Origin of the sequence: Thermoanaerobacterium sp. PSU-2, from assembly GCF_002102475.1 — a bacterium.
Taxonomy (GTDB): Bacteria; Bacillota; Thermoanaerobacteria; order Thermoanaerobacterales; family Thermoanaerobacteraceae; genus Thermoanaerobacterium.
This window is the reverse complement of record NZ_MSQD01000001.1, coordinates 115,343-173,013: the sequence shown is the minus strand read 5'-3', so window position 1 is coordinate 173,013 and position 57,671 is coordinate 115,343. Positions and strand designations below refer to the sequence as shown.

General features: G+C 37.0%; 64 protein-coding genes, 1 pseudogene and 3 riboswitches (2 of these 68 running past the window's edge). Of the genes and pseudogenes, 52 read left to right on the top strand and 13 right to left on the bottom strand.

Annotated features, from left to right (window positions below):
• The 11 genes and pseudogenes from BVF91_RS00990 to BVF91_RS00945 form a co-directional block, all read left to right on the top strand.
• Positions 1–262 carry the 3' end of a LytR/AlgR family response regulator transcription factor gene (locus BVF91_RS00990; RefSeq protein ID WP_085111667.1) on the top strand. 470 nt of this gene lie to the left of the window's left edge, so 262 of the gene's 732 nt are visible here — the last part of the coding sequence; its start codon lies beyond the left edge, outside the window; the stop codon is at positions 260–262.
• A 31-nt stretch (positions 263–293) separates the two neighbouring features.
• A complete protein-coding gene (locus BVF91_RS00985) occupies positions 294–1,124 on the top strand; it encodes a sensor histidine kinase (protein WP_240495750.1) in 831 nt (276 codons plus the stop codon).
• 150 nt (positions 1,125–1,274) lie between these two features.
• Entirely contained in the window at positions 1,275–1,418 is a 144-nt protein-coding gene (locus BVF91_RS13245; protein ID WP_014759433.1) for a hypothetical protein, read from the top strand.
• 75 nt (positions 1,419–1,493) lie between these two features.
• Positions 1,494–2,342, top strand: coding sequence for an Asp23/Gls24 family envelope stress response protein (locus tag BVF91_RS00980; RefSeq protein ID WP_085111663.1), 849 nt, complete (start codon positions 1,494–1,496; stop codon positions 2,340–2,342).
• Between the two features lie 99 nt (positions 2,343–2,441).
• Complete coding sequence (locus BVF91_RS00975; RefSeq protein ID WP_206198991.1) at positions 2,442–3,338, top strand: DNA-3-methyladenine glycosylase family protein; 897 nt, start codon at positions 2,442–2,444, stop codon at positions 3,336–3,338.
• Complete coding sequence (locus tag BVF91_RS00970) at positions 3,339–4,025, top strand: DUF554 domain-containing protein (RefSeq protein ID WP_085111661.1); 687 nt, start codon at positions 3,339–3,341, stop codon at positions 4,023–4,025.
• 38 nt (positions 4,026–4,063) lie between these two features.
• Positions 4,064–4,480: a HutP family protein gene (locus tag BVF91_RS00965; protein WP_014759429.1), complete on the top strand. Its 417-nt coding sequence runs from the start codon at positions 4,064–4,066 to the stop codon at positions 4,478–4,480.
• A 249-nt stretch (positions 4,481–4,729) separates the two neighbouring features.
• Positions 4,730–5,560, top strand: coding sequence for a CPBP family intramembrane glutamic endopeptidase (locus BVF91_RS00960; protein WP_085111660.1), 831 nt, complete (start codon positions 4,730–4,732; stop codon positions 5,558–5,560).
• A 33-nt stretch (positions 5,561–5,593) separates the two neighbouring features.
• Positions 5,594–6,388, top strand: coding sequence for a CPBP family intramembrane glutamic endopeptidase (locus tag BVF91_RS00955; RefSeq protein WP_085111659.1), 795 nt, complete (start codon positions 5,594–5,596; stop codon positions 6,386–6,388).
• A gap of 107 nt (positions 6,389–6,495) precedes the next feature.
• Positions 6,496–6,672, top strand: a pseudogene (locus tag BVF91_RS00950) (helix-turn-helix domain-containing protein); the annotation flags it as partial.
• A 67-nt stretch (positions 6,673–6,739) separates the two neighbouring features.
• Entirely contained in the window at positions 6,740–7,933 is a 1,194-nt protein-coding gene (locus BVF91_RS00945) for an MFS transporter (protein ID WP_085111657.1), read from the top strand.
• Positions 7,934–8,019: 86 nt separating this feature from the next.
• On the opposite strand, the gene BVF91_RS00940 is transcribed toward BVF91_RS00945, so the two are convergent.
• The 5 genes from BVF91_RS00940 to BVF91_RS00920 form a co-directional block, all read right to left on the bottom strand.
• Positions 8,020–8,721, bottom strand: a complete 702-nt coding sequence (locus tag BVF91_RS00940) for an ABC transporter ATP-binding protein (protein WP_085111656.1) — start codon at positions 8,719–8,721, stop codon at positions 8,020–8,022.
• A gap of 3 nt (positions 8,722–8,724) precedes the next feature.
• Positions 8,725–9,525: an ABC transporter ATP-binding protein gene (locus BVF91_RS00935; RefSeq protein ID WP_085111655.1), complete on the bottom strand. Its 801-nt coding sequence runs from the start codon at positions 9,523–9,525 to the stop codon at positions 8,725–8,727.
• The gene (locus tag BVF91_RS00930; protein ID WP_085111653.1) at positions 9,506–10,462 is read right to left on the bottom strand and encodes a branched-chain amino acid ABC transporter permease; all 957 of its coding nucleotides are present in this window, start codon (positions 10,460–10,462) and stop codon (positions 9,506–9,508) included. Before BVF91_RS00930 ends, BVF91_RS00935 begins: the two co-directional genes overlap by 20 nt.
• Before the next feature lie 9 nt (positions 10,463–10,471).
• Positions 10,472–11,356, bottom strand: a complete 885-nt coding sequence (locus BVF91_RS00925) for a branched-chain amino acid ABC transporter permease (protein ID WP_085111652.1) — start codon at positions 11,354–11,356, stop codon at positions 10,472–10,474.
• An 88-nt stretch (positions 11,357–11,444) separates the two neighbouring features.
• Positions 11,445–12,626 carry an ABC transporter substrate-binding protein gene (locus tag BVF91_RS00920; RefSeq protein WP_085111651.1) on the bottom strand — a complete coding sequence of 394 codons (1,182 nt, stop codon included), beginning with the start codon at positions 12,624–12,626 and terminating at the stop codon, positions 11,445–11,447.
• A gap of 306 nt (positions 12,627–12,932) precedes the next feature.
• Between BVF91_RS00920 and BVF91_RS00915 the strand changes: the two genes are divergently transcribed.
• The 4 genes from BVF91_RS00915 to BVF91_RS00900 all read left to right on the top strand — a co-directional run bounded on the left by BVF91_RS00915 (position 12,933) and on the right by BVF91_RS00900 (position 16,207).
• Positions 12,933–13,922, top strand: a complete 990-nt coding sequence (locus BVF91_RS00915; protein ID WP_085111649.1) for an ABC transporter substrate-binding protein — start codon at positions 12,933–12,935, stop codon at positions 13,920–13,922.
• Between the two features lie 25 nt (positions 13,923–13,947).
• Positions 13,948–14,808, top strand: a complete 861-nt coding sequence (locus BVF91_RS00910; protein WP_013787489.1) for an ABC transporter permease — start codon at positions 13,948–13,950, stop codon at positions 14,806–14,808.
• Between the two features lie 15 nt (positions 14,809–14,823).
• Entirely contained in the window at positions 14,824–15,615 is a 792-nt protein-coding gene (locus BVF91_RS00905; protein ID WP_085111647.1) for an ABC transporter ATP-binding protein, read from the top strand.
• Positions 15,616–15,688: 73 nt separating this feature from the next.
• Positions 15,689–16,207 (top strand): hypothetical protein, encoded by a 519-nt coding sequence (locus BVF91_RS00900; protein ID WP_085111645.1) that lies wholly within the window; start codon positions 15,689–15,691, stop codon positions 16,205–16,207.
• Positions 16,208–16,223: 16 nt separating this feature from the next.
• Here the strand turns inward: BVF91_RS00900 and BVF91_RS00895 are convergent, their stop codons facing one another.
• A complete protein-coding gene (locus BVF91_RS00895; RefSeq protein WP_085111644.1) occupies positions 16,224–17,465 on the bottom strand; it encodes a S8 family peptidase in 1,242 nt (413 codons plus the stop codon).
• Positions 17,466–17,763: 298 nt separating this feature from the next.
• On the opposite strand from BVF91_RS00895, the gene BVF91_RS00890 reads away from it, so the two are divergent.
• The 7 genes from BVF91_RS00890 (at position 17,764) to guaA (ending at position 25,023) form a co-directional block, all read left to right on the top strand.
• A complete protein-coding gene (locus tag BVF91_RS00890) occupies positions 17,764–17,949 on the top strand; it encodes a hypothetical protein (RefSeq protein ID WP_013787494.1) in 186 nt (61 codons plus the stop codon).
• 116 nt (positions 17,950–18,065) lie between these two features.
• Positions 18,066–18,257 carry a hypothetical protein gene (locus BVF91_RS00885; RefSeq protein ID WP_013787495.1) on the top strand — a complete coding sequence of 64 codons (192 nt, stop codon included), beginning with the start codon at positions 18,066–18,068 and terminating at the stop codon, positions 18,255–18,257.
• Between the two features lie 372 nt (positions 18,258–18,629).
• Complete coding sequence (locus tag BVF91_RS00880; protein ID WP_085111642.1) at positions 18,630–19,634, top strand: hypothetical protein; 1,005 nt, start codon at positions 18,630–18,632, stop codon at positions 19,632–19,634.
• A gap of 199 nt (positions 19,635–19,833) precedes the next feature.
• A complete protein-coding gene (gene groES / locus BVF91_RS00875; protein ID WP_013787499.1) occupies positions 19,834–20,118 on the top strand; it encodes a co-chaperone GroES in 285 nt (94 codons plus the stop codon).
• A gap of 13 nt (positions 20,119–20,131) precedes the next feature.
• Positions 20,132–21,757 (top strand): chaperonin GroEL, encoded by a 1,626-nt coding sequence (gene groL, locus BVF91_RS00870; RefSeq protein ID WP_014759415.1) that lies wholly within the window; start codon positions 20,132–20,134, stop codon positions 21,755–21,757.
• A 79-nt stretch (positions 21,758–21,836) separates the two neighbouring features.
• Positions 21,837–21,934: riboswitch (purine riboswitch) on the top strand.
• A gap of 83 nt (positions 21,935–22,017) precedes the next feature.
• Positions 22,018–23,472, top strand: a complete 1,455-nt coding sequence (guaB, locus tag BVF91_RS00865; protein WP_085111641.1) for an IMP dehydrogenase — start codon at positions 22,018–22,020, stop codon at positions 23,470–23,472.
• 12 nt (positions 23,473–23,484) lie between these two features.
• On the top strand, positions 23,485–25,023 hold the full coding sequence (gene guaA, locus BVF91_RS00860; RefSeq protein ID WP_045413284.1) for a glutamine-hydrolyzing GMP synthase: 1,539 nt from the start codon (positions 23,485–23,487) through the stop codon (positions 25,021–25,023).
• On the opposite strand, the gene BVF91_RS00855 is transcribed toward guaA, so the two are convergent.
• A complete protein-coding gene (locus tag BVF91_RS00855) occupies positions 25,004–25,642 on the bottom strand; it encodes a hypothetical protein (RefSeq protein WP_143588954.1) in 639 nt (212 codons plus the stop codon). The genes guaA and BVF91_RS00855 overlap by 20 nt on opposite strands.
• 88 nt (positions 25,643–25,730) lie before the next feature.
• Between BVF91_RS00855 and BVF91_RS13100 the strand changes: the two genes are divergently transcribed.
• Positions 25,731–26,402, top strand: a complete 672-nt coding sequence (locus BVF91_RS13100; RefSeq protein WP_143588953.1) for a hypothetical protein — start codon at positions 25,731–25,733, stop codon at positions 26,400–26,402.
• 309 nt (positions 26,403–26,711) lie between these two features.
• On the opposite strand, the gene BVF91_RS00845 is transcribed toward BVF91_RS13100, so the two are convergent.
• The 3 genes from BVF91_RS00845 to BVF91_RS00835 are packed head-to-tail and all read right to left on the bottom strand — an operon-like array spanning position 26,712 to position 27,888.
• A complete protein-coding gene (locus BVF91_RS00845; RefSeq protein ID WP_045413273.1) occupies positions 26,712–27,461 on the bottom strand; it encodes a Fic family protein in 750 nt (249 codons plus the stop codon).
• Entirely contained in the window at positions 27,458–27,655 is a 198-nt protein-coding gene (locus BVF91_RS00840; RefSeq protein ID WP_085111638.1) for an FmdB family zinc ribbon protein, read from the bottom strand. Before BVF91_RS00840 ends, BVF91_RS00845 begins: the two co-directional genes overlap by 4 nt.
• A 17-nt stretch (positions 27,656–27,672) precedes the next feature.
• Complete coding sequence (locus BVF91_RS00835; RefSeq protein ID WP_045414007.1) at positions 27,673–27,888, bottom strand: helix-turn-helix domain-containing protein; 216 nt, start codon at positions 27,886–27,888, stop codon at positions 27,673–27,675.
• Between the two features lie 276 nt (positions 27,889–28,164).
• On the opposite strand from BVF91_RS00835, the gene BVF91_RS13240 reads away from it, so the two are divergent.
• The 18 genes from BVF91_RS13240 to spoVB all read left to right on the top strand — a co-directional run bounded on the left by BVF91_RS13240 (position 28,165) and on the right by spoVB (position 43,343).
• The gene (locus BVF91_RS13240; RefSeq protein ID WP_156097272.1) at positions 28,165–28,329 is read left to right on the top strand and encodes a hypothetical protein; all 165 of its coding nucleotides are present in this window, start codon (positions 28,165–28,167) and stop codon (positions 28,327–28,329) included.
• A 183-nt stretch (positions 28,330–28,512) separates the two neighbouring features.
• Complete coding sequence (locus tag BVF91_RS00830) at positions 28,513–28,695, top strand: hypothetical protein (protein WP_045412996.1); 183 nt, start codon at positions 28,513–28,515, stop codon at positions 28,693–28,695.
• Entirely contained in the window at positions 28,692–28,826 is a 135-nt protein-coding gene (locus BVF91_RS13555; RefSeq protein WP_269318783.1) for a hypothetical protein, read from the top strand. The genes BVF91_RS00830 and BVF91_RS13555 overlap by 4 nt, the downstream gene beginning before the upstream one ends.
• A 136-nt stretch (positions 28,827–28,962) precedes the next feature.
• Positions 28,963–29,250, top strand: a complete 288-nt coding sequence (locus BVF91_RS00825) for a type II toxin-antitoxin system Phd/YefM family antitoxin (protein WP_085111637.1) — start codon at positions 28,963–28,965, stop codon at positions 29,248–29,250.
• Positions 29,243–29,548 (top strand): type II toxin-antitoxin system RelE/ParE family toxin, encoded by a 306-nt coding sequence (locus tag BVF91_RS00820; protein ID WP_045413001.1) that lies wholly within the window; start codon positions 29,243–29,245, stop codon positions 29,546–29,548. Before BVF91_RS00825 ends, BVF91_RS00820 begins: the two co-directional genes overlap by 8 nt.
• A 144-nt stretch (positions 29,549–29,692) precedes the next feature.
• A riboswitch (purine riboswitch) is annotated at positions 29,693–29,794 on the top strand.
• A 190-nt stretch (positions 29,795–29,984) separates the two neighbouring features.
• A complete protein-coding gene (locus tag BVF91_RS00815) occupies positions 29,985–31,433 on the top strand; it encodes an NCS2 family permease (protein ID WP_045413002.1) in 1,449 nt (482 codons plus the stop codon).
• Positions 31,434–31,512: 79 nt separating this feature from the next.
• Entirely contained in the window at positions 31,513–32,004 is a 492-nt protein-coding gene (gene purE, locus BVF91_RS00810; protein ID WP_085111636.1) for a 5-(carboxyamino)imidazole ribonucleotide mutase, read from the top strand.
• Entirely contained in the window at positions 32,004–32,711 is a 708-nt protein-coding gene (gene purC / locus BVF91_RS00805; protein WP_045413006.1) for a phosphoribosylaminoimidazolesuccinocarboxamide synthase, read from the top strand. The genes purE and purC overlap by 1 nt, the downstream gene beginning before the upstream one ends.
• A gap of 9 nt (positions 32,712–32,720) precedes the next feature.
• Complete coding sequence (gene purF, locus BVF91_RS00800) at positions 32,721–34,118, top strand: amidophosphoribosyltransferase (protein WP_085111635.1); 1,398 nt, start codon at positions 32,721–32,723, stop codon at positions 34,116–34,118.
• 16 nt (positions 34,119–34,134) lie between these two features.
• A complete protein-coding gene (gene purM, locus BVF91_RS00795; RefSeq protein WP_085111634.1) occupies positions 34,135–35,145 on the top strand; it encodes a phosphoribosylformylglycinamidine cyclo-ligase in 1,011 nt (336 codons plus the stop codon).
• Positions 35,142–35,750: a phosphoribosylglycinamide formyltransferase gene (gene purN, locus BVF91_RS00790; RefSeq protein ID WP_085111633.1), complete on the top strand. Its 609-nt coding sequence runs from the start codon at positions 35,142–35,144 to the stop codon at positions 35,748–35,750. Before purM ends, purN begins: the two co-directional genes overlap by 4 nt.
• An 11-nt stretch (positions 35,751–35,761) precedes the next feature.
• Entirely contained in the window at positions 35,762–37,288 is a 1,527-nt protein-coding gene (purH, locus tag BVF91_RS00785) for a bifunctional phosphoribosylaminoimidazolecarboxamide formyltransferase/IMP cyclohydrolase (protein WP_085111632.1), read from the top strand.
• 31 nt (positions 37,289–37,319) lie between these two features.
• Positions 37,320–38,570, top strand: coding sequence for a phosphoribosylamine--glycine ligase (gene purD, locus BVF91_RS00780; protein WP_085111631.1), 1,251 nt, complete (start codon positions 37,320–37,322; stop codon positions 38,568–38,570).
• 108 nt (positions 38,571–38,678) lie between these two features.
• Positions 38,679–39,470, top strand: coding sequence for a glutamate racemase (gene murI / locus BVF91_RS00775; protein WP_085111630.1), 792 nt, complete (start codon positions 38,679–38,681; stop codon positions 39,468–39,470).
• A gap of 22 nt (positions 39,471–39,492) precedes the next feature.
• The gene (locus BVF91_RS00770) at positions 39,493–40,728 is read left to right on the top strand and encodes a M20 metallopeptidase family protein (protein ID WP_085111629.1); all 1,236 of its coding nucleotides are present in this window, start codon (positions 39,493–39,495) and stop codon (positions 40,726–40,728) included.
• A gap of 236 nt (positions 40,729–40,964) precedes the next feature.
• A complete protein-coding gene (locus BVF91_RS00765) occupies positions 40,965–41,150 on the top strand; it encodes a hypothetical protein (protein WP_240495749.1) in 186 nt (61 codons plus the stop codon).
• Positions 41,151–41,292: 142 nt separating this feature from the next.
• Entirely contained in the window at positions 41,293–41,733 is a 441-nt protein-coding gene (locus tag BVF91_RS00760) for an S-ribosylhomocysteine lyase (protein ID WP_085111627.1), read from the top strand.
• A 50-nt stretch (positions 41,734–41,783) separates the two neighbouring features.
• Positions 41,784–43,343: a stage V sporulation protein B gene (gene spoVB / locus BVF91_RS00755; RefSeq protein ID WP_085111626.1), complete on the top strand. Its 1,560-nt coding sequence runs from the start codon at positions 41,784–41,786 to the stop codon at positions 43,341–43,343.
• Between the two features lie 33 nt (positions 43,344–43,376).
• Here the strand turns inward: spoVB and BVF91_RS00750 are convergent, their stop codons facing one another.
• The 3 genes from BVF91_RS00750 to BVF91_RS00740 are packed head-to-tail and all read right to left on the bottom strand — an operon-like array spanning position 43,377 to position 45,923.
• Positions 43,377–44,222, bottom strand: coding sequence for a MetQ/NlpA family ABC transporter substrate-binding protein (locus BVF91_RS00750; protein WP_085111625.1), 846 nt, complete (start codon positions 44,220–44,222; stop codon positions 43,377–43,379).
• Between the two features lie 14 nt (positions 44,223–44,236).
• Positions 44,237–44,914 (bottom strand): methionine ABC transporter permease, encoded by a 678-nt coding sequence (locus tag BVF91_RS00745; protein WP_085111624.1) that lies wholly within the window; start codon positions 44,912–44,914, stop codon positions 44,237–44,239.
• Positions 44,901–45,923 (bottom strand): methionine ABC transporter ATP-binding protein, encoded by a 1,023-nt coding sequence (locus BVF91_RS00740; RefSeq protein ID WP_085111623.1) that lies wholly within the window; start codon positions 45,921–45,923, stop codon positions 44,901–44,903. The genes BVF91_RS00745 and BVF91_RS00740 overlap by 14 nt, the downstream gene beginning before the upstream one ends.
• A 76-nt stretch (positions 45,924–45,999) precedes the next feature.
• Positions 46,000–46,100: riboswitch (SAM riboswitch) on the bottom strand.
• A gap of 213 nt (positions 46,101–46,313) precedes the next feature.
• On the opposite strand from BVF91_RS00740, the gene BVF91_RS00735 reads away from it, so the two are divergent.
• The 11 genes from BVF91_RS00735 to gatB form a co-directional block, all read left to right on the top strand.
• Positions 46,314–48,398, top strand: coding sequence for a BglG family transcription antiterminator (locus BVF91_RS00735; RefSeq protein ID WP_085111622.1), 2,085 nt, complete (start codon positions 46,314–46,316; stop codon positions 48,396–48,398).
• Between the two features lies 1 nt (position 48,399).
• Positions 48,400–48,642 carry a hypothetical protein gene (locus tag BVF91_RS00730; RefSeq protein ID WP_045413035.1) on the top strand — a complete coding sequence of 81 codons (243 nt, stop codon included), beginning with the start codon at positions 48,400–48,402 and terminating at the stop codon, positions 48,640–48,642.
• A 6-nt stretch (positions 48,643–48,648) separates the two neighbouring features.
• Positions 48,649–48,975 (top strand): PTS sugar transporter subunit IIB, encoded by a 327-nt coding sequence (locus tag BVF91_RS00725; RefSeq protein WP_013787521.1) that lies wholly within the window; start codon positions 48,649–48,651, stop codon positions 48,973–48,975.
• Positions 48,976–48,986: 11 nt separating this feature from the next.
• The gene (locus tag BVF91_RS00720) at positions 48,987–50,306 is read left to right on the top strand and encodes a PTS sugar transporter subunit IIC (RefSeq protein WP_045413038.1); all 1,320 of its coding nucleotides are present in this window, start codon (positions 48,987–48,989) and stop codon (positions 50,304–50,306) included.
• A 28-nt stretch (positions 50,307–50,334) separates the two neighbouring features.
• A complete protein-coding gene (locus tag BVF91_RS00715; protein ID WP_045413042.1) occupies positions 50,335–50,652 on the top strand; it encodes a PTS sugar transporter subunit IIA in 318 nt (105 codons plus the stop codon).
• A 156-nt stretch (positions 50,653–50,808) separates the two neighbouring features.
• Positions 50,809–51,108, top strand: coding sequence for a YerC/YecD family TrpR-related protein (locus BVF91_RS00710; RefSeq protein WP_013787524.1), 300 nt, complete (start codon positions 50,809–50,811; stop codon positions 51,106–51,108).
• A gap of 115 nt (positions 51,109–51,223) precedes the next feature.
• Positions 51,224–53,374 carry a DNA helicase PcrA gene (gene pcrA, locus BVF91_RS00705; RefSeq protein WP_085111621.1) on the top strand — a complete coding sequence of 717 codons (2,151 nt, stop codon included), beginning with the start codon at positions 51,224–51,226 and terminating at the stop codon, positions 53,372–53,374.
• A gap of 12 nt (positions 53,375–53,386) precedes the next feature.
• Positions 53,387–55,366: an NAD-dependent DNA ligase LigA gene (ligA, locus tag BVF91_RS00700; RefSeq protein ID WP_085111620.1), complete on the top strand. Its 1,980-nt coding sequence runs from the start codon at positions 53,387–53,389 to the stop codon at positions 55,364–55,366.
• Between the two features lie 58 nt (positions 55,367–55,424).
• Positions 55,425–55,712, top strand: a complete 288-nt coding sequence (gene gatC / locus BVF91_RS00695; RefSeq protein WP_013787527.1) for an Asp-tRNA(Asn)/Glu-tRNA(Gln) amidotransferase subunit GatC — start codon at positions 55,425–55,427, stop codon at positions 55,710–55,712.
• A 10-nt stretch (positions 55,713–55,722) separates the two neighbouring features.
• The gene (gene gatA, locus BVF91_RS00690; RefSeq protein WP_085111619.1) at positions 55,723–57,192 is read left to right on the top strand and encodes an Asp-tRNA(Asn)/Glu-tRNA(Gln) amidotransferase subunit GatA; all 1,470 of its coding nucleotides are present in this window, start codon (positions 55,723–55,725) and stop codon (positions 57,190–57,192) included.
• A protein-coding gene (gatB, locus tag BVF91_RS00685) for an Asp-tRNA(Asn)/Glu-tRNA(Gln) amidotransferase subunit GatB (protein ID WP_085111854.1) crosses the window boundary here: on the top strand, positions 57,192–57,671 show its start. Its footprint extends 951 nt past the window's final position; 480 of the gene's 1,431 nt are visible here — the first part of the coding sequence; it begins with the start codon at positions 57,192–57,194; its stop codon lies beyond the right edge, outside the window. The genes gatA and gatB overlap by 1 nt, the downstream gene beginning before the upstream one ends.

The following is a 57,671-nucleotide window of genomic DNA, read 5'->3' as shown; positions in this document are numbered from 1 at the left end:
TGCGTTTGAAGATTTTATGTCAAACACTTCTCTTAGCGATGTCTACAAACTCCTCAACAAAAAAGTGTTTTTTAAGACCAGCAGATCTTATATAGTAAATCTATATAAAGTTTATTCTATTAAATCTGTAAGTAGAACATCACTTGAAATAAGCTTTAGAGATAAAAATAAAAAGGCATATCTAACAAAGAAATTATACAGTGAATTCAGAGATAGATTGAAAGATATATTAAGTCAGCCGGATGATATGAAAGCAAATTAGATCTCGTGGTGATGACATGGTAAGGAAAAGTTTGAATAAGATAATTGCACTGTTTTTTGTGTATATGACTTTTGTCATAATTACGATAAGCAACAGCATTTACTATAAACAAGGGTATTTCATGCCGGCTGACTTTAAATTGTTTTTATTTTTTACGATTTTCATCATAAATATTTTGGTTTTTACCATAATAAGGATGATATATACAAATGGAAAAAACGAGTACCAAAATATCATTAATGATTTTAAACTCAAGTTTGTAGAAGAACAAAATAATTTATACAGAAAAAATAAACATGAATTGAAGAACAATATACTGATTTTGTATGAATTGATAAGACAAATGAAGTACAAAGATGCTGAAGAATTTTTAAAGACTTACATTGACGACATAAGCAGTAGCCTTATAAAAGTTGATACTGGAAACGACATATTAGATCTTCTCTTGTATTCTAAAATAAGCAAGGCGATAAAAAAGGATATATCAGTTCGATTTATTTGTACGGTTGATTTGAAGATCAGGCAGAAAGTGGTTAATGATGTATGCTCTATTTTGGGAAATTTGATAGATAATGCTACAGAAGAATGTGAAAGGCTAAAAAATGATAGAAAGATGGAGATAATTTTAAATTCAGATCCAGTTGACTACATCTTTGTTGTCAAAAATACCTGGGCTGTCAGTGATTATGTTAAACAAAACATCTTATGTGATGGCTTTACAACGAAAGGCACTGGAAGGGGCAATGGGCTATCTATCGTAAGGGATATTGTTAAAAGATATGATGGGGATATAAACATAAATATCGATGATGAATATTTTTCTGTGACTGTCTTAATACCGTCTTATGAGATAAACGAATGATAATCTTTTCGTTCCTTAAAATGACATTTTGATTCCTAAGTCCACATTTTTACCGATAAAAGTTGTATAATCATACGTGATGGCACAACAAAACATTTTGATTCACTTTCATTGAGGCCATTATAACTCATGTGAAGGTGGGGTGAAAAGATGGATATGCAGTTGACTTTCATAGCTGTAAGCATAGTCATCTTAGTGTTTATAATAACATTTTCTAAAAGCAATATAGACATGGAATTTGCCATTAAATTTTTACAGACATTGGTAAAACTAAGCATAAAAAAGAAAAATTAAATTTTTATTGCAAAATACAATTGTTGCCGTATAATATAACCTATAGTCATCATTTTTAATCATGGAGGGTATCAATTGAAGGTATATTCTTTTGTTGGAGCCAGTGGAAGCGGCAAAAGTCATCATGCGTCGTTTGTTGCAGGGAAATACGGTATAAAGTACATCATAGATGATGGCCTTTTAATATGTGAAAACAGGATCATATCAGGGGTTTCTGCCAAAAGAGAAAAGACAAAATTGTCAGCTATAAGAAGAGCCATTTTTACAGATGATGAGCACGCCAGAGAGGTTAAAAAATCGATTGAAGAAATAAATCCAGATAAAATATTGATAATAGGAACGTCTGACAAGATGGTGGACAAAATCGCTGAAAGGCTTAATCTACCGCCTGTTGCTGAGCGAATATATATAGAAGATATATTATCACATGATGAGATAGAGCTTGCAAGAAAGAAAAGATATGAGGAAGGTATGCATGTAATACCTGTACCGACATTTGAAGTCAAAAAGCATTTTTCGGGGTATTTTATAGATCCATTGAGGATATTTAGACGAAAAGAGATAGACTTTGAGAAGACGGTAGTGAGGCCATACTACAGCTATCTTGGCAAATACACAATCTCTGAAAATGTCATAAATTCTATTGTATTAAATGAAGCGAAGAAATTTGAAGGCATTTATAAAATAAATAAAGTCATAACAGAGAACTACACAGAAGGAATAATAATAAAAATAGAGATTGTAATGGTGCATGGTACGCTTATAAACAGCGTTTTAAGAGGAGCTATAAAAAAGATAAAAAGTGTCGTAGAGTACATGACATCTTTAAATGTGCTTGAAATAAAGATTCACGTTAAATCACTTTATATAAAAGGAAATGACAAGATACTTAAAACCCGAGAAATACTTGATAAAGGCAAATAAGCCTTTTTTTTATCTTCAAAAAATTATATAATAATTGTAGAGGTTAGTAAATATTATGTAGTAAGGCAGTGAAAAACCTATATGTGGGTGATGAGGAGAATGAGATATTTAGTTGAGCAGTCCGGTTCTAAGGTTATAGTGCATGGAATTAAGGATTTTAACCTTAAAGAGACATTAGAATGTGGACAATGTTTCAGGTGGAATGAAGAAGATGATGGAAGTTATACGGGGGTCGCATTTGACAGAGTAATAAATGTAAAATTAGATGGAGATATATTGACGATTGATAATACCACTTTGGCAGATTTTAATGATATATGGTATGATTACTTTGACTTGGGCAGAGACTACGGCAAGATAAAAGAGACACTTTCGCAAGACGAGATTTTAAAAGCAGCCATAAAGTACGGCGAAGGCATAAGGATTTTGCGGCAAGACACGTGGGAGACGCTTATATCATTTATCATATCTCAAAACAATCGGATTCCACAGATAAAAAAAGTCATAGAGAATTTAAGCAGGTTATTGGGTCATCCTATTGTCTATAGGGATAAGACTTATTATACATTTCCTAAAGTTCAAGATTTCATAATGGCAGATATGGAATTGCTAAGTAAAAGCAAATGTGGCTTCAGATCGAAATATATAATCGATGCAGCGCTAAAAGTGTTTAATGACGAAGTAAATCTTTTTGAGTTGCAGCTTTACGATACTTACGATGTACGTAATATACTTATGAGCATAAGAGGTGTTGGGCCAAAGGTTGCAGACTGTGTCATGCTTTATTCCATCGGAAGATATGAGGCATTTCCGACAGATGTGTGGATAAAGCGAGTTGTAGAATTTTTATACCTAAAAAGGAAGACAAATAATTCTGATGTGCAGAATTTTGCAAAAGAGAAGTTTGGCGATTTGTCTGGATTTGCGCAGCAGTACCTTTTTAATTATGCAAAAGATCATGTATCAAAAGACGTGTTTAAAGAAAGGAAAAATTAGATGATTGGGACTTTTGTCAATGCAGCATCTATTGTCGTGGGTAGTTTTGTTGGCACTTTATTTAAAATTGGAATTCCAGATAGAATAAAATCAACGGTTATGCAAGCCATATCTTTAAGCGTTTTGATAATAGGATTTGACAGCGCATTGAAATACAAAAATTTGCTACTGGTTATAGTAAGTTTGGCGATAGGCGGCATTGTAGGTGAACTGCTGGACATAGAGAAAAAGCTTAACCAATTTGGCGACTTTTTAGAGAGAAAATTATCGAGAAACGGTGAAAATAAGATAAGCGAAGGCTTTGTGACAGCAAGCCTCATATACTGTATTGGCGCGATGGCTATTGTGGGAGCATTAAAAGACGGTTTACAAGGTGATCACAGTATACTTTTTGCCAAATCCATGTTGGATGGCATATCATCTATAATATTTGCATCTACATTAGGGATAGGTGTCATGATATCATCCATAAGTGTCCTATTATATCAAGGCTCTATAACTTTGTGCGCATCGCTTCTTAAAGATTTATTGACTGCTAACGTGATAGCGGACATGTCTGCCATTGGTGGCGTCTTGATAATAGGCATATCATTAAATATGCTGAATTTGACGAAAATAAAGATTGGGAACTTGCTTCCGTCAATATTTATACCTATTGTATACGAAATAATACTGAAAGCATTTTAAATGATGAAGGAGGTGCCCTTAAAAAGGGCTGTTGAGTTATGAAAGAAATAAGAAGCATAGATGTTGCGAGAGTAGCCATAAGGATGGCCATGTCAAGGAGAGAGGATGAAGCCGTATTAAAGGAGAAGTATGGAAAAGAGGGCATCAAGGTAGCGGCGGTAGATTATGGCGGCGAATACATTAATTCAATTTCAAAGATAATAGAAAGGGCAGTTGTAGCGGCAAAGAGAGAAGGAGTCGTAGAGGACAACCATGTAGGAGAAGGCGCTGTTGCAGGTGCAACACATGAGGCAATAATGCAGCTAAAAGATAAAGCTATGGGGCTTAATATAGGTGGCAAGATTGGAATAGCATTTTATGGCGAACACCTTTGCGTCTGTGCATTTTTCGCCGTTGGAATGCTAAACTTAAACGAAGTTGCCATTGGACTTGGGCATAGATCTCTTAAGTATTGATGGTACATGCTTCCCTTAAAATAGATAGTTTAATTTAAGGGGAGCATTTTTTACGCTAATAAATGGCATTAAGCCATTATATTTATCCGAACGATTTAGATCTAAAATTTTTTATTTTGAAGCGCAATAAAAACAAAAAGATATATTGCATTTGAATCTCAATATGATATAATAAACATACAATACAAAATTTGGTTCCAGCAAGAATGCTTATAATTTTCGTATAAAATTAGACAAAAGGTGTAAAATATGATAAAAAAGCTAAGTGCTTTAATTTTAATATTTTTTATTTTTGTCATGGCTTTATATTTTTATCAATTTATAATGATGTATTTGTTTGAAGGTATATATCATTTTTTTAATATAAGAAATAATGATCCATTAGTTATGACAAGTAGCAATTTAGTCTACAATTTTATTACGGAAATTTTGTTGTTAGTTTTAGCTATATTTTTACTAAAAAAATTTAATTATATAAAATTTATTAAGATGTCTTTTAAATCTATAATTAAAGCATTTATATTTATGTTATTATCGCTGACATTTACTAAGTATATACTAGATATATTTAAAATATATAATATTTTTTTGTTGTTCGATTTTAAGAATATTATTGCAAACTGGAACAAGGCAGACTATATTGTTGCAATATCACAAATGATTTTATTTATTTTAGTTGCTTTATCAGAAGAATATTTATATAGAGTCACTCTTTATTTTAAAATATCTGAAATATTAAATTTAAAAAGCAACATCTTAAAAATAGTATTTAGCGTGATACTAACAAATATTTTATTCTCAATTATCCATTATCCTATACGTCATTATAATATTTCTAAACTTTTTGAAATATTTATAACAGGTATCTATTTCAGTTATCTTTTTTTACGAAGTGGCAATATATATTTGGCTTGTATGATGCATTTTTATTTTGACTTTCCGATTTTAACAACAATTAATATCGGGTATTACCATTATGAGGAAATTATTCTTTTAATTATTTCGATTATGTTAATAGAAAGTTATTATATGGTTAAACACTTTTATCTAAGACTATATAGCAGATACGAACAGAGTTAGACAATATTATTTTTATAAGATATGGAGGATAATATGATAAAAGGAAAAGAATTAACAAAAATAATTTTAATTGTATTTGCTGTTTTAGTAGCATTATATCCAATCTTAGCTGGAATAGAAATTTTTATATTAAAAAGCAATATTCCAGATGTAAAAATAATAGTAAACTATATTATACAAATTGTGTTATTAATCATTGCGATTTATTTGTTAAAAAAATTTAATTATATGAATTATGTTAAATTATCTTTAAAAACAATTCTGGAATTGATGGTCTATATATTGTTACTATTGTTATTAACAATAATATTAGTGAATATATTTCATTTAAAATATTATTTAATATGGGATATAAGTGAAAGCTATGTAACATTAATTTTTCAAAATTTTTCTTTTCTTTTTGTAGGATTGGGCGAAGAATTTTTATTTAGAGTAATTTTATATTATAAAATTTTAGATACAATTATACTAAAAAATAAAAGACTTAGAATGATAATTGCTGTTATTATTACAAGTTTTTTATTTACCATGGCGCATATACCGATATTAAGTGTTAGAAATATACAAATATTTAGTACTTTAAATATTTTTATGTGGGGTATATTTTTTAGTTATCTTTATTTAAGAACGAAAAATATATATGTTGCAGCAATTGCACATTTTTTTATAGATGCTGGAATTATAATAGATTATACTGAAATATATTACGGTATGTTAAGTACGTTTATTAATATAATTACATCTGTTATAATAATTGAAATATACAGCATTTGTAAGTATTTTTACAATAAAAAAATCTACGGAATAGAAAATTTCAATTCAAAATAATCGTTTTTTGACTTTTCAAAAAGTTTATTTGTTGCATTATAAGAAAGGAAAGACATGTTAATTTAAGACTTAAGACAGTATATAAAAAGAGAAAGTGGGAAATTTATATGGAATTTTCAACTCAAGGTGAAAGACTAAAGAAAATTAGGAAAATGCTTAAGATGAAACAGAGAGAACTACAGGATAAAAACATTACCAGAGGCTTTATAAGCATGATTGAAAGCGGTAGAAGCACTATGAGCAAAGAAACAGCTTCTGTCATAGCAGAGAAATTTAATGATCGATGAGATTGTAATATGTAGAAAGAAACAGAAGTTTCAAAAATACTTATAAATATTAAAGGAGAAAGCGATGAATAAAAATATTAGGTTATTACTTTTTGCAAAATGGATTTCTAATTTTGGGACACAGCTTCATAGCCTTGCTTTTCCTATAATTGTATACAATCAGACTCATTCGTCTACTATATTATCATTGGCCTTCATTGCTGAAACATTGCCATGGCTTTTTATAGGACCAATTATTCCTCATATTTTAAGTAAAAAGATGCCTGATAAATCTATTTTAGTTTTATGTGATTTAATGAGATTTTTGATTGTCATTGGGATATTAAATTTTATTAAAATACCATATATCGTCTTATGTCTGATATTCTTCTTAGGCTGTTTTAATTCAATATACGGTTCATTTAGAACAAGCATAATTAAATCAAATACAGATGATTTAACTTTGACTAAAACAATTGGGATTTCTTTAGGAGTAGATGATCTAATTAATATGCTAGCACCGGCTTTTGGTGCATTGTTGATTTCTATAGGCATTTTACCTACTATTTTTTTAATGGCAGATTCAGTTAGCTATTTATTGAGTGCATTTTTGATTTTAAAAATTCAGAGTAATGAGGACAAACATTTATCAGAAAGCGAAAGCAATCTGAATTTTTATCATCAGGCAACTGAAGGCTTTCATACTATATGGAATAATATAGAGTTAAAATGGCTTGTTATACTTGAAGGTATTCGCTCACTTGTTGAAGGTATTTCCATACCTCTTTTGATACTTTATGTTACGCAAATTCTTTTAAAATCGGAAACTACTTTTGCCTGGTCAAGAGCGATTTCGTCTATTTTTTCTATTTTAGCATCATTGATGTATATCAAGTTTGAAGCGAAATTGGCGAAAGGAAAATTTGTTAATATCGGAACTGCTTTTCTAACAATTTCTCTATTATCAATGGCATTTTTTAATGAGATATACGTGTTTTATTTAGCATCTGCTTTTTTAGGAATAGGCATGGGAATTCGCCAATTGGTTTCAGAAAATTTATTGATCAAACTGACTGATAATTGCAAATTGCCTCAAGTGACATCTGCTTTTAATGCATTTATATCAAGTCTTTATCTTTTAGGCTATGGAATTTCAATTTTCCAACGAGAAGGAATTTCGGTGGTATATTTTTTTGCTATAAGTGGATTTTTATTGTTATCAGGATATTTCTACAAAGCACCATCAACTTTAAAACATGCTTTGCTGCTGCAAAGGTAATTGGAAAATTGATTTTAACGGAAAGCTTTTATCTGGCATAAATAATAAAATTGCCATTAAAAGAGGGTTCATTGTGAACCCTCTTTTTAACCTCCTAAATACGACTTTTTAACCCTTTCATCGTTTTTCAAGACAGATGCAGCACCTTCAAGTGAGATGTTGCCTGTCTCAAGGACGTATGCTCTGTCTGCAATGGATAGAGCCATTTTAGCGTTTTGCTCTACCAAAAGGATGGTGGTGCCGTCTTCATTTATGCCTTTTATCGTCTTAAATATGTCTTGCACTACGATGGGTGCAAGTCCCATTGATGGTTCGTCTAGCAAAAGCACTTTTGGCTTTGACATCAATGCACGCCCTATTGCCAGCATCTGCTGCTCACCACCGCTTAAAGTGCCGGCAATCTGTTTATGCCTTTCTTTTAGACGTGGAAATAGGTGAAATACTTTTTCTATGTCGCTTTTTACCATTTTGTCTTTCCTGAGATATGCTCCCATCTCAAGGTTTTCCATTACAGTCATGTTGGCAAATATTCTTCTTCCTTCTGGCACTTGGCAGATACCCATATCCACTATATTTTGAGCAGGTTTTTTTGTTATGTCTACATCATCGAATTTGATGTAGCCTTTTTTTGGTTTCAATATGCCTGATATTGTCATTAGAGTAGTGCTTTTGCCTGCGCCATTTGCACCTATTATCGTAACAATTTCACCGTTATTTACTTTTAAATCAATGCCTTTTAAGGCATTGACCATTCCATATGATACGTTGAGATCTTTTACCTCTAACATGTTTTAAGCACCTCCTTCAATTGATAAAATTTCACTTTCATCAGGACTTTCTTCTCCAAGGTATGCAGCTATTACTTCTGGATTTTTCTTGATTTCGTCTGGTGTGCCATGTGCTATTATTTTTCCGTAGTTCATGACGTATATGTCTTCGCAAAGATCCATAACCAATGACATGTCGTGCTCTATCAAGAGTATTGTTATGTCAAATTTGTCCCTTATGAATCTGATTGTGTCTGTAAGCTCTTTTGTCTCTTGCGGATTCATCCCTGCTGCAGGTTCATCTAAGAGCAAAAGCTTTGGTTTTGTTGCCAGTGCTCTTGCTATTTCAAGTCTTCTCTGTTCGCCGTATGGCAGATTTTTGGCAAGGTTTAAAGCGTGCTTATCAAGATTGAATATTTTAAGGAGATCCATCGCTTGTTTGTCTTGTGTTTTTTCTCCATCTAAATATTTTTTGTACTGCAGGAACGAGCTTAAAAGTCCGTATTGCACGTGAATGTGCTGAGCTATCTTGACATTGTCAAGGACAGTTAGGTTTTTAAATAGACGTATGTTTTGAAATGTCCTTGCTATGCCAAGCTTTGTGTTGTTATACGGTTTTGTTGATACGTTTTTTCCGTCAAATGTCACTTTTCCTGATGTAGGCTTGTATATACCGGTTATTATGTTGAATACTGTTGATTTTCCAGCACCATTTGGTCCTATAAGTCCTGTTAAAGAGCCTTGTTCCAGTTCTATGTTGACATCTATCAGGGCCTTTATGCCGCCAAAGTCTATAGATACGTCTTTAATTGACAGTAAACTCACTGCTTTTCTCCCCTTTCTTGAATAGTTTTTTGAGAGAAAATTCTCTTGTACCCATCAATCCTTCTGGTCTAAATAGCATTACGATGATTAAGAGGAGAGCGTATATTACCATTCTTAGTGCAGCATAATCCTGCAAAAGTGCGTATACAAAAGTCAAGAAGATGGCTGATAGGATGGACCCTGTTATGCTGCCCAGTCCTCCTAATACAACCATTGTTAAGATATCGAATGATTTCATGAAGTTGAATGTTTCTGGCTGTATGATGTAGAAGTTGTGAGCATAAAGGGCACCGCCTATTCCTGCGAAGAATGCACCTATCGTGAATGCCAATGTCTTGTAGAAAGTTGTGTTTATGCCCATCGATTCGGCTGCTGTCTCGTCTTCTCTGATTGCTACACAGCATCTGCCGTAGCTGGAGTTTATGAAGTTTCTGATTAAGACGACGGTTATGACTGCCATCCAGAATACCCACGTCCAGTTTGTGTACTTTGGTATTCCAGATAGGCCGCTGGCTCCACCCACGTATTCGGTGTTTAAAAAGATTACCCTAATTATTTCTCCGAATCCAAGTGTTGTTATAGCAAGGTAGTCTCCTTTTAATCTCAATGATGGTATTCCTATCAAGATTCCGGCTATGCCTGCTGCTATGCCTCCTACTAATAATGCCAGTGGAAATGGAAGTCCCAATTTGTACGTTATGATAGCTGATGTGTATGCACCGATTGACATGAATCCTGCATGTCCTAAGGAGAATTGTCCTGTAAATCCATTTATAAGGTTAAGGCTTACAGCAAGTATTACATTTATGCACATGAGAACAATGTTTATTTCGTAATAGTCGTTTAATATGTTTGTCGACAGCAAAATCTGTATTATGGCGTAAAAGACCAACAGCCCTAAAAATATAAGTAATCTGTTTTTCAATATTTGCTTCAACTTTACCACCTACACTTTCTCTCTTACATTTTTGCCAAAGAGTCCTGTTGGCTTTATTAGCAATATGATTATGAGTATTGCAAATGAAACGCCATCTCTGTATAGGGAGCTGCCATAGCCTGAAACAAGTGCTTCTATGACACCCATCAATAATCCTCCTACCATAGCACCTGGTATTATGCCTATTCCTCCCAATACTGCTGCTATGAATGCTTTTAAGCCTGGCATTATACCCATCAGTGGATCTATGGAGTTGTAGTATATGCCAACTAAGACACCTGCGACAGCGGCAAGGGCAGAGCCTATGGCAAATGTGAATGAAACTGTCCTATCCACATTTATTCCCATAAGCCTTGCAGCATCAGGGTCTGTGGAGACAGCTCTCATGGCCTTTCCCATCTTTGTCTTGTATATGATAAGCTGAAGTCCAACCATCATGATTATGGATACGACAAATATGACGATCTGCTGGTTTGATATGGTGATTACGCCGTTTAAAAATGAGTACATGTGCTGCTTGAAAATTTGAGGATACGTCCTGACTTGCGGAGATAAGAGGATTATGCCTCCGTTTTCCAGCAAAAGTGAGACGCCGATGGCTGTAATCAATATTGAGATTTTTGACTTATCTCTTAATGGCCTGTATGCCACACGCTCTATTGTCACGCCAAGTATAAGGCTTACCAGCATTGCCAATAGGAGAGATGGTATAAATCCAAGGTGAAAGTATGTTGATGCGAAGAATCCTGTAAATGCACCTACCATGTATATATCACCATGAGCGAAATTTATAAGTTTCATTATGCCGTAAACCATGGTATATCCAAGGGCAATAAGCGCGTATATACTTCCTAAAGATAGACCATTTATAAGCTGCTCAATAAATGTCTTCATAAACATCACCTCAAGTTTAAATATATTAAAATATATGCGGCCACAAGGTGACCGCATTGCCGTATTTTCTAAAGTTATCTTACGATTTTTATTCAGCACTTACTTTTTTCTTAAGTGTCTGTTTACCGTCCTTCAATTCTATTATTACTGTCTGTTTTATAGGATTGTGTTGTGTATCTATCGAAATATTGCCTGTAACACCTTTGAAGTTTTTCAGATTTGCCAAGGCTTCTGTTATTTTTGCCGGGTCAGTTGAATTTGCATTTTTTATCGCTTGTACCAACATACCTGCTGAGTCATACGCCAAAGCGGCAAAAGCATCAGGTTCTGTACCGTAAGCGTCTTTGTACTTCTTTATGAAGTCTTGAACAGTCGGATCTGGATCTGTCGATATGAAGTGGTTGCTGTAATAGACGTTGTTTAATGCAGATGCACCTGCTATCTTCAGTAGATCAGGTGAATCCCAGCCGTCACCGCCAAGTAAAGGCGTATTTATACCCATCTCTCTCGCTTGCTTAGCTATCTTTGCCGTGTCTTGATAGTATCCAGGTATGAATATGACGTCAGCATTTAACCCCTTTATCTTAGTAAGCGTCGACTTAAAATCTTGATCGCCTGCAACGTAAGCTTCTTGATCTATCACTTTTCCACCAAGTTTTTCGAACTGATCTTTGAAGCTTTGAGCAAGGCCTTTGCTGTAGTCGCTTTTGTCGTCAATGTATATGACAGCAGTTTTTGCACTTAGATCTTTTGCGGCAAATTCGCCCATCACTTTGCCTTGATATGGGTCTGTGTAACATGCTCTGAATATTTCGCTTTTTACTTTATTTGTGTTTGGATCGACAGTTACATCAAAAGACGTGCCAGATGGGGTTATAAGAGGTATGTTTTTGCTTAATGCAATTGAAGAAGCTGCTTTTGTGTTACCTGTTGTTGCAGGTCCTAATATTGCCACTACGTTGTCTTCAACGATAAGTTTTGTAGCCTGATTTATTGATTCATCTGTTGCGGATTTGTTATCAGCCTTGATAAGGTTAATCTGTTTTCCAAGAAGGCCACCGTTTTTGTTTACATCATCTACATACAGTTTTACCGCGTTGTACTCAGAAGTTCCGTATGAGGCTACCTGTCCTGTCAATTCAAAAAGGGCTCCTACGTTTATTTTGTCGCTGCTTGTAGCGCTGGTGTTTTTGCTGCAGCCTGAAAACAAAAGTGAAGCTGTCATTACGATGCCTAAAAGCATTGATGCTTTTTTAAACGAATTTTTCATAGAAATCCTCCCATTTTTTAAAATTTAATAAAATTAAAATTTTTCTCTACCGGTAGAAAAGTTAAAGAAAACAGACGATAAATTTACTATAATTATACTTTATTGATGATATTTACATCAAGATTAATTATTTTAAGGCATATTCAAATTTTCTAATAAATATTACAAAAAACTTTTATTGACTAATAAATGTTTTTATCTTACTATTTTATTAATTAATGAAAATTTTATCAAAAGTGTTATTTGAAATTTAGCATGGTAGCACGGTAGGATTTTTGTTGTTGCCATGCAAGGGGAGGAGTTTTTATGAAAAAGTCTATCTTTGCTTTGGCAGCTTTTTTTATAATATCTTTTGCCGTATCTGGATGCCAAAGCAAGACAACGTCTACTGGTAGTACGGGAAAGATGATAACAATTGGCATCACACAGATAGTTGAGCATCCAGCGCTTGATAGCGCAAGAGAAGGGTTTATAAAAGCTTTGAAAGACAATGGCTATGAAGAAGGGAAGAATGTCACCTATATCAAGGAAAATGCTCAAGGTGATATGTCGACGGCTGAGACAATAGCCAAAAAGTTCGTTGATAAAAATGTCGATTTAATTTTTTCCATAGCGACGCCTACTACACAGGCAGTTAAAAAAGCTACTTCTACTATTCCAATCGTGTTTACTGCTGTTACAGATCCTGTCGCAGCTGGGCTTGTAAAATCGTTGGATAATCCTGGCGGAAATGTGACTGGTACTTCCGATATGGAGCCTATAAACGATCAGTTAAAATTGATAAAGGACTTGGTTCCAGATGCTAAAAGGATAGGGATAATATACAATGCAGGTGAAGTCAATTCTACAGTTCAGGTGAAGATTGCGAAAGACGATGCAGCAAAATTAGGCTTTAGCGTAAAAGAAGCTACTGTATCAAATAGCAGCGAAGTAAGCCAAGCGGCACAATCTTTAGTAGGGAAAGTTGATGCCATATGGCTTCCGACAGATAACACTGTTGCTTCTTCTGTTGCGGCTATAATAAAGGTCACTAATTCAGCGAAGATACCTGTAATAGCAGCAGAAAAAGGAATGGTTGAAGGCGGCTCATTGGCTACGCTTGGTATAAGTTACAGCGACTTAGGTTATCAGGCAGGTTTAATGGCTATTAAGATTTTAAAAGGTGAAAAGCCTGCCAATATAAAAGTGGAAACTGCTAAGAATCTGCAGCTTATACTAAATCAAAAAGAAGCAGATGCCATTGGTTTTAAAATACCAGATTCTATCATGAAGAAAGCACAAGAGGTCATCAAATAAATAGATATAATTGGGGGTCTATACAATGTCTTTTGCCATTTCTACATTAGAGCAGGGGCTTGTCTATGGCATAATGGCACTTGGTGTCTATATATCTTTTAAGATAATAAATTTTGCTGATTTGACTGTAGAGGGCAGCTTCACTTTAGGGGCTGCCGTTACAGCAAAACTCATAACAAGTGGTGCAAACCCTGTTTTTTCTATTTTTATTTCCATCATTGCTGGGGGATTAGCTGGCTTAATCACGGGATTTTTGAATACGAAGCTAAAAATCACGGAGTTATTAGCAGGTATACTTACGATGACTGCTCTTTACTCTATAAACTTGCGCATAATGGGAAAGTCAAACATACCTATGCTTAGCAATAGATCTATATTTGACTACTTTGATTTTGCAGGAAGCTATAAAAACATACTATTTTTTGGACTTATTGTTGTTTTTATGTTGCTTTTGACAAATTATTTTTTGCAGACGCGGACGGGATTTGCTCTAAGGGCCACAGGAAACAATCAGCAGATGGTTCGCAGCATGGGAATAAACACAAATGCTACGATTACGCTGGGACTTGTAATATCAAATGCTTATATTGCTTTGGCAGGATCGTTAGTGTCGCAGTATCAAGGCTTTGCCGATGCTGGCATGGGCATTGGAACACTTGTTGCAGGACTTGCTTCTGTCATTATCGGTGAAGTATTGATAAGAGAGAGAAATATATTGTGGGCAGTGATTTCTGCCGTCGTAGGATCGATAGTCTACAGGAGTGCAATAGCAATAGCCCTTACAATAGGATTTAATCCGACAGATCTAAAACTTTTGACTGCCATATTAGTAGTTGTGGCATTGTCACTGCCTGGATTGAAGAAGATTGTTTTAAGCTCTAACTGAAAAGGGGGATTTACAATGTTAAAGCTTATAGATGTGGATAAATATTTCTATAAAAATACCCCTAATGAGATTCAGGTATTCAATAAATTGAATCTCGAAGTAGATGACGGTGATTTTATAACGATTGTGGGCAGCAATGGCGCAGGCAAATCTACGCTTCTCAATCTGATAGCTGGAGCGTATCCTGTTGACAGTGGTTCTGTCGTCATCGATGATTTGGATGTGACATCGTATCCTGAATATAAAAGGTCCAGGTATATAGGCAGGGTATTTCAAAACCCTCTTTTAGGAACAGCTCCATCTATGACGATTGATGAAAATTTATCAATTGCTTATTCAAAAGGCACTGGACTAAACCTTAAAATGGGGCTTAACAAGAAAAATAGGGAATTTTTCAAGGAAAAGTTGGCTGAATTAGGATTAGGTCTGGAAAACAGATTGAAGACGAAAGTTGGGCTTTTATCTGGAGGACAAAGGCAAGCATTGACACTTCTTATGGCTACATTTGCAAAGCCTAAGCTGCTTTTATTAGATGAACACACCGCTGCTTTAGATCCAAGGACTGCTAATATAATAAATGAAATTACAAATAAGATCATCTACGAGAATAAGTTGACTACGCTTATGGTTACTCACAATCTTGAGCACGCTTTGGAATTTGGAAATAGGATAATAATGATGCATCAAGGACGTATCGTGCTTGATTTGAAGGAGGAAAAGAAAAATCTTACTGTAGATAAGCTTTTAAAGATGTTTAATGAGGTCAATGGTACTGAATTTGTGGATGATAGGGTGATGTTGGCATAGGATTTACTCACACCCGTTTCTCGTTGTGAATATAATGAGATTAAAAGGATTCAACGAGAAATGAGGTGTTTTAATGGATAATGAAGATATTAAAAGTTTTGATGCGATGGATGAAGAAAAATTGGAAAAATTGATGGATGCGATATCGCCGATTTTAGAGGAGATGGAGACAGATACACAGCCTATTTATATAGCAAAGTTCATACTTTTTGTTTTTTTACTTATCTTGATTAACGATACAAAATTTTCTGTCATTGCACTGAATGCACTTTTGGCTGCTTCGGATATTATTTCATTTTTCCCAGCTATATACAATATTTATGCTGCTGAGCCAATTTCCCTCGAAGCACCAAATGAAAACAACAAGCTTCCTAAGCTTGTATTTCCTCCGCCAACCGGCATAAGTATGGATACCTTTTTTGGCTTTACATTGCTTTCTATTTTTACGCTATTAGGTTTTTCCAATCTTCAGTATCTGTATGCGATTTATGCGGCACTGACGTATACATTCATACCGGGTGCTACGGCTAACCTGATAAGAGGCTTGCCGACGCCGATTCCAGCTAATGAAAATGACGTAAAAAAAGATTAAAGTATGAGGCAATACCTCATACTTTTTTTAATGCCATTTCTATATTTATCATTCCATATCCTTGCGAATAGTACCTGTAGTGGTCAACATTTGTTGTAGTCGACTTTAAAATATTTTTTACTTGGTAATTTGTCAGTGATGGATTTTTCTCCAAAAGCAGTGCGGCAGCACCTGCTACAATTGGTGTTGCCATTGATGTGCCAGACGCTGTTCTGTATGATTTGTTGAGAAGGATGTTGTCGTCAGTCCCTAAAGGCACATTTCCTGATGCAGTTGATACGATCTTTACACCGGGTGCTACTACGTCAGGTTTCGGCAAGAATGCAGATCCTCTTCCTGAAAAATTGGCAATTTCATCGTCTGAAGTGTCAACAGTCCTTTTGTCATCAACTGCACCAACTGTTATAACATTCATGCTGTTTCCTGGCGATGTGACGGAGTTTATAGATGGTCCTGAATTACCGGCTGCTACTACAACGACTAAGCCACTTCTCCAGAGTCTATCTACTCCTTTGACAAGTGGGTCTAAAAAAGGCGGCAATGATGGCGTTTCACCGATGGAAAGCGATACGATTCTTATATTGTATTTATCTTTGTTGTCAAGTATCCACTGCATACCTGTTAATATATCTGATGTTGAGCCGCTGCCTCTGGAATCTAAAACTTTTACTGATACTATATTTGCTTCAGGCGCTACACCTTTGTACTTGCCATCTGATAAATAGCCACTGGATGCGGCATCACCTGCTACATGTGTGCCATGGCCGTTGTCATCGTATGGACTTTTTTTTCCGTTTACAATGTCGTGGAATGCAATTATCCTGTTTTTGGGCTTAGTGAAGTCTGGATGAGGGTAAATTCCTGTGTCTAAAAAAGCGATTGTGACACCTTTACCAGTGTATCCATGATCATTTGCCTCTCTTGATTTGATTTCTTGTGTGGCGATGTTAAGCTGTGTTTTTACAGTTGAATCTTCGGCTATAAATTTGATACCTTTATTTTTTGCGATGCTGTTTAGCTTGTTGCACGGTATGTTTACAGCCCAACCGTTAATAATAGGCAGTTCGTACTTTATCGTTCCTCCAATTGATTCTATCTTCTTTTTAAGCGCATCGTATGGCAAATTGGAATACACAATAGCGCTAACACACTCACTTCTATATGTGGAAGCTTTTCGTAGTAGCCTCGAGTCTATTTTGCTTTTGGGATAAAGGCTTTGAATAACACCTGATAAAATTAGCGCAGAAATTATATCCATAAATTGAATCCCCCTTTCTTATATCAGAATATGTTTAAGGCAAATTTTTGTTAGTTTTTAAATTGGGAGTGTCACAAATATTGGCGGTGTCATATTATGTATTAGGTCAAAAAGACCTGACATAAATCTTGCGAAAGGGGGATATTTATATGCCCACAGAGAAAGGTGCATCATGGATAGGCGGTGGATGGTTCTGGATTATAATTATAATACTTCTTATCTTCTTGTTTGTACCTGGCTTCATAGTTGAAGAGCCTAAAGCTTGATTAAATTTTAAATTTTTAAAAGGAGGATTATTATGGCAGGAACAAGTTCAGTATTTGGCGAAAGCAATTTGCTGTTCTTCTTCTTAATTCTCGTTGTCCTTATGGGCGGCGGATGGTTTGGCGGAGCATGGTCAATGGAAACATTGCTGTTCTTCTTCGTACTGTTAGTCATAATCATGGACGGTGGAATGGGATTATTCTTGAATCAAGTCAAATAAAGTAAATGGTCCTATCTTGCGGTAGGACCATTTGTTTTACATAAAAAACGAAATCAATATCAATAATCAAAAATAAGAATATAATGAATTAAAGTAAATTAAATGGAGCTGATCTTATGAATATATCTGGAAATACGCTTCTATTCTTTTTTGTCATATTGACTGTCGTAATGGATGTAAAGTTTGAATTCGAAGATTTGCTGTTTTTCTTTCTTTTGTTAGTCGTCTTGCAACAAGACAAACCGCGGAAAAAGGCAAGACGCTTTTTATGGTCATTAGCCACCATGAATTTCAGTAACAATATTTAACACATCACGTATAATGTATTAGGTCCTTGAGGCCAAAAAATAAAGGAGGTTTTTAGTATGCCTGAAGGAAAAGGAGCAGCATGGGGTGGCGGATGGATCTGGATCATAATCATAATACTAATAATTTTCCTCTTTGTACCTGGAATATTTGTGGTCGATAAATAATGTGAAGGGGGTTTTCATATGCCTGAAGGAAAAGGAGCAGCATGGGGCGGTGGATGGATTTGGATCATAATAGTGATCCTTATAATCTTCTTGTTTGTCCCAGGTATTTTTGTGGTGGATAAGAAATAAAAGCATGGGGCAGGTGATAATAAACCTGCCCTATACATATATTATTTAAGAAGTATTTAAAGAAGTGGGGGATTTGCCGTGGATAAAGAAAAATTACTAAAGGTATTGATAATTGAACTTTTCATAATATTTTTTATAAGGTTTCAAATTTTTGATGGCTTAAGCATTGAAGGAGAAAGGCAGCTTTTAAAGAAAAAAGAAGGGGAGGAAATTGTGGAACACGATAAAGATGATAAAACAGAAAGTAAAAAGAACGACGAGAAGAAAAGCGATTTGGATATATTTGAGATAATAGAGAAAAGCAAAAACTTTATGGGAAGCGTAAAACCGTATCTACACAGGAAAGAACAGTACTACATAGATATATTCACAAAAATTGCCGAGATACTTGAATGCCACAAACAGTTGATGGAATTTAATCAAGAAGCCGAAATGCAAGAAGATGACTTCGATCAGATCGGAATGTTAAAAGCGGTAAAACCATATATGAAAGAAGATAAGCAGATAATCATAGACAAATTTATAAAGCTTCATGAAGGGATACAAAATCTAAACGAAAAAATGAAAAAATACGAAGTGGAAGGAGATAAAAATAACATTATAGATAAAATTCTGGACATTTTTGAAGCGATAAAACCTGTTATTCCAGATGATAAAAAGGATATGGCGGAGAAAATCATAAAAAACATAAAGCTTGTAGAAGCTTTGAACAAGGCTGAAAGCATTATGAATTCAAAAAATAGTGAATCAAGGCGCGAGAAGGTGGAAGGAAGCGATAAAGGCGATGTGAAGTATAATTTGTTTGACAGATCTGAAGAAGATAAAAGGATAGAAGAAACCAAAGATGCAAAAGATGTCGTAAGTGATGAGATAGTGGAAGATGTAAAAAGCAATGATGTGGAAAGGGAAATAAAGGAGGACGATGTACCGAAAAATCTTGGACTTACAGAGCAGCAGTCGGAAGTGGTAAACGGTCTTAAATCAATGCTTACGAAAGAACAGCAGCAGTTTATGTACAACATGATAAATTATCTGAAACAACAAAGTTCAAATGGCAATGTAAATAATGTTGCAGGCAGCTAAAGCCTGCATTTTTTTGCGTAAATTTAATATTAATCGTATAATTAGAAGATAAATGGGAAAAATCTATAATAATCGTCTAAAACGGCAAAAATTAGAGGAATTTGGAGTTTGCCATGAACTTGTAATTAAACTAATATAAAAAGTGTGATGATTAGCACTCGCCATGAATGAGTGCTAACAAAATTCGAGGAGGGATATTATGAGATTAAAACCACTTGGTGACAGAGTTGTAGTAAAGGTTACTGAAGCCGAAGAGGTAACAAAAGGCGGCATTGTATTGCCTGGCACTGCAAAAGAAAAACCTCAACAAGGTGAAGTACTTGCTGTCGGCTCTGGTGAATACATAGATGGGAAAAGAGTCGAGTTGGAAGTGAAAGTTGGAGACAAAGTAATATTCTCAAAATACGCTGGCACAGAAGTAAAACTTGATGGAGAAGAATATCTTCTCTTAAGGCAGAGCGATATATTAGCTGTAGTAGAATAAGGAGGTAGAAGAAATGGCAAAGAAAATTTTGTACGGTGAAGATGCAAGAAAGGCTTTGGAAAGAGGCGTAAATGCTGTTGCCAACACAGTTAAAGTAACATTAGGACCAAGAGGCCGTAATGTTGTTTTAGATAAAAAATACGGTTCACCAACAATTACAAACGATGGTGTTACAATCGCAAGGGAAATTGAATTAGAAGATCCTTTTGAAAATCAAGGCGCACAGCTTTTAAAGGAAGTTGCAACAAAGACAAATGATGTAGCTGGCGATGGTACGACAACAGCCACTGTATTGGCACAAGCCATGGTATTGGAAGGATTAAGGAACTTAGCTGCTGGTGCGAACCCAATGCTTTTAAGACGCGGCATGGCAAAAGCTGTCGATGCTGCTGTTGAAGGATTAAAAAATATTTCAAAGCCAGTAGAAGGAAAAGATTCTATAGCACATGTTGCATCAATTTCAGCGGCTGACGAGGAGATCGGCAACTTAATAGCTGAAGCAATGGATAAGGTCGGCAAAGACGGTGTAATAACAGTAGAAGAATCAAAGTCAATGAACACGACTATTGAAATAGTTGAAGGAATGCAGTTTGACAGAGGATATATTTCACAGTACATGGTAACTGATACAGACAAGATGGAAGCAGTTTTGGACGATCCTTTAATACTCATCACAGACAAGAAACTTTCAAATATCCAAGACTTGTTGCCACTTCTGGAGCAAGTAGTACAACAAGGAAGGAAGCTTTTGATAATTGCAGATGATGTTGAAGGTGAAGCACTTGCAACATTAGTAGTAAATAAATTAAGAGGCACATTTACATGCGTTGCAGTAAAAGCTCCTGGATTTGGTGACAGAAGAAAAGAAATGCTTCAAGACATAGCTATCTTGACAGGTGGTCAAGTAATATCTGAAGAAGTAGGTCTTGATCTCAAAGAAGCTAAAATAGACATGCTTGGTCGTGCAAGACAAGTAAAAGTTACAAAAGAAAACACTACAATAGTTGACGGCGCAGGAAATGCTGCAGACATAAAGAACAGAATAAATCAGATAAAAGTTCAAATCGAAGAGACGACATCAGATTATGACAGAGAAAAACTGCAAGAAAGATTGGCTAAGCTTTCTGGCGGTGTTGCAGTAATTCAAGCTGGTGCTGCTACAGAGACAGAGCTTAAAGAGAAGAAACATAGGATAGAAGATGCTCTTTCAGCTACGAGAGCTGCTGTGGAAGAAGGTATAGTTCCTGGCGGTGGCACAGCACTGTTGGATGTCATACCAGAAGTACAAAAAGTAGTTGACTCTTTAGAAGGCGACTTCAGAACAGGTGCTCAGATCGTGCTTAGAGCATTAGAAGAACCAGTAAGGCAGATAGCAAGAAATGCTGGTGTAGACGGTTCAGTGATCATTGAGAAGATAAAAGAATCAAAAGATCCTGCTTTTGGTTATGATGCATACAAAGAAGAATTTGTAGACATGTTAAAAGCAGGTATAGTCGACCCAACGAAGGTTACAAGGTCAGCACTTCAAAATGCTGCATCTGTTGCGTCAATGATATTGACAACAGAAGCTGTTGTGGCAGACATACCAGAAAAGAATCCACCAGCTCCAGCAGCAGGAGCAGGTATGGACATGATGTAAGAAAAATAACCGGGGATGCCCGGTTATTTTTTTTGTACTGTTGACATGGACATCTAAATTTGTTATATTGTTTAGTAATTTAATAATAAAATCTTATCCGCATATAATCTGGTGAATAGGCACTGGAGTATCTACAAAGAGCCGTAACTCTTTACTATGGGGAGTTATTGTTGTACTCTTTTTTGCCTGAACGAAATTCTCTGTTCGGGCATTTTTATTATAAACTAAGGCATAATAAATTTTAGAGGAAGGGGATAAAAATGGTTGATAAATTTGTTAAAGAAGGACTGACGTTTGACGATGTACTGCTTATACCGGCAAAATCTGATGTGCTGCCGAAGGAGGTTGACACTAAAACACGCCTTACAAATAGTATAATGTTAAATATACCATTGATCAGCGCAGGAATGGATACTGTGACGGAATCTTCCCTTGCCATTGCCATAGCAAGAGAAGGAGGAATTGGCATAATACACAAAAATATGTCCATAGAAAGACAGGCTTTAGAGGTAGATAGAGTTAAAAGGTCGGAACACGGTGTTATCACAAATCCTTTCTATTTGACGCCAGATCACAAGATACAAGACGCTGTAGAGCTTATGGAAAGATACAGAATATCGGGAGTGCCTATAACAGTCGGCAGTAAACTTGTGGGGATAATCACCAACAGAGACATAAGATTTGAAAGCAATTTAGACAGGCCGATTAAAGAAGTCATGACAAAAGAGAATTTAGTCACTGCACCTGTTGGGACTACTATAGATGAGGCTCGGGAAATACTTAAAAAGCATAAGATAGAGAAGTTGCCTCTTGTGGATGATGACAACAATTTAAAAGGATTGATTACCATTAAGGATATTGAAAAGGCTGTAGAATATCCTAATTCTGCAAAAGATTCGAGAGGAAGATTGCTTGTTGGTGCTGCTGTAGGTGTTTCTGCGGATGTCATGGAAAGAGTTCAAGCTCTGGTAGATGCCAATGTAGATGTTGTGGTGGTTGACACGGCTCATGGACATTCTGTCGGTGTCTTAAATACGGTGGAAAAGATAAAGAATAGATTTCCTGATCTTCAGATTATTGCTGGAAATGTGGCGACTGCAGAGGCTACAAGAGATTTAATAGAAAGAGGTGCTGATTGCGTTAAAGTTGGCATTGGGCCTGGTTCAATTTGCACAACGAGAGTCGTAGCAGGAATCGGAGTTCCTCAGATTACAGCAATTTATGATTGTGCGGAGGAAGCCGATAAATATGGTATACCTGTAATCGCAGATGGCGGCATAAAGTATAGTGGAGACATCGTCAAAGCGATTGCTGCTGGTGCATCTACAGTGATGATTGGAAGTCTTTTTGCAGGGACCGAGGAAAGCCCTGGTGAAGTAGAAATATACCAAGGAAGAAGCTATAAAGTATACAGAGGAATGGGCTCAATATCAGCAATGAAGAGCGGAAGCTCTGATCGATATTTCCAGGAAGGCATGAAAAAACTTGTTCCTGAAGGTGTAGAAGGTAGAGTGCCTTACAAGGGACCTTTGAAGGATACTGTTTACCAGATGATCGGAGGCTTAAGGGCTGGAATGGGCTACTGCGGTGTCCACAATATTGAGGAGCTCAGGACGAAGACAAAATTTATAAAAATAACGAATGCGGGATTAACTGAAAGCCATCCACATGATATAATTATTACGAAGGAAGCTCCAAATTATAGTATTAAATAAAGGAGGATTTTGATGGGGATTAATAGAGAAGTCATATTGATACTTGATTTTGGCGGCCAATATACGCAGCTTATTGCAAGGAGAATAAGGGAAGCAAATGTGTTTTGCGAAATTGTTCCGTACAATATAAAGCCAGAAGAAGTTGATAAAAGACAGCCTAAGGGTTTGGTGCTGTCAGGAGGACCTGCCAGCGTCTATACAGAAAATGCGCCAATGTGCGATGAAGGTATATTTAAGCTAAAATATCCTATACTCGGCATTTGTTACGGTGCACAGCTTATGACGATGATACAAGGCGGCAAGGTTGCGGAAGCACCTGTAAGAGAGTATGGGAAAACAGATGTTGTGATAAACAACAACATTCCTTTGTTTAAAGGGATTGAAAAAGAGACAAGTTGTTGGATGAGTCACACGGATCAAATAGAATTACCTCCTAAAAATTTTAAAGTCGTTGCATCGACAGCAAATTGCCCTATTGCAGCAATCGCCAACGTTGAAGGAAAGCAGTACGCCGTACAATTCCATCCAGAAGTAGTACATACTCCGAGAGGTACTGAGATAATCAGGAATTTCTTGTTTGAAGTATGTGATTGCTCTGCAGATTGGACAATGGATTCACTTATAGAGCAGACTGTAAAAGAAATAAGACAAAAAGTCGGAAATGACAAGGTTGTCTGTGCGCTAAGCGGTGGTGTTGATTCATCTGTTGCCGCAGTTTTGGTAAATAGAGCAATACACGACCAGCTAATATGTATTTTTGTAGATAACGGCCTTCTCAGGAAAAACGAGGCTGAGAAGGTAGTCGACACTTTTAAAACCAATTTTGATATGGAGATAATAAAAGTAGATGCAAAGGATAGATTTTTAGAGAAGCTAAAGGGAGTCAAGGATCCTGAAGAAAAGAGAAAGATAATAGGAAACGAGTTTATAGAGGTGTTTAAGGAAGAAGCAAAGAAAATAGGAGATGTGAAATATTTAGTGCAAGGCACCCTTTATCCGGATGTAATTGAGAGTGGAAGCCCTGTCGCTTCAACAATAAAAAGCCATCACAATGTAGGCGGATTGCCTGAAAATGTAGGATTTGAGCTCATTGAGCCATTAAGGATGCTTTTTAAAGATGAGGTAAGACAGGTTGGAAGAGAACTGGGTATGCCTGATGAGATTTTAAATAGGCAGCCTTTCCCAGGGCCAGGTTTAGCAGTCAGGATACTCGGGGAAGTGACAGAAGAAAAATTAAACATATTGAGAGAAGCCGACAGCATAGTGTTAAGAGAGATGAAAAAATACGGCTGGTACAACAATGTATGGCAGTCTTTTGCTGTATTGCCAGATATAAAAAGCGTCGGTATCATGGGTGATGACAGGACGTATGCATACCCGATAATCTTAAGGATTGTAGAAAGCAACGATGGAATGACGGCAGACTGGGTGAAGATGCCATACGACATTCTCGAAGACATATCTACAAGCATTGTAAATGAAGTATACGGTGTAAACAGAGTCTTGTATGACATTACATCGAAACCACCGGCTACAATCGAGTGGGAATAAAAGCAAGCAAGGCAGGCAATAGCAAAGCTGCTAAAGATGAGTATGTAACCGCAGGAACTAAAGCAGGAATGGTCGGAATTGGTGCCTTAATTGGTGCCGGAATAGGCGGCGCAGCGGCTCTCTTAACCGGAGACAAAGCAGGTAAAGCCTTGTCAGACGCAACCGATAAAGGGTGATGGTTGGAAAATATCGGAGATGCTATCGGTAACTTTTTCACCGATACACTTCCAAAGGGATGGAATAAATTCTGAGGAGGAGTAGGAAACTTTTTCACCAACAGCATACCAACATGGTGGAATGGATTAACCAAAAAAACATCGGCTTTCTTCACAGAAACTATACCGGAGAAATAGGGTGAGCTCTGGAATAGCGTCGGCGATTTCTTCACCGAGACCGTACCGTATGCGGTAGGATATGCCGTAGGAAAAGCGGAGGTCTTTTTCACAGAGGATGTGCCGAGGTTCTTTTCAGATTTATGGAATGGGATTTCAACATTCTTTACTTCAACATTACCAACCTGGGCCTCTAATGTATGGAATGGCCACATAGTACCATTTTTCACAGAAGACATTCCAAACTTCTTCGGAGGGATATGGAGCAGCATATCGACATTCTTCACTTCTACCCTTCCGACATGGGCGACAGATACCTGGAATAACAACATCGTGCCATTCTTTACACAGGATATCCCGAATTTCTTCGGAGGATTGTGGACCGGTATAACAACATTCTTCACTTCAACGCTACCATCCTGGGCGACCAGCGTATGGGAAAACAATATAGTCCCATTCTTTACGCAGACAATCCCTGGCTTTTTCAGAAACTTGTGGAGCTCGATAAGCGGATTTTTCACGCAGACTTTGCCAACACTGGCAATGAACGTATGGGTAAGCATTAAGAGCTTCTTTACCGACACAATCCCGAGCTTTTTCGGTGGCCTTTGGGATAAGGTAAAAAGCTCCTTCGGTGCGGGATACAAAGCCGGAAAAGGCAGCTCTATACAAGAACATGCATGGGGCGGTATAATGACAAAACCGCATATGGGCATCGTGGCCGAGGACGGAGCTGAAAGCCTTATTCCATTAAGCCCAAGCAAGAGACAAAGAGGCCTTGACTTATGGCAGCGGACCGGTGAACTCCTCGGAGTTAGGGCCTATGAAGACGGCGGAATAGTAGGCGAGGAACCGGATGAAATCCCGGTAGCTTCTGCAACCGGAAAAGCCAGTCAAAACATAACCATCAAAGTGGGAGTCAAGGCAGAGCCTAAATTCACGATCGAAGGCAGCGGAGATAACACTGACGAAAACAAAGTGGTGGCCATATTGAAAGCCTATATCCGTGAAATGACCGACGACATAAGCCCTTTCCCAAGTGGATAAGGAGCTGAATGATCTGGCAGTTAAGACAGGCGAACGAATACTGGAAGCATATGAGACCAGCAAGGGGAAGATCTGGATTATTACCGAATGGGACAGATCTGCGACGACAATCCTCTTTCCAAATGAATATTAACGGCCATAGCCCTTCCATGTCATACAATAAAACTACACCAGAAACACAAAGAGAGCCTCCAGGACTTTATCACGGTATAGGCTCTCTTTTTTATATAAAAGCGGAATGGCTTAAATATTACCACTGGGTATATTTTGAGCGGAATCTTAAGGATTAGATGCCGCTCTTATTTTATTTTATGACTGATTAGGAAAAGGAATATGCAGTAATCTCATAATCTCCTTTTCAGACTCCAAAACGCGTTCGGCAATAAAGTCCATAAAAGGTTGATCATCTTCATGAGCCTGCTCCAGTAAGCTAATATACTCATGACGTAAGACCGGTGGAATTATGGCCAACATATAACCATCTTGAATAAGCGCTGTATTCATAAGCAACCGAGCTACTCTCCCGTTTCCATCTATGAAAGGGTGAATAAATACAAACCGTTTATGCAGCTGGGCGGCAAATTGAACCGGATGGTATTTATTACGCTCGGAGCATGCCCATTGGAACAGTTTTTTCATTTCCCCTTCTATCCGTTCTACTGGGCATACTTCATATTTTGAGCCGGTTATAAAGACCGGGCGATCGCGGTATTTTCCTGCTTCCTCGGCATCAATACCTGTATAGAACATTCGGTGCATTGTAAGGGCGTCTTCTTCGGTTATTTGATAACTATTAAGCAATGTAAACATGAAATCATAAGCCTTTGCGTGTCCCAGGGCTTCGAATGTATCTCGAAGAGGCTTTCCTCCGACAGTCAATCCATCTTCCAGGAGGATCTTTGTTTCACTTAAAGTGAGAGTATTTCCTTCAAGAGCATTACTGGACCATGTAAGGCCTATGCGATAGTAGTTTTTAATTTCATGAAGCAAATGGCCTTCAAAGGGACGTTTTTCATCAATGGCCAGCTTGTAGCGGTCGATTTTTTCATATATAGTCATTGATTAACACCACCCTCCGTAACCACTTTTTGCGTGGTAATAATTCCGCTTGTTACTTCGCTGCCATTTTCAGCACCACACCACGGACAATTTATGCTTTCTCGTTCTTTCCCACCGGGATATCCTGCGTTTGATATGGTTACAGTGAAGCGTTTACCACAGGCTATGCACTTGTATATGCCATTATTGAGCAATTTAATACCTCCCTTTTTTAGTATGTGACTTTCTCGCCAGATGGCAGTATAAAAGAACTCTCGTATTTACATCCGGCAGCTTCGGCTATTTTTTTTAACTCATCGACAGTGAAAGTTTCTCGCTTCATCTTTTGATTAAAGGCCTGTGGACTTTTCCCAGACATCCTTCCAAGTTCGGAGACACTTATTCCAAGCTTTACGCATAGAATTTTCAGCTGTTCAGATACTGACATATAACCACTCCTTTCCCTCTCCTTTCGATATTCTCATTATAAACGAATATATTTAATAAATCAACGATAATATTTCTATTTTATTGAGAATCGTTAAATTGGTCATTGGCACCATAAACAATATCGTTTATATTATAAACAGAAATAATTAAAGAGAGTGATTACATGAGCACAAATGAATTACTAAGCAAAGTTAGAGAACTTAAAGAACTTCAGACAATGGCAGAAGAGCTTCAGGCAGAGATAAATAGTATTCAGGATGCGATTAAAGCTTAGATGAGCGCCAGAGGAGTTGATGAAATGGTTGTTGATGTTTTCAAGATCCGTTGGAAGGTTGTAAAAAGCAGCCGCTTTGATACAGCAGCATTTAAGGCAACACATGCCGAGTTATATAAGCAATACACGAAGGAAATAGAAACTCGCCGCTTCACGGTGTCATAAGAAAAGCCCCTTACATCAGCACCCGACTAAAAGCTTTGATGTAAAGAGCTTCGCGCAGACCAACCGGAGCGGGCCTGTACTATGATTATACCAGACCCGCTCCCATAATTCAATTAATAACAAATGGAGGAATAAGTTAAGGGAGACGACATTCAAAGCATATTTAGAGAACACATTCGACAAATGACAGATGTTGAAATTATTCAGAGACTTGAGACATGCTGGGATAGGACTGAAGAAGCGCTTTTGTTAGATGAAATTAAGAACAGAAAACCAAATATTTTTTCAAAATACTACAACACAATAACCTGGCAAACAAATGTAGCCAGTTTAATTGTAGAATTAAAAAGGGAGGTTACGAAATGACAAAGCAGGAGTTTAAGCGTCTTTCAAAGCGAGATTTCACGGATGCAGAATATGAAGCAATCGAAACCGTTTATACATTCCATCCAGCCATAAGCGAGACGGAAGGCAAGCAGCAGATCGCTTATGAATAATAGAAATAACAGAAAACAATAGGAATAACGACGAATAAAACTTTAATAATAGAGTGGGAATAAGATTTAAGCTCTGTTGATAGTTTAGCATAATTATGATAAAATTATGCTAAACTAATAAAGGGGTGATGATTGTATGCCATATATTAGACCAGTATCAGATTTGAGAAATAATTTTGCAGATATATCAAGAGTCGTCCATGAAACTGGGGAGCCAGTCTTTTTAACCAAGAATGGTTATGGAGATATGGTTGTAATGAGCATGGAAGCTTATGAACGAAAACTGTTTGAAAGTGAAATTTACTTTAAGCTGAAGGAAGCGGAACTGGAAGCCCAAACAACTGATAAGAGATATTCCCATAAAGAAATTTTTGAAGAATTAAGAGCGAAAATTTCTGATAGAATGGAATCTGACAATGCATGATATTAGATACTTGCCTTTGGCAAGTAGAGATTTATCAAATATTGTATCTTATGTTGCAGATGAATTAAAGGCACCAAATGCAGCAATGGATCTAATTAATGAATTGGATACATCTATATCAAGGCTTGCACAGTTTCCGTATTCATGCAGGGTGTATCAACCTGAAAAATCTCTTAAAAATGAATATAGAATATTACCTGTAAAAAACTATTTGGTATTTTATGTAGTTAAAGAAGATGTTGTTGAGATTCACAGGGTTATATATGCTAAAATGAATTTAACAAAGATCATAAAGTAATATGATTGACACTGCGGAATAGATGAGCTTTATGAAAAAGATCTAAACACAGGGCGAGAGCAACACGAACATTTTTTAAAAATATCAAAAAAATATTCGTAAAATTATTGACTTGAATTGAAAAACTTGATATTATAATTGTATCAGGACAAGTAAATAATAGCTCATATAATTCTGAGAATACGGCTCAGAAGTCTCTACCAGACAACCGTAAATTGTCTGACTATGAGTGAAAGTGTACCTGAGGGTTCCAGCCTTATTGTCAATGTGTAGAAAACAGTAAAGGCGTTCGGACCGAGCGGTACAGGCATTGTATTGCCACACCTGTGGGATAAAAGCCCGGGAGGATAGGTTTCACTCTATGTGTTGGAATCTATCCTTTCGGGCTTATTTATTTTTAAAATTCGTTTTTATTTCAATCATAAGGAGGATTATAATGGTAAAAAACAACGAAAAGAGAGGCTTTCTTGACAATTTCTTTAAGCTTAAAGAAAATGGCACGTCGGTAAAGACAGAGGTCATCGCTGGTATTACGACTTTCATCACGATGGCTTACATCATCTTTGTAAATCCGTCAATACTTATGCAGGCTGGCATGAATGCGAAAGGTCTTTTAGGCACTCAAGCAGTAAAAGCAGGTTTGTCTATAGCAAATGACCCTGTAATAGGCGCTGTTTTTGTCGCTACTATATTATCGTCTGTAGCTGCTACTTTAGTCATGGGGTTGTTTGCAAATGTTCCATTTGCTCTATCAGCGGGAATGGGCATGAACGCATTTTTTACGTTTTATGTTGTATTGACATTGCACTATTCTTGGCAAGCTGCGCTATCACTTGCACTTATAAGCGGTATAATAAACATCGTTATTACTGCTACTAAATTAAGGATACTTATAATAAAGGCGATACCGCAGTCATTGAGAAGCGCTATTGGTGCAGGAATCGGGCTTTTCATTGCAATCATAGGTATGGAAAATGGCGGTATTGTAACGAAAAGCAGTGATACTCTTATAACTTTAGGAAATTTCAAGGATCCTGGCGTAATACTTACTGTAATCGGAATTGCAATAATTGCCATACTTATGAGCAGAGGCGTTAAAGGCGCTATACTGATAGGCATAATTGCAACGACGATTATAGGTATACCGATGGGAATAACGAACATTTCTAATCTTAAGACGATTGTGCAGATGCCTCCAAGCTTGGCACCAACATTTATGAAGTTGGATTTTGCTGGATTATTAAAGCCTGGCACTGATGGAAATATCATTTCGATACTTACAGGTCTTATAACTGTAATACTGGCGTTTAGCTTGGCTGATATGTTTGACGCAATAGGAACATTGATTGGCACAGGTACAAAGACAGGGATTTTTAAAGAAGATGATTTTGAAAAATCAAATGGCGGTTTCAAGACGAAATTTGAAAGAGCTTTATTTGCAGATGCTATAGGCACAACGTTAGGTTCTTTTTTGGGTACAAGCACTATAACTACTTATGTTGAAAGTGCGTCAGGCATAAGTGAGGGTGGCAAGACTGGTTTGACATCTACTGTAGTTGCAATTCTTTTCTTGGTGTCATTGTTCTTTGCGCCAATAATAGGAATAGTGCCATCTCAAGCCACAGCTCCTGCTCTCATTATCGTTGGGGCATTGATGATAGGCTCTGTGACGAAGGTTAATTTTGAAGATTTTAGTGAAGCATTTCCTGCCTTTATGACAATTGCTTTTATGCCATTTACTTACAGCATATCAAACGGCATAGCTGCAGGATTTATCTTCTATCCAATCACGAAGATAGTTGTTGGTAAAGCTAAAGAAGTTCATCCATTAATGTATATAATTGGACTTTTGTTCTTGTTAAGATTTGCATTCTTTATGGGGTAAAGCAGTTAAAATGCAGAAAGGAAGAATTTCCTTTCTGCATTTTGCAAATAAAACAAATATAGAGGAGGAGTCTAACGTTATGGCGAAAGTTGCAGTTGTCATGGGAAGTGATTCAGACTTTCCATTGATGAAAAAAGCATTAGATGTCTTTAAGCAGTTTGGAATTGACTACGACGTAAGGGTCATTTCGGCCCATAGGACACCAGATGTGGCGCACGATTTTGCAAAAAATGCGGTTTATAAAGGATGCGAAGTCATAATAGCTGCAGCAGGAAAAGCAGCTCATTTAGCTGGTGTCATGGCATCTATGACGCCGCTTCCTGTCATTGGAGTTCCTGTAAAATCATCTACATTAGATGGTTTGGATTCGCTTTTGTCTACTGTTCAAATGCCTCAGGGGATACCAGTTGCCACTGTTGCCATAGACGGAGCGTACAATGCGGCATTGTTGGCAGTAGAGATACTTGGAGTAAAGTATCCTGAGATCATGGAAAAAATCGTTGAGTACAAAAAGAATTTGGCAGAGGAAGTTATTGAAAAAGATAAAAAATTACAGGGGGAGATTTTATAATGGAAAAGTTAAACATGTTGTACGAAGGTAAAGCAAAAAGGGTCTATAAGACTACAGATGAGGATTATTACATTATTGAGTACAAAGATGATGCTACAGCATTTAACGGTATAAAAAAAGGCACTATTCAAAATAAAGGTGTGTTAAACAATGAAATATCTGCGATTTTGTTTGAGCTACTTGAAAAAGAAGGCATTCCAACACATTTTGTGAAAAAACTTAGTGACAGAGAAATGCTTGTTAAAAGCGTAGAAATCTATCCTATTGAAGTTTTAATAAGGAATTATGCAGCAGGAAGCATATCAAAGAGATTGGGGATAGAAGAAGGAACAAAACTTAAAAGGACGGTTTTAGAATTCTGCTACAAGAACGATGAACTTGGAGATCCTTTCATAAATGAGTACCACATAGAAGCGATGGAATTAGCCACAAAGGAAGAAGTGGAGACTATAAAAGAATATTCTTTTAAGATCAATGATATACTTTCAAAATTTTTCACATCAAAAAACATCATTTTAGTAGACTTTAAATTGGAATTTGGCAAATCTAAAGATGGTATAGTTTTGGCTGATGAGATTTCACCGGATACGTGCAGATTTTGGGACAGTGTAACGAAGGAAAAACTGGACAAAGACAGGTTTAGAAGAGATCTCGGGAATGTAGAAGGAGCTTATGTGGAAGTATTGAATCGACTTGAAAAACAGTGAGGTAAAATTATGATTGAAACTGTAAAGTTAAAAGAAGAATGTGGAGTATTTGGAGCATTTAGCTTAAATAGCCCAATACATCACCATATATACTATGGACTTCAAGCACTGCAACATCGCGGTCAGGAAAGCGCAGGAATTGCTGTGCTAAAAGGTTCATATGTAAACTGCATAAAAGGCATGGGGCTTTTATTAGAAGTGTTTTCTAAGGAAAACATAGATGACCTTGAAGGAAATGTGGGGATAGGTCATGTAAGATATTCGACTACTGGAAACAGCGATGCCTGCAATGCACAGCCATTCGTTGCGAATTTTAGCAGTGGATATATGGCTTTGGCGCATAACGGCAATTTGATAAACGCATTAGAGCTTAGAAAAGAGCTGGAAGATGAGGGCAGGATTCTTCAGACAACATCTGACAGTGAGATCATACTTCACCTGATAGCTAAGTATTATCGCAACGGACTGGTGGAATCTCTCGTAAAGACGATAGAAAAGATTAAAGGCTCGTACGCATTGGTCATATTGATGGAAGACAAGCTAATTGGAATAAGAGATAAAAATGGCATCAGACCACTTTGCATAGGCGTGAAGGATGGAAATTACTATCTATCATCTGAATCGTGCGCACTGGATGTGATTGGAGCAGAGCTTATTAGAGATGTAGAGCCTGGAGAGATAGTTATAATAGATAAAAATGGTTTAAACTCTGTGAAAGTTGATACTTTTGAAAAAAAGATGCCATGTGTTTTTGAGTATATATACTTTTCAAGGCCTGACAGCGTCTTAGAAGGAGTTAGTGTCTATAAGGCAAGGTACGAAATGGGAAAGAGATTAGCCATGGAAAGCAGTGTAGATGCCGATTTGGTGGTACCTGTTCCTGATTCTGGAGTGCCGGCTTCACGAGGGTACTCTTTTCAATCAGGTATTCCAATAGGAGAGGGTCTTATCAAAAATAAGTATATAGGGCGAACTTTTATCTGTCCAAAGCAGAAAGACAGAGAAATCGGTGTACGAGTCAAATTAAATGTCTTAAAAGAGCTGGTGAGGGATAAAAGAATCGTATTGATTGACGATTCTATTGTACGAGGCACTACTATGAAAAGGCTTGTTTCGCTTTTGAAAAAAGGCGGTGCAAAAGAAGTACACGTAAGGATAAGTTCTCCACCTGTCAAGTATTCATGTTATTTTGGAATAGATACTCCTACTAAAAAGGAACTGGTAGGTTCATACATGGAAGTGAAAGATATAAGGGATTACATTGGAGCAGACAGCTTAAGTTTTTTAAGCTTAGAAGGCTTAAGAGAAAGTGTGGGCTTAGAAAGCATCTGTGCAGCATGTTTTGATGGAAAGTATCCTATGGAAGTCCCAAAAGAAGGCAGCAAATACCTTTTCGAAAAAAAGTAAACTCAAGGAGGATGCCATGGACTACAAAGATGCTGGTGTAAATATAGATGAGGGAAACAAATTTGTAGAAATGATAAAGCCTATTGCAAAAGCCACTATGAAAAGCGGTGTTTTAAATGGAATAGGCGGCTTTGGAGCTCTTTATCAACTGACAGATTATAAGAATCCTGTTTTGGTTTCAGGCACAGATGGCGTCGGGACAAAACTAAAGATTGCTTTTATGATGAAAAAGTATGATACTATAGGTATAGACTTGGTTGCCATGTGTGTCAATGATGTAATCGTCAGTGGTGCAAAACCTTTATTTTTCCTCGACTACTTTGCTACTGGGAAGTTGCAAAGCGATGTAGGCATTGAAGTGATAAAAGGCATTGCAGCGGGATGCAGTGAAGCGGAATGTGCATTGATAGGAGGGGAGACAGCAGAGCTTCCAGGCATGTACAATGAAGGCGAATTTGATCTTGCTGGTTTTGCTGTAGGTGCTGTTGAAAAGGACGAGATAATCGATGGCAGAAATATTGAAGTCGGCGATGCAATAATAGGACTTGCATCATCAGGTATACACTCCAATGGGTATTCATTGGTGAGAAAAGTCTTGTTTGATGTAGGCAAAATGAGCACTGATGATTATGTAGAAGAATATGGACTATCGTTAGGGGAGATTATTTTAAAGCCTACCAGAATATATGTGAAGGCTTTTAAATCTTTAAAAGGCATAAGCATTAAAGGAATGGCTCACATAACAGGTGGAGGGTTTATAGACAATATACCGAGGACGCTTAAGGATGGTGTCTCTGCTAAGATAGACAAAAAGTCATGGGATGTTCCTCATATATTCAAATTGATAAAAGACATTGGAAAAATTGACGACATGGAAATGTATAGGACGTTTAACATGGGGATCGGGATGATCATTATTGTTCCAAACCATCAGTGCAATGATGCAATAAATCGGCTAAAAGCTGCAGGCGAGAAACCATTTATAATAGGAGAAATTGTAAATGGTGAAAAAGAGGTATTGATATGAGATTATTGGTTATGGCGTCGGGAAATGGTACTGACTTTCAGTCTATCATAGATGGCATAAAAAGCGGATATATCAACGCTGAAATTGTGGCACTTATTAGCGATAAAGAAGGGGCATACGCTTTAAAAAGAGCCGAAATGAACAATATACCTGCTTACTGCATTCCAAAGAAGAAGCTAAAGGAGAAATTTTATGAAGAACTTGCCAATGTTGTCAATGAGATAAATCCAGATGGAATAATTTTGGCAGGTTTTATAACGATATTGAATGAGGAAATCGTAAATAAATATCACAATAGGATAATAAACATACATCCATCTTTAATACCATCGTTTTGCGGCAAAGGGTACTATGGCATAAATGTCCACAAAGCTGTCGTTGATTACGGTGTGAAATACACTGGCTGCACAGTACATTTTGTTGATTCAGGCGCAGATACGGGTCCTATCATAATGCAAGATGTGGTAAAAGTTGAAGATGATGATACACCTGAGACAGTAGCATCTAAAGTTTTAAAGCTGGAGCACAGATTGCTGCCTTATGCTGTAAAGCTGTTTACTGAGGGAAGGCTTAAAGTTGAAGGAAGAAAGGTTTATATAAAATAGGAGGTATGATGATGTCAAAGAGAGCATTGATAAGTGTATCTAAAAAAGATGGAATCGCGGACTTTGCAAAAAAGTTAGATGAGATGGGCTATGAGATATTATCGACTGGCGGTACTTACAAGCTGTTAAAAGATATGGGCATAAACGCTTTAAAGGTCTCGGATGTCACAGGATTTCCTGAGATCTTAGACGGCAGAGTGAAGACATTGCATCCTAAGATACACGGCGGACTTTTAGCCATAAGAGACGATGAAAACCATAGAAGGCAGTTGGAGGAAAATGGTATAAAGCCTATCGACATAGTAGCAGTAAATTTGTATCCTTTTAAGGAGACGATACTGAAAGATGATGTTACGCTGGAAGATGCAATAGAGAATATAGACATCGGTGGACCGTCCATGATTAGAGCTGCAGCGAAAAACTACAAATACGTGACAGTCTTAGTTGACCCTGATGACTACGACAAAGTCGTTGAAGAAATAAAAGAATACGGAAATACGAAGGAAGAAACAAGATTCTATCTCGCTATGAAAGCATTTGGACATACTGCCTCATACGATTCACTTATATACAATTATCTTTTAGATAAAAATGGTGTAGAGTTTCCTGATACAATAACTTTTTCCTTTGAGAAATCGCAGGACATGAGATATGGCGAGAATCCGCATCAAAAAGCTGCATTTTACAAAAACTCATTGAAACCTTTTGGAATATCTGAATGCGTAAAGCTGCACGGAAAAGAGCTTTCTTTCAACAATATAAACGACGCAAATGCTGCGATTGAACTGTTAAAAGAATTTGATGAACCTGCTGCAGTGGCAGTAAAGCATACAAATCCATGTGGCGTTGCAGTTGCAGACAATATATACGATGCGTTTAAAAAAGCTTACGAATGCGATCCTGTTTCAATATTTGGCGGAATTGTGGCATTTAACCGCACTTTAGATGCAAATACGGCTTTAGAGCTTTCTAAAATATTTTTAGAGATAATAATAGCTCCTGATTTTGAGGAAGAAGCGTTGGAGATTCTCGAGAAAAAGAAAAACGTCAGGATTCTCAAGCTTTTAGATGGATACGTAAAAGAGTATGATTTAAAGAAGGTAGAAGGTGGAATATTAGTTCAGGAAAAAGATGAAGTCGATTTGTACGACGATAAACTGACTGTCGTCACAAAAAATGCCCCCAGTGAAAGTGAGCTTAAGGATTTAAGGTTTGCTTGGAAAGTCGTAAAGCATGTGAAATCAAATGCCATCGTTTTGGCTAAAGACGGGATGACAGTTGGAATTGGAGCTGGACAGGTGAACCGAATTTGGCCGACAGAGCAGTCCATAAGACAAGCAGGTGAAAAGGCAAAGGGAAGTGTGCTGGCTTCAGATGCGTTTTTCCCATTCCCTGATGTTGTGGAAGAAGCATCAAAAGCTGGTATTACATCTATTATCCAGCCTGGCGGATCTATAAATGACAATGCATCCATCGATGCGGCAGATAAAGCCGGGATTTCAATGATATTTACAGGTATAAGGCACTTTAAGCATTAAATAGAATCCCCGATTGTTTGGAGGAGAGAATATGAATGTTCTTGTTATAGGCGGCGGTGGCAGAGAGCATGCCATAGTTAAAAAAATCAAGGAAAGTAAAAAGGTAGATAAGATTTATTGTGCTCCCGGGAATGGCGGTATTGCTGACGCAGCGGAATGTATCGATATAAATGTATCTGATGTAGAGAAGCTTAAGAAATTCGCTATTGACAGTAGCGTGGACTTGACGATTGTTGGTCCTGAAGTTCCACTTATGAAAGGCATAGTTGATGAATTTGAAGATAGCGGACTTAGAATTTTCGGACCGAAAAGGGACGCTGCTGCTATAGAAGGCAGCAAATACTTTACAAAACTACTGCTTCATAAGTACAACATTCCTACTGCCAGATTTAAGGCTTTTGATAGATACGATGCAGCATTAAACTTTTTGAAGGATGTATGGTATCCTGTGGTCATAAAGGCAGATGGATTAGCACAAGGCAAAGGTGTGTTTTTAGTATACAGCTATAAAGGTGCAAAAGAGGCTCTGGACATACTTATGAAGGAAAAACGGTTTGGAACATCTGGCGACACAGTGATAATAGAAGAGATGCTTTTCGGCAGAGAAGTCTCTGTGTTGGCATTTACTGACGGTAAGACGATAGTCCCGATGGTATCTGCTATGGATTACAAGAGAATTTACGATGGGGATAAAGGGCCAAACACAGGAGGCATGGGCAACATAGCTCCAAATCCTTACTTTGATGATAAACTGCTTAGTGTTGTGGTGGATACAATATTAAAACCAGTCATAACTTCGCTGAAAAAAGAGGGGATAGTGTACAAAGGAGTCCTTTACGCTGGGTTGATACTCACAGAAGATGGACCAAAAGTCTTAGAATTCAATGCAAGATTTGGAGATCCTGAGACACAGGTTGTCCTTCCGCTTTTGAAAACAGATCTTATTGACATAGTAGAGGCTATAATCGATGAAAAGCTTAGTGATGTAAAAATAGAATGGGAAGATAAAAAAGCTGTTTGCGTAGTAGCAGCGTCAGAAGGTTATCCTGGTGAGTTTGATACAGGATATGATATAACAGGTGTTGAAAATACAGATGGTGTTTTTGTCTACCATGCAGGAACTACAAAAAAAGACGGTAAGTACAAAACATCTGGTGGGAGAGTCTTGGAAGTCACAGCACTGGGAAACACTTACGAAGAAGCCAGAAAAAAGGCCTATGATGAGCTTAAGAAGATACACTTTGAAGGAATGTATTTTAGAAGCGATATAGGCATCGTTTGAAAGTAAACCCGTATGGTTTTGCCATGCGGGTTTTTTGCATCATTGTTATCAATCCACACTTTTTGTGATATTATATAATAGAATATCAACAAAATAGGATGTGGTGAAATGGATATAAGACCGATAGGAGTGTTTGACTCAGGTGTAGGCGGACTTACAGTGTTGAAGAAGTTGAAGGAACTATTGCCAAATGAGGATTACATATATTTTGGTGATACAAAAAGAGTGCCGTACGGCGATAAGCCTAAGGATGAAATAGAAATGTATGCAAAGCAGATAATCAATTTTATGAATGAGAAAAATACGAAGATAATAGTGATTGCTTGCAATACTACGTGTGCCTCAATTGATAAAGATGAATATAAGGAGAATCTTTTTAGTGTGCTGGAGGCTGGAGCTGAAAGCGCTGCAGACATTACAAAGAACAATAAAGTTGGTGTCATCGCCACGACGAGGACAGTAGAAAGCGTCAGTTATGAAAGAAGTATAAAGCTTAAAAATGGCAATATAGATGTTTTTCAAAAAGCTTGTCCGGGATTTGTTCCATTGGTAGAAAAAGGGCTATCGGAAAGTGACGAATCATTTAGATTGGCAAAAGAGTATTTAAAAAATTTAAACGATGAAGGAATCGACACACTTGTCTTAGGGTGTACTCATTATCCGATACTTTTAAATGCCATCAAAAATGCCGTAAGAGAAGATGTGCTGATAATTGATCCGGCTGTTAGATTGTCGCATGATGTGATGAATTATTTAAAAGAAAATGATATGCTTAATTTAACTGGTGGTAAAACTCATTACTTTGTAAGCGGCGATGCGAAAAAATTTGCAGATGTTGCTAAACTAATACTAAATGAAGACATTGAGAACATAAGCTACGTTGACATAGAGAAATATTAAAAATGATAAAGAGGGGAGAAACATGAATGAGATTTTAAAAGAAGCCATGAAGATTCAAGAGGAAATCGTAGATATAAGGAGGAAAATACACAGAGAGCCAGAGCTGGGTTTTGAAGAGACAAAGACGTCTGAGCTTGTAAAAAAGTATCTTGGCAGTTTGGGAATTGAAACAAGGACAATTGCAAAGACCGGCATTGTAGGGACGATTTATGGCAATGGGCAGAAAACCATAGCTATTAGAGCTGATATGGATGCACTTCCGATACAGGAAGAAAATGACTTGCCTTATGCTTCGGCTGTACCTGGCAAAATGCACGCCTGTGGACACGATGTGCATACGGCAATTGCTCTTGGAGCAGCGAAGCTTATATCTAATATGAAAGATAAGCTTGACGGCAATGTGAAATTTATCTTTCAACCTGCTGAGGAGACGACAGGAGGAGCTAAGCCTATGCTTGATGCAGGTGCTTTTGATGACCCAAAAGTAGATGCTATAATAGGCTTACATGTGGATCCAGATCTCAATGTTGGACAAATTGGCTACACATTCGGAAAAGCTTACGCGTCATCGGATATGTTTGACATAAATGTAATAGGCAAAAGCAGCCATGGAGCGGAGCCACACAAATCTGTAGATCCTATAGCAATATCTGCAAATATAATCAACATGATTCAAACAGTGGTAAGTAGAGAATCAAACCCATTGGAGCCTCTTGTCATAACTATCGGCAGTATTGAAGGCGGCTATGCCAGAAATGTCATTGCCAGCAAAGTGCGCATGTCTGGCATAATAAGGATGTTAAATGAGGAAAATCGAGATAAGATAACAAAAAGGGTTGAAGACATAGCTAAAAATACTGCAGAAGCGATGGGAGGCAAAGCCGAATTTAATCGTGTTGAAGGATACCCGTGCCTCATAAACGATAGCAATATGATAGACATAATGAAAAGAAGTGCTGCATCAATCGTAGGTGACAGCAATGTGATAAGTGTACTGCCGACGCTTGGTGTCGAAGACTTTGCATACTACTTGAAAAAAGTTCCTGGCTGCTTTTATAAATTAGGGTGTGGAAACAAGGAGAAGGGAATAGATAAGCCTATTCATAACAACATGTTTGATGTTGATGAAAACTGCATTCCTTATGGTATAGCTATCCATGTATTGACTGCCATAAATTATTTAAAAAATGATTCAAAAGATGCAGTTAAGCAAAAGAGGATGCTTAAAAATATGCTTAATTACAGTGATTCTCTATAAAATTAGCATTTTATTAAAATTTTTTTGTAATATATAAAAATAAATTGGAAATCAGAAATGCCTTTGATACATATTTATGCATGATTTTTTGCCATATATAGCCATACTGATGTATAATCTTGAGAATAGGTTTATATATTTGCAAAAATACAGGAAATCTTGCAAAAATAATTTATGTGAAGCAAATCTTGACAAAATTAGATTATTGATGCATAATATGTATTGAAGGGTGGGTGATGAAAATGTTATTTATAATAACATTGATGGCGTTTATAATGATATTTGTACCCGCGGCGATAGAGAAAGATAACACTGAGTACGAAGAATTTTTAAGAAGTGAGTTTGGCTACAAAGATACGGTTGATACAGTGATTAGGAATGAAGATTTCAGTGAATTAGCTTATAGTTACAAGTTAAGATAGATAAAAGATTCCTCCCATTTAAACATGACCTCCGGCTATGCCGGATATTTTTATTTTCTGCCTTAAATCCATAGGCTTAATGTTGGTAAATGTAAAGAAAAATGATAAAATATAATGTATCAACAATTGATGAGGTGATGTTATGGAGATAAAAGTTGAAAGCTTTAAATTAGATCATAGAACGGTAAAAGCACCGTACGTGAGAAAATCAGGTACTCTGGTTGGACCTAACGGTGATGTCGTAACAAAGTACGATATAAGGTTGACACAGCCCAATGTAGATTCAATACCTACAGGTGGGATTCACACGTTAGAGCATTTATTTGCTACTTACTTTAGAGATTATTTCGATGACATAATAGATATTTCTCCTATGGGGTGCAGGACTGGATTTTACCTTACAAAGTTTGGAGACACATCAATTGATGAAATAAAAGATGCATTGAGAAAAGTCTTAGAAAGAGTTTTAACGACAAAAGAAGAAGATGTACCTGCTACAAATGAGATTCAGTGCGGTAACTATAGAGATCATTCTCTTTTTACCGCGAAGGAGTACGCAAAGGCTGTTTTGGAAAAACTTTAGAAGGTAATATATATTATGTGCCGCGAATAAACTATTGTGAGGTGTCGTGTATGCGCAATAGATCTTTTGTTCGCGGTGCTTTTATTTTGACTATAGCAAATGTTGTAGACAGGGCTATTGGCTTTGTCTTCAGAATCATCCTTTCTAATCTGCTGGGTTCTGAGGGAACTGGAATATATCAAATAGCACTGCCAATCTACTTTGTATCAATAACATTTATAACATCAGGAATTACGGCTGTTACATCTCGTTTTGTATCTGAGGAAAGAGCCAAAAATAACAAAAGAAATATTTTCAGCATAATGGAAGTTTCATTTTTTATCGTAATTATAATGGGCATAGCAATTTCATCTATAATATTCTTTAATGCCAAGTACATATCAAACAACTTGCTTCATGAGCCACGAGCGTATCTATCAATATTGATTTTTTCACCTGTACTGATTGTAGTTTCATCGTCTTCTATATTCAAAGGCTTTTTCCAAGGTTTAATTAACATGGTTCCTGCATCGGTGTCTGAGATTGTTGAACAGATAGTGAGAGTTTTTTTGACGTTGTATCTATTCAGCGTATTTACAGGAATGAAGCTGGAGTATGCTGCAGCAATAGCCGTATTTGGAATAGCCATAGGAGAAGTAACAAGTTTTATCATGTACATATTTTACTACAGGCGCGAATTAAAATACATAAATGAGGAAATGCCAAATGAAGGTACTATATGGAGTAAGGCAGATATTGCAAAGACAATAGTAAAGACGTCTTTTCCTATTACTATTTCAAGGATGATTGTAAACATCTTGGACTTGTTTGAATCTCTCATCATACCTTCAAAGCTTGTCAAATCAGGACTTTCACACAAAGAAGCTATATCTGAGTTTGGAAAGCTGTCTGGAATGGCTTATCCACTTGCATATATGCCTGCAGTTATAACAATGAGCTTGTCAGTTACAGTGCTTCCTGCAGTATCAGAAGCGGCATCTTTAAAAAGATGGGATGCAGTAAGGCAGAGGATAAATCAAGCCATAGGATATACTACTATGATAGGCATACCAGCAGCCGTATTGTTTTTGATGTTGCCTGATGAAATAGCTTCATTGCTTTACCCTAAAAGTCCAGGAGTAGGTTTGTTAGTTAAGGTAATAGCTGCAGGAAGCATTTTTGCATACCTGGAGTCTATAGTCACAAGCATATTGAATGGGCTTGGGATGCAAAACTTGGTTTTGAGAAATTCTGTCATCTGGACTACAATTTCTGTAATTGCCATGTATCTATTAGTGCCTATACCAAGTTTAAGGCTTTTTGGGTACATTTACGGTTTCATATTCGCCGATGCTTTTGTCTTTTTTTTAAATTTTAAAGCATTGATTAAGCTTACTAACTTAGAAATTGATTTTAACAATTGGTTCTTAAAACCGCTTATAGCTGCACTTATGATGGGCATTTATGACACGATCATTTATTTTAATTTGACTGCAATAATTGCGAACGAATGGATTACAATGTCTATTACAGTATTATCAGGATTTTTAGTATACATTGCATCATGTCAACTTGTAAAGCTTCCATATTTAGAAGATTTGAATAGATTGATATTTTCCAGGAATAAATAATAAAAACCCGCTTTAAACGGGTTTTTTCTCATGTTAAAAAGCTGGAACTATAGCGCCTTTGTACTTGTCTTCGATAAATTTCTTGACTTCATCAGAATTTAAGGCTTTTGCCAACTTTTGTATTGCTGGGTCGTTTTGATTGTCTTCCCTTACGACTAACACATTAGCATAAGGAGAATTTTTGTCTTCCATAAAAATTGCATCCTTTAAAGGGTTTAAGTTTGCCTCTAATGCAAAATTAGTGTTTATAATGGCCAAATCCACATCTTGAAGCGTCCTTGGAAGCTGAGGTGCTTCAAGCTCTACAATCTTTAAATGCTTTGGATTATCCACGATGTCTCTCGGGGTTTGTGTAAGGCCATTTGGGTCTTTTAACTTAATTAACCCTTCTTTTTGCAGTAGAAGCAGCGCTCTTCCTTCATTTGTAGCATCGTTTGGAACAGCCACTGTTGCACCGTCTTTTAATTCATCTTTTGACTTGATCTTTTTTGAATATGCCCCCATCGGTTCTACATGCACTTTGACTAATGGCACCAATTTTACATTGTTTTTCTTTTCGAAGTCCTCAAGGTATGGAACGTGTTGGAAGAAATTTGCGTCGATTTGCTTGTCGACAAGTGCAGTATTTGGCGTCACATAGTCGGTAAATTCTTTTATTTCAAGATCTACGCCTTCTTTTGCAAGAATAGGCTTTACTACATTAAGTATTTCTGCATGGGGGTTTGGCGTTGCACCAACGACTATCTTCGTCATTTTAGTAGAGGTATCTGTGTTTGAATTTGCGTTGGATGTAGCGGCTGTGTTGTTGGATTTTGTGCATCCTGATAAGATAAATGCAAATGTCAATATGAGAGTGAGAAATAAAAATGATTTTTTCATTACATACCATCCTTTCATCTTTTATCAACTTTTTTTGCAAGATAGTTTCCTATTCTTTGCACGATTTCTACAAAGATTATTAAGACTATGATTGTGGCAATAAGCACATCTGTCTGAAACCTTTGGTAGCCATATCTTATAGCCAGATCTCCAAGACCACCTCCTCCAATAGCACCTGCCATAGCAGAATACCCTAAAATATTTATCACTGTAAGAGTTATTCCCAATATAAGTGATGGCAATGATTCTGGAATCATGACTTTGAATATTATCTGTGGTATTGAAGCGCCAACAGATATAGATGCTTCAATGACGCCCCAGTCTACTTCTTTAAGAGATGATTCTACAACTCTTGCTACAAATGGGGCTGCAGCAATGGACAGTGGTACAATAGCAGCGGTAGGTCCTATAGTTGTGCCAACAATAAGCCTTGCCAATGGGAAGATTGCGATTATGAGGATTATGAACGGCACTGACCTCATGACATTGATCACAGTACCTAATACCTGATTTAACTTTAGATTTTCCTTTATATGACCTTGGTCGGTTATGACAAGTATTATGCCTAGAGGCAGTCCTATTATTACTGAGAAAAGTGTTGAGAAAAACACCATGTACAAAGATTCCCAAAGAGGTTCTTCCATAAGCTGCCACAAGTTTAACAGATACTGCAATGTGTTAGATGATACCATTTTTAAGCACCTCTATTCTAAGACCATTGTTTTCTAAAAATTTTATAGCATTTTTTATGGAATTCTGTTCACCGCTTATTTTTATTAAGAGATTTCCTATTTGTGAGTTTTGCACTCTTTCGATATTTCCGGAAATGATATTCACTTCAACATCGAAATTCTTTATCATGTGGGATATGACAGGCTGGTTGCTGCTGCTGCCAAAAAACGATAATCTCAAGATTTCCTCATTTGGATTTTCGTCATCAAGCAATATGTCTGGCGGAAGTTCAGCTATCATATCTTTTAAAAATCTCTTAGATGTTTCTGTTGAAGGATTTGAAAAAATGTCTATTACATTTCCTTCCTCGATAATCATTCCGTCTTCCAAAACTGCCACTTTGTCGCACAGATTTCTTATGACAGACATTTCGTGCGTTATTACCACGATTGTAATTCCGTATTGTTTGTTTATGTCCTTTAAAAGATTTAAGATGGATTCTGTCGTAGTAGGATCTAAAGCGGATGTGGCCTCATCAGATAGAATTATGTCTGGATTGTTTGCTAAAGCTCTTGCAATGCCTACCCTCTGTTTTTGCCCACCAGATAGCTGCGAAGGGTATGCGTACTTTTTGTCTTTTAAATCTACTACATCCAGCAATTCATCAACGCGTTTTTTTATGACAGAATCGCTGACTTTCGAGATCTTAAGAGGAAATGCTATGTTCTCATACACTGTAGAGTTCATCAAAAGATTGAAATGCTGAAATATCATGCCAATCTTTTTTCTCATATTTCTCAGTTCTTTTGAATTTAACTTTGTCATTTCTACGCCGTTTATAAGTATGCTGCCAGATGTAGGTTTTTCCAACATGTTGATGCATCTTATCAATGATGATTTCCCGGCACCGCTTAGACCCATTATGCCGTAAATTTCACCATCACGTATAGTTAAGTTGATGTCTTTTAAAGCTATTACCTCTTTTCCGTTTGTGTTGTAAACTTTGCTTAAGTTTTTTATTTCGATCAAATCATTTCACCTTCTTTTCACAAATGTAGTTTAAAAAAGCAATAAAAAAAACCTCCAATGAAAGAGGTTTCGTCCTCTCTCATCTCTCAGCAATCGCTGCAGGAATTGGCACCATTGCACATACGTGCCGGTTGCCGGGTTTCATCGGGCCAGTCCCTCCACCTCTCTAGATAAGAGAATAATTTCGTTTTTAGTTGTTAAAATGATTATATAGGATGGATGTTGAAAAGTCAAGCAAAATTTTCATGCGACAATATTAAATTTTTGTCATAATAAATCTGACAGTGTATTCACAAGTTTGTGTTGATTTAATCAATAAATTGATTATAATTAAGATGAAAGATAAGTTAACTTATTAATAATTTGTCATAGACGAAAGGACAAATATCTATGAAAGAGTTAAGTAGGCGCCAATTAGAAATCTTCAAAAAGGTTCTTTCAAAAGAAATTTCCAGTTTGGACGATATCGTCGTTTTGTACAAGTTAAGCAAAAGGACTGTTTACAGAGAAATAAATGCAATAAATGAATATATAAAAGAATACAATTTGAAGCTTAAAAATGACGATGGAGTACTAGTTTTAGAAGGAACTGATAATGATATCGAAAAATTCAAATTCGATGTAATAGGTTATAGGCCAAGCATTGACGCTGATAAAAGGCGAAAGTTGATACTATCTGAGCTTTTGCAGATGAAAGAACCTGTAAAACTTGAGTACTTCGCTAAAGAATACAATGTGACTACGGCAACAATAAGCTATGACATTAAAGAGATCGATAAGTGGCTAAACAAGCAAAATGTTACAATTGTAACTAAGCCTGGTGTTGGCATATACGTAAAAGGCGATGAAAGCAATATAAGAAGGGCCATAATAAATTTTCTGTATGACAATGTGGAGACAAAAGACCTAATTGAGTTTTTAAATAAAGGGTACAATAATATAAACAAGCTTAGTGAAGACATAAATGATAGATTACTCAGGCTTATAGACTACGATACGGTTTTAAAGATAGAGAAGGCTATACAAAAATTGGAGAAATCCCTTGATTACGAATTAGCAGAAAGCTCCTACATGGGGCTTACGGTACATCTGGCATTGGCGCTAAAAAGAATAAAAGAAGGCGAAAAGATAAAAATAGGTAATGAAAGCCTCTATGAGCTTAGGAAGTCAGATGAGTATAAGTTTGCAGAAATGCTTGCCAGGTTTCTGGAGGAAGAATTCGATATTTCTATTCCAGAAGATGAAATCGGATATATAACGATTCATCTACAAGGAGCAAGGTATAGGGCAAATACCGAAGACGTAAATGACGAGTTGTTAAATGAAATACTGCATGAGATGGTCAGCGTTGCAGAAGATGAATTTGGCACTGATCTTAAAGGCGATACGATGCTTTTAAGCGGTTTAAAGACGCACTTAAGGCCTACTATCTTTAGACTTCGCATGGGTCTTGCGATTAGAAATCCGCTTATAAATGACATAAAAGAACGGTACAGCGGCTTATTTGAAAAATGTATATCTATTGCAAATGTGATTAAAGACAAGCTTAATGTTGATGTGCCTGATGATGAAATTGGCTATATTGCGATGCATTTTGGCGCATCTATAGCAAGAAAAAGCGATATGATGAAAAGGCACAATATTTTAGTCGTGTGTGCCAGCGGCATAGGGACATCGAGGATGCTTCTATCTAAGCTTCAGATGTTTCCACAATTGAATATTGTAGATACAGTTTCCAGCTTGAGAGTTAAAGACTTTAAAGATAGAGATGATATTGACTTGATAGTGTCTACAATTCCGCTGGACATAAAGGACAAAGAGACAATAATAGTCAATCCGCTGCTTTTAGATGAAGACGTAAAAAAACTGAAAGACGCTTTAAACACAGATTTTATAATGGACTTCTCGGAGAAAAAAGTCATAGGCGACAGGTACAAAGAATTGGAACACATTGCGTGGTATGGCAAAAGGATAATTGAGCTATGCGATTTCCTTAAGCTTAAAGATGTCTATGGCAAAAACTCAAAAGACATCATAGATTTTCTCTTAGAAGATTTTGCTGGTAATGATGGAATCAATAATGAGAAGATAAAGCAGATAGAGGATAAGCTTTTGGGAAGAGAAAGCCTTGGGAAGATAATACTTCCAGGGAAAGGGTTTGTAATCTACCACTGTACAGCATCTGATTTGGTGGAGCCAATCCTCGTCTTTGGAAAAGTGAAAAGCCATGTCAAGATGAAAAATTTGATTAACGAGTATGAAATCATAAAGACAGCTTTTCTAATGGTTGCACCGGATGACGACAAGATGTGGATAGAGATACTTGGCGATTTAAGTGTTTCATTTATTGAAAGCAAAGACTTGGTAAAAAATCTCAATGAGATTAACAAAATTGATGAGGCGAAGGAATTTGTGAAGAAGGCCTTGATGGATAAGTATTACGATGAAATAAAGAGAAATCTTGTAGGTGATTAAAATGTTTAGTATTTCGGTAAAGCAACGAAAAATTTTCTATACGATGCTGTCCTTGGTGTGGATTGCAACTGCTGTGTATTCTATGATAAATGATACATTTGCACATGGCTTAGAGATTCTTTTGTTTGGTGCATTTTTCATTGCGGGAATTGCCCTTATACAAGCGTACATGATAAGGATGCTTAAATTGTATGACAAAAATTTAAAAAATGAAATAAAAAAGAAAAACAAAAAAAGGAGGTAATTTACTATGGCTATACATGGTGTTATATTGTGCAGTTGGGGTGCTACATCAAGTGCATTAGCAAAAAAAGTGACTGATGAAGCAAAAAAGCAAGGTTTAGATGTGACAGTAGATGCGGGAGGCACAGGTGAATTCAAGAAAAAAGCTGAAGAATACGATGTTGCTCTTTTGGAGCCGCAGGTAAGGCATTTAAAGAAGGAAGTTGAGACGATAGCTGAAAAGTTTGGCATTCCTGTTGACATCGTTGATATGCAGGCTTTTGCACTTATGGATGCAAAAAAGATATTGAATCAGATCATCGAGCTTGCTAAGAAAAATGGAAAAGATGCATAGGAGGTAATAAGATGAACGAAAGACTTACTAACAATTGGTTTATGAAATGGATGGAGTCATCTTTGATGCCTGTACTGGCAAGGATTGCTCAAAATGTCATACTTCAATCTATAAGAGATGCTTTTTCAAGTTTCGCATTGCCAGTTATATTGACAGGTTCATTGTTTTTGATAATAGCCAATCCACCACTTGCAGAAGGCGCAAATTGGGGTCCTATTGTGGCGTGGGCAAATGCTATTAAGCCTATTGCTGGCCAGTTGATGATTCCTTTTAACTTATCGTTTGGCATTATGGCTTTGATGGTTGCATTTGGTACAGCATATAGTTTGGCTACTCGCTGGGATCTTGATGAAGCAATGACAGGTATTATTTCCATGTTAGCATTTTTAGTAACAACATTCCCAGCATCAGACGTTACAAAAGTAAGTTTCGGTGATGTTTTAAATTACCTTGGTGGACAAGGTTTGTTTGTAGCTATAATAATAGGCGTGTTGACAGCAGTTGTGGTTAGATTCTTCAATAAGCAAGGCCTTGTAATAAGGATGCCTGAAGCCGTGCCACCTTATGTTGTAAGAAGCTTTATGGCACTTGTACCGATGTTTGTCATGGTAGTATCGGCTTGGATAGTAGAGTGGATCGTATGGGCTAACTTCAAAGTCACATTGCCACAGTTAGTAATAGAGCTATTTAAGCCGCTTGTTGCAGCATCAAATAGCTATTGGGCAGCTTTAGCTGAGATAATCCTTATGATGCTTTTGTGGTCACTTGGAATCCACGGCATGAATGTCGTATCATCTATAGCATATCCTTTCTGGATGAGTCAGCTTGCTGCAAATGTAAAAGCATTAAATGCACATCAACCTATGACAGGTATCGTCACAGAACCATTCTTCCATATGTTCACACACCTTGGTGGTTCAGGTACAACATGGCCTCTTGTCATAATGTTCTTGTTTTCAGCATCAAAACAGCTTAAGACGATAGGTACAGCAGAGCTTATCCCTGCTATATTCAATATAAATGAACCGCTTATTTTCGGTGCTCCAATAGTTTTAAATCCTATATTGATGATACCATTTATAATTGCACCTGCAGCGGTTGTTACGATAAACTACATCGCATTCCATTTCCACTTAGTAACAGGACCATTGTACCAGCTTCCATTTACAGTTCCTGTATTTATAGGTGGTTTCATATCAAGTGGTCTTGACTGGAGAGGACCGATTCTACAGCTTGTAAACCTGATTGTAGCAGGTATCATATACTATCCATTCTTCAAAATGTATGAAGCACAGCTTTTGAAGAATGAAAGAGAGCTTGAGGAAAAATAATTAAAATATATTAAGGAGGAACCCTTTGATGGAATTAGAGCAAATTATATACAATTTAGTCTTGCACGGTGGGAACGCCAGAGGCGAGGCTTATGAAGCATTAGATGCAGCAGAAAAAGGGGATTTTGAATCTGCCGAGAAGCATCTAGAAAAGGCTGATGAGGAATTTTACGCAGGCCATGATTATCAAAACGCATTGGTGCAAGGTGAACAAAGCGAAACACCTAATTTCCTTGTTATACACGCTCAAGACCAGCTTATGACGGCTCTTGCAGAAAAGAACCTCATAAGAAGACTTGTGGATCTTTACAAGAGGTTAGATGCCCTTGAAAAGAAGGTAAAATAAATATTGAATTAAAAGGTGAGTCAATCCTCACCTTTTAATTTTGTCTTTTTAGATTGCTTTTTATCTTTTTTGCTTTAAAGTATTGAATAATTTGTGCAAATTTTGTACAATGGAGATGGACATTTTATAAAAAATTTTAAGAGAGAGGGATTGTCGATGTACGATTCTAAAATAAAGGACGAGAACGTGGACAAGCTTTTTGAAGCGATTTTAATGCTTAAAGACATGGAAGAATGTTATCGTTTTTTTGAAGATATAGCTACCATAAACGAGGTTAAATCGCTGGCTCAAAGACTTCAAGTGGCTAAAATGTTAAGAGATAGGAAGACGTATATTGAAATAGCCGAAAAGACAGGAGCCAGCACCGCTACAATAAGCAGAGTCAACAGGGCGCTTAATTATGGAGCAAATGGATACAATTTGATTTTAGATAGATTAAAGGAAAAATCTCGGTAGACCCGAGATTTTATTTGATTATAGGCGTGACGATAAAATGGTTGATTAATTGAAAAGTTACATATACAATATAATCGTAAGTTTAGGTGCAAATATTTTATTTGGAGTGAATTAGATGAATATTCTTGAAGGATTAAATGACAGACAGAAGGAGGCAGTTGTCACTACAGAAGGACCTGTTTTGATTTTGGCTGGTGCAGGCAGCGGCAAGACGAGAGTTTTGACACATAGAATTGCATACCTTGTAAGGGAGAAAAATGTGTCACCAGCTAACATCATCGCCATTACATTTACAAACAAAGCAGCAGAAGAAATGAAGGACAGAGTTGAGTCGCTTTTAGGATATGTAGGAGATATATGGGTTTCTACATTCCATTCAGCATGTGTCCGCATATTGAGAAGGGATATTGAAAAGATAGGGTACGATAGAAATTTTGTAATATACGATACGCAAGATCAAAAAACGCTGATTTCTGACTGTATAAAAGAGTTGAATTTAAATGACAAGCAGTACACAATAAAAGGAATGTTAGCTGCCATATCAAAGGCAAAAGACAAGATGATATCGCCAGACGACTATTTGCTGGAATTTGGCAATGACTACAGAAATAAAAAAATTGCTGATGTTTATAAGCTGTACCAAAAGAAGCTTAAGAAGGACAATGCACTGGATTTCGATGATATAATAATAAAGACCATAGAACTTTTTCAAAAAAACGAGGACATATTGAGGTATTATCAAAACAAATTCAGGTATATAATGATAGATGAGTATCAAGATACAAATAGGCCACAGTATGAATTTGTAAATTTATTGGCCCAAAAGTACAGAAACCTTTGTGTCGTAGGTGATGATGATCAAAGCATATATGGATGGAGAGGGGCCGACATAAAGAATATTTTAGACTTTGAGAAAGATTATCCAGAGGCTAAGGTTATAAAGCTTGAACAAAATTACCGCTCAACGCAGGTTATACTTGATGCGGCCAACAGCGTCATTGACAATAATGTTAAAAGAAAAAGAAAAAGACTGTGGACAGATAATAAAAACGGTGAAAAGATTGTCGTATGGGAAGCACAAAATGAGAGGGATGAGGCTAATTTCATCATAGAGACGATAAAAAACTTGGTTTCTGAGGGGAGAAAATATTCGGATTTTGCTGTCTTATACAGGACAAATGCCCAGTCCCGTATATTTGAAGAAGCTTGTATGGCGAATGACGTACCGTATAAATTAGTTGGAGCATTGAGGTTTTACGATCGAAAAGAGATAAAAGACATTATTGCGTATTTAAGGATTCTTATAAATCCATACGATGATGTATCATTAAAAAGGATAATAAATGTGCCTAAAAGAGGCATTGGTGAGTCAACTGTAGCTTCTTTAGAAAAATACGCTGTAGAACATGACACAAGCATGTACTTTGCAATTCCTAATGTTGAAGTCAGCGGAAGAACGAGAAAGGCACTTGATAGCTTTAAAGAGTTTATTGACGATCTGATAAGCCAGCTTGACTTTATGACTGTCACTGAAGTTATCGATTATGTACTGGATAAAACTGGATATATAGAGGAGCTTAAGGCCGACGGCACTGAAGAATCTGAAGGAAGAATAGAAAATATAAATGAGTTTATCGGTGCAGCACGTGAATTCATGGAAAGCTCCCAGGACAAGTCTTTAGAAGCTTTTTTGTCAAGCATAACATTGGTATCTGATATTGATACGGCAGGTGAAATAGGAGAAAGCTTAGTTTTAATGACGCTACACTCAGCTAAAGGGCTTGAATTTCCCGTCGTATTTATAGCAGGTATGGAAGAAGGGATATTTCCTAATTCTATGTCATTTGTGGACGAGCATGAACTGGAGGAAGAAAGAAGGCTGTGTTATGTAGGCATAACTCGGGCAAAAGAAAGGCTTTTTATGACTTATGCGAGAAATAGAAATCTGTACGGCAAGCCACAGTACAATACGGCTTCAAGGTTTATCAATGAAATTCCTCGAGATTTGGTCATTGAATACGACAAAGGCACTGTTAAAAGAAATGATTATGTTTCAGTTTCATCGTATATAAATACTTTTGCCAGGAAGGCGAATAATAAAGAAAACTACAACCCAGGAGATAAGGTTGAGCACAAATTATGGGGCATTGGAACTGTAGTGAGCGTGGATGGAAGCGGCGATGACAAGGAATTGACTGTTGCATTTCCTAATGTTGGCATAAAGAGGTTGTCTTTGAAGTACGCTCCAATCAGGGCTATATCGTAAGGTGGTGTATTTATGACGATAGAAGACAGGATAAAGGAATTGAGAGATAAGCTTAATCATCACAGCTACATGTACTATGTACTGGACAAGCCAGAGATATCCGACTACGAATACGACATGATGATGAGAGAGCTCATTGAGTTAGAAGAAAAGTACCCTCAATTTAAGACACCTGATTCACCCACTCAAAGGGTTGGCGGCGAACCTTTGAAAGAGTTTGAACCATTTACACATGTAGTGCCGATGCAAAGTTTGGCAAATGCTTTTTCTGAAGGCGAGCTTAGAGATTTTGACAGGAGAGTAAGAGCATCTGTCGGTGATGTAGAATACGTAGTAGAGTTTAAAATTGACGGTTTATCTGTGGAGCTTATATATGAAAATGGCTTTTTTACTGTCGGCTCCACGAGAGGTGATGGAATTATAGGTGAAAATGTGACAAACAATCTAAAAACCATTAAATCAATTCCTTTAAGACTTAAAGATGATTTAAACCTCATCGTAAGAGGTGAGGTTTTTATGCCTAAGGCTTCATTTGAAAAGTTAAACGAAGAAAGAGAATTAAACGGAGAAAGCCTTTTTGCAAATCCGAGAAATGCTGCTGCTGGATCACTTAGGCAATTAAATCCTAAAATCACGGCTAAAAGAGATCTGGACATTTTCGTATTTAATTTACAGAGAATAGATGGAATAGAATTAAAAACGCATGCCGAAGCATTAGAATTTTTGAAATATCAAGGATTTAAAGTAAGCCCCCATATTAAAGTATGTAGAAATATAGACGAAGTCATTGATGACATAAATTACATAAGGGACATAAGGGATGGTTTGCCTTATGAAACAGATGGCGCTGTTGTCAAGGTAAATGATTTGGAGAAAAGGGATATTTTAGGTTCTACTGCAAAGGATCCTCGTTGGGCAATCGCATTTAAGTATCCAGCAGAAAGACAAAAGACGAAAGTCAAAGACATAGTAGTTCAGGTTGGAAGGACCGGTGCATTGACGCCAACTGCCATATTAGAGCCTGTGAAAATTGCAGGTTCCATCGTATCAAGAGCGACGCTTCACAATGAAGATTACATAAGAGAAAAGGACATAAGAATCGGTGATACGGTGATAATCCAAAAAGCAGGCGAAATCATACCTGAAGTTGTAAGTGTTGTAGCAGAAGAAAGAGATGGCAGCGAGAAGTTTTTTATCATGCCAGAAGTGTGTCCTGAGTGCGGTGCTGCAACAGTGAGGCTTCCAGGTGAATCTGTGACTAAGTGCACAGGTTTAAACTGTCCTGCTAAGTTAAAAAGAGGCATAATACACTTTGCATCTAAAGATGCCATGGACATAGATGGATTAGGACCAGCGGTAATAGGACAGCTTCTTGACAACCATCTTATACACAATATATCAGATCTGTATTATTTGAAGTACGATGATTTGGTAAAACTTGATAGGATGGGAGATAAATCAGCAAAGAATCTCATCAATGCTATAGAAGAAAGCAAAGGCAGAGATTTAGACAGATTGATTTTTGGGCTTGGCATTGATCTCATTGGAAGCAAAGCTGCCGGCATTTTAGCCAGTCATTTCAAGACGATGGAATCTCTTGAGAAAGCTACTTTTGAGGAGCTTACTGAAATAGAGGAAATTGGCCCTAAGATGGCAGACAGTGTGGTAGCCTTTTTTAAGGAAAAGCAAAATCTCAATATAATAGACAGATTGAAAGCTGCTGGTGTAAATATGCGCAAGAAGGATGCAATAAATGTTAATGACGATTTTAAAGGACTTACTTTTGTCTTAACTGGAACACTTGAAAAGTACACAAGAGATGAGGCTAAAAAGCTTATAGAAGAAAGAGGGGGAAAAGTGACAGGTTCTGTCAGCAAAAAGACAGATTATGTCGTTGTAGGTGCAGATCCAGGTTCAAAGCTTTCAAAAGCACAAGAGCTTGGAGTAAAGATTTTAAATGAAGAACAGTTTGAAAACATGTTGAAACAATGATAAAATTAACTAAATGATGCTTTTTATTAGTATTTAAGAGTTGAAAGGGTGTGTATGCATGTCAATTACAAAAGACCAAGTTATCCACGTATCAAAATTAGCAAGGCTTAAATTTTCTGATGACGAGTTAGAGAAATTTTCTCATCAGCTTGATAGCATTATAAAATATGTGGACAAGTTAAATGAGCTAAATACAGATGGCGTAGAGCCTACAGCGCATATTGTCCCAATAAGCAATGTTTTCCGCGAAGATGAAGTTGTGCCATCAATGGACAGAGAAAAAATCCTTATGAATGCTAAAGAAAAAGAAGATGGATGCTTTAAAGTACCAAAGATAATCGAGTGAGGTGGTATTGATGGAATTGCATGAATTAACAATACATGAGCTTAATGAACTTTTAAGGAAAAAAGAAGTAAGCGCTGTAGATGTGACTAAGGCGTATTTAAAAAGAATAAATGAAGTTGAACCAAAAGTAGACGCGTTGATATGCGAAACAGATGATTTTGCGCTTAAAAAAGCCGAAGAAGCTGACAAAATGATTAAAGATGGAAACATAAATGACTTGACAGGTATACCTGTTGTCATAAAGGACAATATGTGCACAGAGAACATAAAAACTACGTGTGCATCGAAAATGCTTGAAGATTTCATTCCTCCTTATAATGCAACAGTGGTGGAGAACCTTAACAGTCTTGGTGCTGTAATGGTGGGAAAGGCAAATTTGGATGAATTTGCGATGGGCTCATCTACCGAAAATTCAGCTTTCAAGACGACTAAAAACCCATGGGACTTGGAAAGAGTGCCTGGAGGTTCATCTGGAGGTTCTGCTGCATCAGTTGCTGCTGATGAGTGTGCATTTTCACTTGGATCTGATACAGGTGGTTCTATAAGGCAGCCTGCGTCATTATGCGGTGTCGTTGGCATGAAACCTACATATGGCCTTGTTTCCAGATATGGACTTGTCGCTTTTGCGTCATCTTTAGATCAAATAGGCCCTATCACAAAAGACGTGACAGACTGTGCTATTGTGCTAAATGCCATTGCGGGTCATGATCCAAAAGATTCTACTTCTGTAGACAACGTAAGAAAAAGTGATTATAAGGAATTCCTGAAAGACGATATAAAGGGAATGAAGATAGGATTTGCAAAAGAATTCTTTAGAGAAGGGCTTGATGAAGGAGTAAAGAAATCCATTGAAGACGCGTTAAAGACATTTGAGGAGTTAGGAGCCGAAATAAGGGAAATAAGCCTTAAATACATGGATTATGCGCTGGCGGCGTATTACATAGTAGCATCTGCAGAGGCAAGTTCAAATTTGGCCAGATATGATGGCATACGGTATGGCCACGCAGCAGAAAAATACGAAGACCTTATCGATATGTACATGGTATCCAGAAGCGAAGGCTTTGGAAAAGAAGTAAAGAGAAGGATAATGTTAGGCACATACGCATTAAGTTCGGGGTATTATGATGCGTACTACAACAAAGCGCTGAAAGTAAGGACACTTATTAAACAGGATTATGAGAAGGCTTTTCAAGATGTGGATGTGATAGTTGGCCCAACGTCGCCTACGACGGCTTTTAAAATCGGTGAAAGAGTTGAAGATCCATTGGCAATGTACTTGGCTGATGTATATACGGTTCCAGTTAATATAGCGGGACTTCCGGGATTGTCGCTGCCTTGTGGACTTTCAGATGGACTTCCTGTAGGCCTTCAGATCGTCGGTAAGCATTTTGATGAAGGAACGATATTAAATGCAGCATATGCTTTTGAAAAAGCTTTAAGCTTTAATGCAAAACCAAGTTTTAAAGGTGGTGCTAAATGATGAATTACGAAGCAGTCATAGGACTTGAAGTACATGCAGAGCTTCTTACGAGGACGAAAATATTCTGCAATTGTACTACTGAATTTGGCGGTGAACCAAATACACATGTCTGTCCAGTGTGTTTGGGATTACCAGGAACATTGCCTGTTTTGAACAAGAAAGTCGTAGAGTATGCTGTGAAGGCTGGACTTGCGCTAAATTGCGAAATATCTAAATTTAGCAAAATGGATAGAAAAAATTATTTTTACCCAGACTTGCCCAAAGCATACCAGATATCTCAGTACGACCTACCGCTTTGCAAAAATGGATACGTAGAAATTGAAACATCTGATGGGGTAAAAAAGAAAATAGGGCTTACCAGGATACACATAGAAGAAGATGCTGGCAAGTTAATGCATGAGAACGTAGATGGATCATTAGTAGATTACAATAGGACAGGTGTGCCGCTTATTGAGATAGTATCTGAACCAGATATGAGG

Bases quoted from the DNA above. Each gene is read 5' to 3' on its own strand.
- pcrA (WP_085111621.1), top strand. From the start codon at position 51,224: ATGAATATTCTTGAAGGATTAAATGACAGACAGAAGGAGGCAGTTGTC.
- purC (WP_045413006.1), top strand. From the start codon at position 32,004: ATGGAAAAGTTAAACATGTTGTACGAAGGTAAAGCAAAAAGGGTCTAT.
- BVF91_RS00945 (WP_085111657.1), top strand. From the start codon at position 6,740: ATGAATAAAAATATTAGGTTATTACTTTTTGCAAAATGGATTTCTAAT.
- BVF91_RS00735 (WP_085111622.1), top strand. From the start codon at position 46,314: ATGAAAGAGTTAAGTAGGCGCCAATTAGAAATCTTCAAAAAGGTTCTT.
- spoVB (WP_085111626.1), top strand. From the start codon at position 41,784: ATGCGCAATAGATCTTTTGTTCGCGGTGCTTTTATTTTGACTATAGCA.
- BVF91_RS00720 (WP_045413038.1), top strand. From the start codon at position 48,987: ATGAACGAAAGACTTACTAACAATTGGTTTATGAAATGGATGGAGTCA.
- purN (WP_085111633.1), top strand. From the start codon at position 35,142: ATGAGATTATTGGTTATGGCGTCGGGAAATGGTACTGACTTTCAGTCT.
- ligA (WP_085111620.1), top strand. From the start codon at position 53,387: ATGACGATAGAAGACAGGATAAAGGAATTGAGAGATAAGCTTAATCAT.
- BVF91_RS00940 (WP_085111656.1), bottom strand. From the start codon at position 8,721: ATGTTAGAGGTAAAAGATCTCAACGTATCATATGGAATGGTCAATGCC.
- BVF91_RS00895 (WP_085111644.1), bottom strand. From the start codon at position 17,465: ATGGATATAATTTCTGCGCTAATTTTATCAGGTGTTATTCAAAGCCTT.
- BVF91_RS00745 (WP_085111624.1), bottom strand. From the start codon at position 44,914: ATGGTATCATCTAACACATTGCAGTATCTGTTAAACTTGTGGCAGCTT.
- BVF91_RS00905 (WP_085111647.1), top strand. From the start codon at position 14,824: ATGTTAAAGCTTATAGATGTGGATAAATATTTCTATAAAAATACCCCT.
- guaB (WP_085111641.1), top strand. From the start codon at position 22,018: ATGGTTGATAAATTTGTTAAAGAAGGACTGACGTTTGACGATGTACTG.
- BVF91_RS00890 (WP_013787494.1), top strand. From the start codon at position 17,764: ATGGCAGGAACAAGTTCAGTATTTGGCGAAAGCAATTTGCTGTTCTTC.
- BVF91_RS00960 (WP_085111660.1), top strand. From the start codon at position 4,730: ATGATAAAAAAGCTAAGTGCTTTAATTTTAATATTTTTTATTTTTGTC.
- BVF91_RS00975 (WP_206198991.1), top strand. From the start codon at position 2,442: ATGAGATATTTAGTTGAGCAGTCCGGTTCTAAGGTTATAGTGCATGGA.
- BVF91_RS00920 (WP_085111651.1), bottom strand. From the start codon at position 12,626: ATGAAAAATTCGTTTAAAAAAGCATCAATGCTTTTAGGCATCGTAATG.
- BVF91_RS00965 (WP_014759429.1), top strand. From the start codon at position 4,064: ATGAAAGAAATAAGAAGCATAGATGTTGCGAGAGTAGCCATAAGGATG.
- BVF91_RS00970 (WP_085111661.1), top strand. From the start codon at position 3,339: ATGATTGGGACTTTTGTCAATGCAGCATCTATTGTCGTGGGTAGTTTT.
- BVF91_RS00750 (WP_085111625.1), bottom strand. From the start codon at position 44,222: ATGAAAAAATCATTTTTATTTCTCACTCTCATATTGACATTTGCATTT.
- BVF91_RS00715 (WP_045413042.1), top strand. From the start codon at position 50,335: ATGGAATTAGAGCAAATTATATACAATTTAGTCTTGCACGGTGGGAAC.
- BVF91_RS00760 (WP_085111627.1), top strand. From the start codon at position 41,293: ATGGAGATAAAAGTTGAAAGCTTTAAATTAGATCATAGAACGGTAAAA.
- gatC (WP_013787527.1), top strand. From the start codon at position 55,425: ATGTCAATTACAAAAGACCAAGTTATCCACGTATCAAAATTAGCAAGG.
- BVF91_RS00845 (WP_045413273.1), bottom strand. From the start codon at position 27,461: ATGACTATATATGAAAAAATCGACCGCTACAAGCTGGCCATTGATGAA.
- BVF91_RS00730 (WP_045413035.1), top strand. From the start codon at position 48,400: ATGTTTAGTATTTCGGTAAAGCAACGAAAAATTTTCTATACGATGCTG.
- BVF91_RS00770 (WP_085111629.1), top strand. From the start codon at position 39,493: ATGAATGAGATTTTAAAAGAAGCCATGAAGATTCAAGAGGAAATCGTA.
- purE (WP_085111636.1), top strand. From the start codon at position 31,513: ATGGCGAAAGTTGCAGTTGTCATGGGAAGTGATTCAGACTTTCCATTG.
- gatA (WP_085111619.1), top strand. From the start codon at position 55,723: ATGGAATTGCATGAATTAACAATACATGAGCTTAATGAACTTTTAAGG.
- BVF91_RS00830 (WP_045412996.1), top strand. From the start codon at position 28,513: ATGACAGATGTTGAAATTATTCAGAGACTTGAGACATGCTGGGATAGG.
- purH (WP_085111632.1), top strand. From the start codon at position 35,762: ATGTCAAAGAGAGCATTGATAAGTGTATCTAAAAAAGATGGAATCGCG.
- BVF91_RS13240 (WP_156097272.1), top strand. From the start codon at position 28,165: ATGAGCGCCAGAGGAGTTGATGAAATGGTTGTTGATGTTTTCAAGATC.
- BVF91_RS13245 (WP_014759433.1), top strand. From the start codon at position 1,275: ATGGATATGCAGTTGACTTTCATAGCTGTAAGCATAGTCATCTTAGTG.
- purM (WP_085111634.1), top strand. From the start codon at position 34,135: ATGGACTACAAAGATGCTGGTGTAAATATAGATGAGGGAAACAAATTT.
- guaA (WP_045413284.1), top strand. From the start codon at position 23,485: ATGGGGATTAATAGAGAAGTCATATTGATACTTGATTTTGGCGGCCAA.
- BVF91_RS13555 (WP_269318783.1), top strand. From the start codon at position 28,692: ATGACAAAGCAGGAGTTTAAGCGTCTTTCAAAGCGAGATTTCACGGAT.
- BVF91_RS00955 (WP_085111659.1), top strand. From the start codon at position 5,594: ATGATAAAAGGAAAAGAATTAACAAAAATAATTTTAATTGTATTTGCT.
- BVF91_RS00900 (WP_085111645.1), top strand. From the start codon at position 15,689: ATGGATAATGAAGATATTAAAAGTTTTGATGCGATGGATGAAGAAAAA.
- BVF91_RS00925 (WP_085111652.1), bottom strand. From the start codon at position 11,356: ATGAAGACATTTATTGAGCAGCTTATAAATGGTCTATCTTTAGGAAGT.
- murI (WP_085111630.1), top strand. From the start codon at position 38,679: ATGGATATAAGACCGATAGGAGTGTTTGACTCAGGTGTAGGCGGACTT.
- BVF91_RS00765 (WP_240495749.1), top strand. From the start codon at position 40,965: ATGAAAATGTTATTTATAATAACATTGATGGCGTTTATAATGATATTT.
- purD (WP_085111631.1), top strand. From the start codon at position 37,320: ATGAATGTTCTTGTTATAGGCGGCGGTGGCAGAGAGCATGCCATAGTT.
- groES (WP_013787499.1), top strand. From the start codon at position 19,834: ATGAGATTAAAACCACTTGGTGACAGAGTTGTAGTAAAGGTTACTGAA.
- BVF91_RS00725 (WP_013787521.1), top strand. From the start codon at position 48,649: ATGGCTATACATGGTGTTATATTGTGCAGTTGGGGTGCTACATCAAGT.
- purF (WP_085111635.1), top strand. From the start codon at position 32,721: ATGATTGAAACTGTAAAGTTAAAAGAAGAATGTGGAGTATTTGGAGCA.
- BVF91_RS00820 (WP_045413001.1), top strand. From the start codon at position 29,243: ATGCATGATATTAGATACTTGCCTTTGGCAAGTAGAGATTTATCAAAT.
- BVF91_RS00910 (WP_013787489.1), top strand. From the start codon at position 13,948: ATGTCTTTTGCCATTTCTACATTAGAGCAGGGGCTTGTCTATGGCATA.
- BVF91_RS00835 (WP_045414007.1), bottom strand. From the start codon at position 27,888: ATGTCAGTATCTGAACAGCTGAAAATTCTATGCGTAAAGCTTGGAATA.
- BVF91_RS00915 (WP_085111649.1), top strand. From the start codon at position 12,933: ATGAAAAAGTCTATCTTTGCTTTGGCAGCTTTTTTTATAATATCTTTT.
- BVF91_RS00885 (WP_013787495.1), top strand. From the start codon at position 18,066: ATGAATATATCTGGAAATACGCTTCTATTCTTTTTTGTCATATTGACT.
- groL (WP_014759415.1), top strand. From the start codon at position 20,132: ATGGCAAAGAAAATTTTGTACGGTGAAGATGCAAGAAAGGCTTTGGAA.
- BVF91_RS00710 (WP_013787524.1), top strand. From the start codon at position 50,809: ATGTACGATTCTAAAATAAAGGACGAGAACGTGGACAAGCTTTTTGAA.
- BVF91_RS00815 (WP_045413002.1), top strand. From the start codon at position 29,985: ATGGTAAAAAACAACGAAAAGAGAGGCTTTCTTGACAATTTCTTTAAG.
- BVF91_RS00825 (WP_085111637.1), top strand. From the start codon at position 28,963: ATGCCATATATTAGACCAGTATCAGATTTGAGAAATAATTTTGCAGAT.